Source organism: Streptomyces montanisoli (assembly GCF_017813245.1).
Taxonomy (GTDB): domain Bacteria; phylum Actinomycetota; class Actinomycetes; order Streptomycetales; family Streptomycetaceae; genus Streptomyces; species Streptomyces montanisoli.
Map to the genome: position 1 here is coordinate 1 of NZ_JAGIQL010000050.1, position 40697 is coordinate 40697.

Genomic DNA, 40697 nt, shown 5'->3' on the forward strand with positions numbered 1-40697 from the left:
CGCCCCCCCCCCCCCCCCCCCCCCCCCGCGCCCCCCCCGCGCCCCCCGCCCCCCCCCCCCCCCCCCCCGCCCCCCCCCCGCCCCTTTCTATCAGGCAGAAGAGGGCATAAAAGCTACGGGGATAAGTGAAGTTCAGTCGTCTGCTCATCTGATCTGTGCGGTACGCCGGCGGCACGGCCTCGCCACCGCGGGCGCCGGCGCCACCCTCGCCGACGCGCGCCGCCCGGCCGCCGTCCTGGCGGACGGCCTGCGGGTCGCGGTGCTCGGCTACAACTGCGTCGGCCCCAGGGAGAGCTGGGCCACCTCGGCGAAGCCGGGGTGCGCGTACGTCCACGTGCTCACCCACTACGAACTCGACCACGCGAGCCCCGGCGGGCCACCGAGGACCTACACGTTCGCCGACCCGGACAGCCTCGCGGCCATGCAGGACGACGTCGAACGCGCCAAGCGTGCGGCGGACGTCGTGGTGGTGGGGTTCCACAAGGGTGTCGGCCACACACCGGCGGAGATCGCCATGTACGAGCGGCCCGTCGCACACGCCGCTGTCGACGCGGGCGCGGACGTGGTGATAGCCCACCACGCCCACATCATGCGCGGGGTCGAGGTCTACCGCGGACGGCCCGTCTACCACGGACTCGGCAACTTCGTCACCGTCACCCGGGCGCTGACGCCGGTCGGCAACGACAGCCCGGAGCGTGCGGAGTGGGCCAGGCGGCGGGTCGAGCTGTACGGCTTCGCGCCCGACCCGGCCATGCCCGCCTATCCGTTCCACCCCGAGAGCAGGAACACCGTGATCGCCTCCGTCGGCATCGGCCGCGACGGCGAGGTGCGGGCGGGACTCGTCCCGTGCCGGATCGACACCCATGGCCGCCCGGTGCCGGTGGCTCGTGAATCCGGCGGCGAGGACGTCCTCGCCTACGTACGCGACATCAGCCGCAGGGCGGGACTGCGTACGCGTTTCGAATGGACCGGTGACGAGACGGTCGCCGTGCACGCAGAACAGGAGCAGCAGTGACCACCACGCAGCAGACGGACGCCGCGCAGAACGGGCCGCTGGAAGGCCTCGTGGTGCTGGACCTGACCACAGCCCTGGCCGGGCCGTACGCCACCCTCCTCCTCGCCGGGCTCGGTGCCACCGTCGTCAAGGTGGAGAACCCCGCGTCAGGAGGGGACAGTTCGCGCAACAACTCTCCGTACTTCGGCGGCCTCGGCCTGACGCTCGACCGCACCGCCGACACCGACATGTCGGTGTCGATGATGGGGCGGGGACGCAACAAGAAGAGCATCACACTGGACCTGAAGCAGGCCAGGGGACGAGAGGTGTTCCTGCGTCTCGCCCGGGGCGCCGACATCGTCGTGGAGAACTACGCGGCCGGGACCGCCGACCGCCTCGGCGTCGGCTACGACGACGTGCGTGCCGTCAACCCGTCGGTCATCTACGCGTCCATCAGTGGCTTCGGCGCCCAGGGCGGCACCGGCAAGGCGATGGACTCCATCATCCAGGCCCTGAGCGGCGTCATGTACACCGCCGGCGCACCCGGTGGCGACCCGATACGCTTCGGCCTCCCCGTGGGTGACCTGCTCGCGCCCCTGTACGCGGTCGTCGGCGTCCTGGCGGCCAAGGTCAATCGCGAGGCCACCGGGCGTGGCCAGCACGTCGACGTGTCGATGCTGGGCGCTCTGACGTCACTGATGTCCATCGAGCCCTTCGACGCCTTCGCCGAGACGGGACTGCCCCTGCGCACGGGCAACGAGGTCCCGCGGCTCGCCCCGTTCGGCATCTTCCGGGCGAAGGACGGCTTCATCGCGCTGTGCGGCCCCACCGACACCTTCGCCCGCGGCGTCTTCCGCGCGATGGGCAGGCCCGAGTTCGGCGAGGACGAGGACTTCGCGACACGTGACCGCCGGGTGCGGCACGCGTCCGAACTGCACCGGCTGATCGGGGAGTGGGCACGGGACCTGCCGCGCGCCGAGGTGGTGGCGGCGCTGTCGGCGCAGGGCGTCCCGGCCGCGGAGGTGCTGGAGCCGGCCGAGGCGCTGCGCAACCCGGACGTGCTGGCCCGCGAGGAGGTGGTGGAACTCGGCCACCCGCAGCACGGCGCGACGGGCCTGATGGGCCCTGGTGTGCCGATCCGGTTCTCGGAGGCGTCCGCACGGCTCGACCGGCCTGCCCCGCACCTGGGCGAGCACACCGACGAACTGCTGTCGGGCATCGGCGGCTACGGCCAGGGCGAGATCGCGGAACTTCGCAAGTCAGGTGTGGTGTGACCGTGCCACAGCTCGAAACGCGGGACGCCGCCCGGTTGCTCGACGCCGTGCACGACGACCGCGGCGCGCCCGCCCGCGAGTGGGCGGCCGCGGGCCGGCCCGTAGTCGGCTACGTCGGCGCCGACACACCGGTCGAACTCGTCACGGCGGCCGGCGCGCTGCCCGTCCGGCTCGCGGGCCGCCCCGGCCGCGATGCCTCGCGGGCGCGCACGTACCTGGAAGGCGCCGTGGACCCGCAGGTGGTCAACATCCTCGCCGGCCTGCTGGATCCCGGCGAAACCTCGCCGGACCTCGTCCTCATCACTCACGAGAGCGACGCCTCGCTGCAGCTCTTCCTCACCCTGCGCGAGCTGCGCAGGACGGGCGTCGAGGCGCTGCCGCCCGTGCACCTGCTCGACCTGCTGCACCTGCCGTCAAAGGCCACGGCGCGCTACAACCTCGGGCGCGTACGGCGGCTCGCGGACCAGATGGGCGCGTGGCGCGGCCGCGCCATCGCCGCCGACGAACTGGAGGAAGCGGTCGAGGCACACAACCGGGCGCGTGCGGCACGCGCCGAGCTGACGAGACGCCGTGCCACATGTCTCACGGGAGCCGAGTGCCTGCGGTGGTACGCGGCAGGCACGGCCATGCCGCCCGGCCGATACGCGGACACACTCACCGAGGCCCTGCGGTCGGTCACGGGAACACCTCCCGCGACCCCGCGGGGACGACGGCTGTTCGTCTCCGGCAGCGAGCAGGACACCGCGGACGTGTACGACGCGCTGGAGAGCCGCGGCTGGCTGGTCGTCGGTGACGATCACAGCTGGGGCGACGGCGGGCACCAGCCGCTGCTCGCCGCCGGCGGCATCGAAGCACTGACGGAGCACTACACGCGTGCGGTGCTGCCCGTGACCGGACGCGACGCGCGCCGGCGTGCCGCGATCGCCGCGGCGGGTGTACTGCGCTCGGGCGCCGAGGTGTTCCTCTGCTACAGCCGCCGGTACGACGACGTGCACCGGTGGGACTTCCCGGGACAGCGTGCCGCCGTCGGCGTGCCCGCCGCCCTGCTCCGCGACCAGCCCTACGCCCGTGCCGACCTGGCGGAGTTGGCCGCCGGGATCGGCGATCCCCAGAAGCAGGTGACTTCATGAGTGAGCGACGGCGGCTCAACGCGGCGCGGGACGCTCTGCGCCACCAGAAGGAGTGGTTCGCGGGCCTGCGGGCCGACGCCGAGCGGGGACGCAGGGTCGCACTCGTCAACGCGGACGCGCCCCAGGAGATCCTCCGGGCCATGGACGTGCCGTATGTGGTGAACCAGTGGTGGGCGTCGATCATCTCGGCGAAGCGCATGTCGGGCCGGTATCTGGCCGAGCTGAGGAGCCGCGGCCTGCCCGACGACGTCGAGCAGTACAGCGCGCTGCCGTTGGCCGAGGCCCTGGCCCCGAGCGGCGATGACGCGCCGTGGGGCGGTCTGCCCCGTCCCTCGGTGGTGCTCGCCGAGTGCACGGGAGACAGCATGCGGCGCATGTTCGCGCTCTGGGAGAGCGAGCTCGGTGTGCCGTTCCTGCCGCTGGAGAGCTCCGCGGCCGAGTCTGTGCCCGAGCGATGGTGGGAACTGATGCGGCACGACTGGGAGATGGCGATCGGCTCGGCCCGTGTCGACCTGCTGCGGGAGGAGTTGGAGGCCGCTGTTCCGCGTCTTGAGGAACTGACCGGCGGCACGTTCGACCGGCACCGGCTCGCACGGGTGATGGACCTGTCGAACGAGCAGGCCGAGTGGAACCGCAGGACACGGGACCTGCTGGCGCGAGCCCCCGGCTGCCCCGTCGCGGTCAACGACGTCATCCCCGCCGTGATGATCCCCCAGTGGCACCGTGGCACCGAGTGGGCCGTCCAGGCCGCACGGTCCCTGTACGAGGAGGTGCGGGGGGAGGTCGACGCCGGCCGGTCCGTGGTGCCCGTCGAACGCAGGCGGCTGATGTGGATCGGGCGCGGCCTCTGGTTCGACATGGACTTCTACCGGTCCTTCGAGGAGTCGCACGGCGCCGTCTTCGTCTGGTCGATGTACCTGGCGCTGGCGGCAGACGCCTACGCACGCTACGGGGACGACCCCCTGCGCGCGCTGGCCGCGAGGTTCTGCGCCTTCCGCGACCAGATGTACACACCGCCCTGGTCCGTCGAGTGGTACGTCAAGGAGGCGCGGACCCACCGGGTCGACGGCGTCGTCCACCTCGTCAGCTCCGACAGCCGCAGCAGCTGGTTCACCACGCGGGCACTCGAAGCCGCGGGCGTCCCCGTCATCGAGATCCGTGCCGACAACGCGGACGGGCGGTCCCTCGACCCCGGCGAACTGCACCGGCGCGTCGGCCGGTGGATCGAGTCCCTGGGCTGAAGACGGGGAGCGTGCAAGACCCGGGCACCATGCCCAGGCGCGCGGCCCGCCCGGGCACCATGCCCAGGCGCGCGGCGCGCCGACGGCTCAGCCGTCCGTCTCGTCGCGCCAGCCCAGCAGTTTGACGTGGCCGACCGCTGCGACGTGGTGGTGCATCGCCTGCGCGGCCGCCTCCGCGTCGCCGGCCCGTACCGCCGCGGCGATACGCCGGTGCTGCTTGAGGGACTGCGCCGGCCGCCCCGGCTGGCGCAGCGACTCGGTGCGGCTCTCCGCGATCGGCTGCGCGATCTCGGCCATGAAGTCGGCCAGCAGGGGGCTGTGCGCGGCGGCGGTGACCGCGCCGTGGAACAACTGGTCCTCGGCCGCGCACAGTTCGCCGCGCTCGACCGCCTCGGCCATCGCGGCCAGCGCCGCGTCGATCGCGGCCACGTCCGCCGCGGTGTGCCGGTCGGCGGCCAGTGCCGCGAGCTTCGTCTCCAGCGCGTCCCGTGCGTCCAGGATGTCCGGCAGCCGGCGCCGCCGGTCGATCATCGTCTCCAGCGGTTCCGCGTCGAGGCGGTCGCGCAGCAGGTAGGTGCCGCCGCCGTGCCGTGCCTCGACCAGGCCCTGCACCTCCAGCGCGACGATCGCCTGCCGCACCGAGGTCCTGGAGACGTCGAGGCGCTCCGCGAGGTCGCGTTCCGGCGGCAGCCGGTCCCCGGCGTGCATCGCCTCCTGCTCGACGTACTCGCGCAGCCGCTCCATCACCTGCTCGTACAGGCGGGTCCTGGCCACGGGGCGCAACGAGTCGGTCACCGCCGCCTCTCCTTGTCGTAGTCGGGGGCAGTCCGGTTCGTCCAGGGCTGTCCGAACCGGCAAAACCGGTTCCGTGCCGGGTGGTTGACATGGCTTGTCGGGGCGTCTCACACTCTAGCCCATGGTCGACAGGCTCAGTGGTCCATCCACTTTACCTCCGAGCCGGACCAACGAAAGGTGCCTGGATGAACCAGTCCCCGTCCCCGTCCTCATCAGTCCCCGCGGCCCCCGGCGCGCTGTCCGGTCTGCGGGTCCTCGACCTCTCCCGCATCCTGTCAGGGCCGATGGCGACGATGGTCCTGGCCGACCTCGGCGCCGACGTGATCAAGATCGAGGACACCGCGCGCGGCGACGACACCCGGCAGTGGGGCCCACCGTTCCAGGGCCCGGAAGCCGCCTACTTCCTCTCCGCGAACCGCAACAAGCGCGGCATCAGGGTCGACCTGAAACACCCGCGCGGCCTTGACCTGGTGCAGCGCCTCGCCGAGGGATCCGACGTGCTGGTGGAGAACTTCCGCCCCGGCACCGCCGCCCGGCTCGGACTGGGCTACCAGGATCTCGCCGAGCTGAACCCGCGCCTGATCTATGCCTCGATCTCCGGCTACGGGCAGACCGGGCCGTGGTCCACCAGGCCCGGCTACGACGCCATCGCCCAGGCGCAGAGCGGCATGATGAGCATCACCGGCGAGCCGGGTGGCGCCCCGGTGCGGCCTGGCGTGCCGACGGCCGACATCGGAGCCGGGATGTGGGCCACGATCGGTGTGCTCGCCGCGCTGCGCGCCAGGGAGCTGACCGGACGCGGCCAGCACGTCGACGTCTCGCTCTTCGACGGCCAGCTCGCCTGGCTCTCCTACGTGGCGAGCGGCTACTTCGCGACCGGCGAACTGCCACGCCGGTTCGGCTCCGCGCATCCGACGATCGTGCCCTACCAGGCGCTGGCCACGGCCGACGGCCACCTGATGGTGGCGGTGGGCAACGACAGGCTCTGGCTGCGCTTCGCCACCGCGCTCGGCGTGCCCGAACTGGCCGACGACCCCAGGTTTCGCGGCAACCCGGACCGCGTCGAGCACCGCGCCGAACTGCTGCCGCTGCTCGAAGCGGTGCTCGCCAAAAGGTCACGCGCGGACTGGGCCGCGGAACTGGACGCCGCCGGCATCCCGTGCGCGCCGATCGCCACCGTCGCCGAGGCGCTGGAGGGCGAACAGGCAGAAGCCCGTGGCATGGTGGCCGAGATCGACCACCCGACGGCCGGCCGGCTGCGCACCCTCGGCTCGCCGCTCAAGCTCAGCGCCACGCCGGCCGCCGTCCGCACCCCGCCGCCGACGCTCGGCCAGCACACCGACCAGGTCCTGGCCGAACTCGGCTACGCCGGGGCGGAGATAGAGGACCTGCGCGCCTGCGGGGCCGTCCGGTGAGCGGCGGTGTGCTCGCCGGCCGGCCCGCGGCGATCGAGGTGGTCAGGGAAGGACCGGTGGCGACCGTGCGGGTCGGCACCGGGCGCCGAGCCAACGCGCTCGGCAGCCGCGACTGGCGGGCCCTCGCCGACCTGTTCCGCGTACAACTGGCCGCGGACGCAGAGTTGCGCGCCGTGGTGCTGGCCGGACACGGCCGCGGCGCCTTCTGCGCCGGCTCCGACATGCGCGAGTGGGTCGACGCCGGCCAGCGCGAGGTGGACGCCTGCTTCGCCGCGATGGAGGCGGCGCTCACCGCGGTGGAGGAACTGCCCGTGCCGGTGGTCGCCGCGGTGCGCGGCGCCGCACTCGGCGCGGGCTGCCAACTGGCCTGCGCCTGCGACCTGCGCCTCGTCGCCGACACGGCGGTGCTCGGCATGCCCGTCGCCCGCTGGGGCATCCTCACGCCGCCCGCCTTCGCCGCCCGTCTTGCCCGGCTCACCGGACCGGGTCTCGCGCGCGACCTGCTCTACACCGGCCGGCTGCTCGACGCCGCGGAGGCCGAGCGGCACGGCCTGGCCGGCCGGCGCGTGCCGGCCGCGGAACTCGACGCGCTCACCGCAACCGTGGTGGACGCGATCGCCCGGCAGCCGCCGACCGCGGTCCGGGCCGCCAAACGCGCCGTCGACGCCCTGGACGCGCCGGCCCGCGAGCGGCTCGCCCGCCTCGACCAGAACCCGACCGCGGACCCCGAGGCCATGCGCCGCGGCCTGCGGGCCTTCCTGCACCACCCCGGCGACACCGGCTGAGCGGCCGCCTGAACGCGCCACGCGCCTCGCCGCGCCACGTCTGCGTCTCCTCCATGAGCCGAGCACCACCACTGAGCCGAGCACCACCACGAATCGAGGTTCCCGTGGCGATCAACGAGCACCGAACCAGCGTGGCGCCGCCCGCCGCCGCGCCCGTCTCCTCCACCGCGATGACCCCGGCGCAACGCCGTGCCTTCTGGGGCTCCTTCGGCGGCTGGGCGATGGACGGCTTCAACTGGACGATCTTCGGCCTGGTCCTCGCCCCGACCATGGCCGAGCTGCTGCCGCGCGCCGGCATAGCGGACACGCCTGACAACGTTGGCTGGTACGGGCAGATCAGCGCCGCGCTGTTCCTCGTCGGCTGGGGCTGCTCGTTCATCTGGGGCCCGCTGGCCGACCGGTTCGGCCGCAAGCCGGCCATGATGGCGTCGATCCTGATGTACGGGGTGTTCACCGCGCTGGCCGGCGTCTCCACCGACCTGTGGGAGTGGAACGCCTTCCGGTTCCTCGCGGCGATCGGCGTCGGCGGCGAATGGGCCATGGCCGGCACGCTGCTCGCCGAGGTCATGCCGGAGGAGCGCAGGGACCGCAGGGGCGGCCTCATGCACACCGCGGCCTACGTGGGCGTGCTGGTCGTCTCGCTGATCTACCTGGCCTTCGGTTCGGCGCTCGGCTGGCGCGGCCTGTTCTTCATCGGCGGTCTTCCCGCACTGGCCGTCTTCCTCATCAGGCGCGGCACGCCGGAGGCCGAGCGCTGGTCACAGGACGCGGGCGAGCGGTCCCGCCGCTCCTTCTGGAAGCCGCTCGCCGAGGTGTTCTCCGCCGAGTACCGCGGGCGGACCATCGTCAACCTGGCGCTGCTCGTGGTCTGTGTGATCGGCCTGTGGGCCGGCTCCACCTACGTCGCCACCGCCGTCACCAACCTGGCGAAGGACGCCGGTTACGCGCACGGCACGGTCGTGCACCTGGCCAGCCTCGCCTCGATGACCGTCGCCGCCTTCACCATCCTCGGCTGCGTCGGGGTGCCCTGGCTCGCCGCGAGGATGGGCCGGCGCGGCGCGCTCGCCGTGCTCTTCGCGCTGATGATCGTCGGCACGGTCGGCGCCTACGGCCTCGCCTACCCGATGCACTCGATCGGCCTGACCTTCGCCTTCCTGCCGCTGCTCGGCCTGGGCGGCGCCAACTTCGCGGTGTTCACCATCTGGCTGCCGGAGCAGTACCCGACCCGGATGCGGGCCACCGCCTTCGCGGCCACCACCACCTTCTCCCGCTGGGTCGCTGCCGGAGGCACCTTTCTCATCGGCTACGGCATCCACGCGAGCGGCTCGCTGGCCCTGCCGCTGTCCCTGACCGCCGTCTTCTTCGTGGCAGGCCTGGCGGTCGTCAGGTACGGGCGGGAGACCACGGGCCAGACCCTGCCCGACTGACCGCGCCACCTGCGCCACTTGTGCAACCTGTGCCACCAGTCCCACCTATGCCTCCTGTGCCACTGACCGCCGCCACCCGCCGAACGACGGAGAGACGATCATGACCTTGTCCATGTCCGTGAAGACCCTGCGCCGCGCGACCCTGGCCCTGGCACTCGCCGGCCTGACCGCCGCCGGCACCACCGCCGCCTCCGGGTCGAGCGCGGCCACCCCTACGCACCAGCGCCCGGGTCGGCACTGGTTCACCTCCTGGGCCGAGTCCCAGCAGTGGCAGTCAGGCAGAACGCTCGACGACCAGTCGGTGCGCATGATCACCCACCTGAGCCAAGGTGGCAGCGCTGTGCGCATCCGCATCCAGAACACCTTCGGTTCCACGCCGCTCACCGTGGACGCCGCCACCGTCGCCGAGTCGGGCGACGGAGCGTCGCTGGCCGGCTCCGCGCACCGGCTCACCTTCGACGGGCACGCCAAGGTCGTCGTCCCGGCCGGCAGGCAGGTGTGGAGCGACCCGGCGCGGCTGGCCACCCGGCCGCAGGACGACGTCGCCGTCTCGCTGTCGGTGCCGGGGCAGCTGAAGCCGGGCGAGCACGGCAGCGCGTTCCGGCACAACTACCTGTCCCCGGCCGGCTCCGGCGACCACACCGGCGAAGCCTCCGGATCGGCCTATACCCAGACGGTCGACTCCACCTACCTGGTCAGCGCCGTCGACGTGCTCAACCCCAAGCTCAAGGGGACCGTCGTCGCCTTCGGCAGTTCGGTGGTGGACGGCAACGGCAGCACCAACTGCGGTCCCGGCTGCACCGAACTCGGCACCAACCGGCGGTGGACCGACGACCTGGCACGGCGGGTCGTCGCCGAGGCGCCCGCCGGCCGGCAGGTCGCCGTCGCCAACGAAGGGATCGGAGGCACCACGAGCGCCGCCGGCTGCCCCGGCATGCCGAGCTCCTACAAGGGCCTCGACGCGCTCTCCCGCCTCGACCGCGACGTGCTCCAACTGCACGGCGTCACCGGGGTGATCTACTACTACGGCACCAACGACGTGGGCGACAACTGCACGGCGCAGCAGATCATTGACAGCTACCAGGCCGTGTTCAAGCGGCTGCACGCCGCCGGCATCAAGGTCTACGTCACGCCCGTCACCCCGCGCCCCGGCTACACCGACCCGCAGAACCGGGCCCGGTACACCGTCGACACCTACGTGAAGAAGTTCGGCGACTGCGCCGGACAGTGTGACGGTGTCATCGACTTCGACCAGGTGCTCAAGGACCCGGTCAAGCCCAACAGCCTGCTGGCCGCGTACGACAACGGGGACGGCATCCACGCCAACATCGCGGGGCAGCAGGCCATCGCCGACTACATCTCGCTGCCGCTGATCACTCCTGGACGCTGACGGCCGGTCAGAGACCGGTGATGCCCCCGGCCTTCTTCAGCACGGAGTCGAGGGCGTCGACCACGGCGTTCTGCCGCCTGGCACGCGCCGCCCGGTCCGCCGGCACCAGCCGTGCGGCGGCCTGGGCGGCGTAGTCGTCCGGGTCGCCGAAGGCAGCCCGCGGGTGCTCTCCCGTCTCCGCGCAGTGGGCCGTGACGTCCTTGACCGCCCGGAGTGCGACGGCCCGGTCCACGCCCGGTTGCATGGCCAGCCGCAGCTGGAAACGGTCCAGCCACTTCTCGCGGTCCTTCGCCTCGCGGTCCTTCTCGCTCGCGGCGTCCGCCGTCAGGTCCTTCTTCGCCACGTGCTCTCCTGGCTGATCGCGGTCGTCGGTCGTGGAGTGGGACGCCGGGGCGGCGACGCGGGTTGCGCGGGCGGCGCGCCCGTCTCGGCGGGGCGGCGCGGGCACAGGCCCAGCATGCCGAACGCGGTGAGTGCCGCCAGGGAATCGACCCGGAGGCGATCACCGCGTGGCTCAGGCGCACCGCCGAGAGCTGGCCGGCCATCCACCCCATCATCGGCGTCGGCCGCGACGCCGCGGCGGTCGACCCCGAACTCACCGACCTGGTCGAGCGCTGGCTCGGGGAGGCCATCGGCGACATCGAGGACGGACTGGAGGCGGCCTGCCGCCTCCACCCCCACCAGCGCCACTTCCGCGGAGTCCTGGCGATGGCCCAGCTCGACTACGTCGCCCAGCGCTGGGAGCGTGCCGACTGGAAGCTCACGCGCGAGCAGATACTCGAAGAGCTCGCCGCGAGCTGGGTACAGCTACTGACGTGACCGGGACCGGCCCCGTCAGGACCGGATCAGCTGCTCGCGCAGCACATCGCCCAGGGTGAGGGGCGCACGGCCGAGCAGGATCGCCAGCGTCGGGTCGACGGTGGCGAACTCGCCCGCGCGGGCCGCGGCGAAGATGCCCAGCAACTGCTCCGCCGACTCCGCGGGCACCCCCTGGCCCACCAGCTGCTCACGGAACGCGTCGTCGGACACGGTGGTCCTCGTCATGGCGCGGCCGGTGGCCTCGGTGGCGACGGCCGCTATGGCGTCGAAGGTGAGCGCCTGGCCGCCGGTGAGCGGTGGCGTGGGCCCTTCGAAGCGCCCCTCGTCGGCCAGGATGGCGGCGGCCGCCTCGGCGAGGTCGGCGTGCGCGGTCCAGGCGACCGGGCCGTCCGCCGGAAGCACGATCCGCCCCGACTCCACCCCGGGGGCGAGGAAGTGCGCCGCGCTGCGGGCGTAGAAGCCGTTGCGCAGCGACGTGAACGGCACGCCGCAGGCGCGCAGCGCCTCCTCGGTGGCGGCGTGGTCGCGGCACGCCTGGAAGTGCGAGGAAGCGCTCGCGCCCATCTGGCTGGTGTAGAGGATCCGGCGGGCGTCGGCCGCCACGGCTCCTTCTATCGCGGTGCGGTGCTGCTTGACGCACTCCTCTCCCATCTTGTCGACGGAGACGATGAGCACCTGGGACGCGCCCTCGAAGGCGTGGGCCAGGCCCCCGGCGTCGGTGAAGCTGCCCTGGCGCACCCGTACGCCCCGGTCGGCGAGGTTCTGTGCCTTGCGCGGGTCGCGGACGCTGACGCCGATCCGGTCGGCGGGCACACGCGTGAGCAGCCTCTCGACGATCTGGCGCCCCAGCAGTCCGGTGGCCCCGGTCACGATGATCATGATCCGCTCCAGTCATGGGAGTCCGTTCCGGTGGATGGTTCCATCGGAATCAATACAATGCTATCACTGATACTAACGTTGGAATCGCGGGCGCGGTATCGTCGATTCATGCCACCACGTTCACACGCCACCGACGGCCCGCTCTCCGCGAAGTCCGACACCGCGTCCTCCGGGCGTGAGCAGAGCCGGCGGCGTGTCATCGAGGCCGCCGTCGACCTGCTGACGCGCGGGGGTCGTGACGCCGTCACCACCCGGGCGGTCGCCGACGCGGCGGGGCTGCAACCCCCGGCCATCTACCGGCTGTTCGGCGACAAGGACGGGCTGCTCGACGCGGTGGCCGAGCACGGCTTCGCCGCGTTCCTCGCCACCAAGCACGTCAACCCCGACCCGGAGGACCCCATTGAGGACCTGCGGGAAGGCTGGGACGTCGCGGCCGAGTTCGGCCTGGCCAACCCCGCTCTGTTCACTCTCATGTACGCCGAGCCCACCCGGACAGGATCGGCCGCCTTCCATGCGGGCATGGAGATCCTGATGGGCCGCATCCGGCGCCTCGCCGCCGGTGGCCGGCTCCGCGTCGACGAGAGGCTTGCGGCCCAAATCATCCATGCCACGGTGCGCGGCGCGGTGCTCACCTGGCTGTCCCTGCCGGAGTACAGGCGCGATCCCGCGCTGCTGACCGCCCTGCGGGAATCCATGGTGGCCGCCGTCACCAATGAGCGCCCGGCCGTGCGGGACACGGGCCCCGCGGGCGCCGCGCGCGCCCTGCGTGCCTCGCTGCCCGAGCAGACGTCCCTCAGTGGCGCGGAGCAGCACCTGCTGGGGGAGTGGCTGGACCGCCTGGCCGCCGACGGCTGACCGGGGGGCTCGTCCTACTCGTAGCCCAGAGATTTTTCCGAGGTCCCCGCCGCGAAGCTGGAGGACTCACGGGGACGATCACGCGCTGACGCGTGCACGACCACGGGACGTCATGGCCAGCCGAGTTGTCCGCCTGTACGATATTCGACGTGCGGCGTTCGCTGAGCTCGCACGGGGGGAGAGAGCGTGTTCATCAGGGGTACTGCTTGTGGCCCGGGTCGCCACGGCCGCCCTGGCGCCGGTTCGGTCACCATCCATGACCCCGGCCCCCGGGAGGCAGTATGGCCGACCCATCAGACACGCCGATCACGTTTCCGCACCTGAGCGAGCAGGGGATCCTCGTCTACCAACTCGCTCTGCGGAAAGGCAACCTGACTCAGCAGCTGGTGTCGCAGGAGTTCGAACTGGACGCCACACAGGCGGCCGAGGCCGTCTCCGTACTGCTCGACCTGCACCTGCTGCGCCCCAAGGAGGAGCCTCAAGCGGACGGTTCCGACCGCGTGTTCCTCCCGGTGCCGCCGGCCGTTGCCGCTGCGGGCCGGGTGGCACCCGTCGAGGCGGAGCTGCGGCGACGGCTCGCGGAGGCGGAACGGGCGCGTGCGCAGCTGTCGGTCCTCGAAGAGGTGTACGCGGCGGGCAGCCGGCAGTCGGGCACCAGCGGCTTCGACGAGATCCTCGACCTGCCGACGGTGCTCGACCTGATCGAGTGGCTGACGACGACCTGCCGTACGGAGGTGCTGACCGCGCAGCCGGGCGGCCCACGCGCACCCCACCTGCTGGAGCAGGCCTTCGCGCGTGACCTCGCGATGATCCGCCGCGGGGTGCGTATGCACACCCTCTACCAGCACACCGCACGCCGGCACGCGCCGACGCAGGAGTACGTGGAGCGCGTGACCGCCGCCGGAGCCGAGGTGCGGACGCTCACCGAACTGTTCGGGCGGATCCTGGTCTTCGACCGCGAGGTGGCGGTGCTGCCGCACCGGGTCAGCATCGACGGCGCGATGGTGGTACGCGAGCCGTCGCTGGTGGCGTATCTGTGCGAGGTGTTCGACCGGGCCTGGTCGTCCGCCGAGGCGTACACGCCGCTGCGGCAGTGGGACTACGTGCTCGACGACGTGAAGCACGCGGTGATCCGCCTGCTCGCGGAGGGCATGAAGGACGAGATGATCGCGCGGCGTCTTGGCATGTCGCTGCGCACCTGCCGCAAGCACGTCGCCGAGCTGATGGAGGCCCTTGGCGCGTCCAGCCGGTTCCAGGCGGGCTACCTGGCCCGCACCCGGCTCGACGTGAACGCGTCGGTGGCGGTGGCACCCAAGCCTTCCACGGCGGTGGCGCGGCCGGAGGGGGACCCGGCCTGACGCGTGCAGGGACGGAACCGCTGGGCGCCCGATCACGTGACCGTCCGATCACGTGCCGTCCCGGTGAGCAGTGGCAGCCCCAGCAGCCTGCGGTGCTGGTGCCCGCCGCCCCAGCGCAGTCGGCCCGGCGGCAGCGCGAGCCGCAGGCGGGGCAGCCGGTCGGCCAGCGCGCCAAGGGCCGCGGCCAGGGACATCCTGGCCAGGGCCGAACCCAGGCAGTAGTGCGCGCCAAGACCGAAGCTCAACTGCCGTGCCCTGGTGGGCCGGTCGAGCCGCAGCCGGTGCGGCTCCTCGTGGGCGCGCGGGTCGTGGTTGGCGGCGGCCACCGACAGCAGCACGGCGCTGTTCGCGGGGACGACCGTGCCCGCGATCTCCACATCGCACAGGGCGCGCCGGGTCGTCGCGAAGGGGCCCGGGGTGTCGACGCGCAGCAGCTCGTCCAGCGCGCCGGGCACCGACCCGGGGTCGGCGGCGAGCGCGGCCCAAGCGGGTTCCGGGGCGGTGACCAGGGTCAGCACGGCCATGCCGAGCGCCTGCACCGTGCTGTCGTACCCGGCGAGCAGCAGCATCGCGAGCAGGTCGAGTAGCTCGTCCCGGCTCACGGATGCCCCGTCCGCCCCGGCCATCCCGGCCGTCCCTTCCGCCCCGTCCGTCGAGTCCGGCCCGGTCCGCCACGCCCGTACGATCTCCGCGAACGCCCCGCCACCGCCGGACCCGTCCGCCGGCGGGTTCCGGTCGGCCTCGGCGCGTACGCAGGCGTCCAGGGCGTCAAGGGCCGACTCCCGCTCGCGGCCGGTGCGTCCGCCCGAGTCGGCCAGGACGTCGAGTGCCCGGCGCACGCCGGGACGCTCGTCCTCCGCGACGCCCATCACCTCGGACAGTACGGAGAAGGCGAACGGCCGCGCGAAGTCCGTGAGCAGTTCGAGGCGTTCGGGGCGGCCGAGCCGGTCCAGCGCCTGCCGGGCCAGGGCGTCGACGCGCACCCGCAGCGGGGCGAGCCGGGCGGGGGAGAGCGCGGGCGCGGCCAGTCGCCGCAGACGGGTGTGGTCGGGAGGGTCGTAGTTCACCAGCGTCCGGTCCAGGGCGCGGCGGGGCCGTCCTGACGGGTGCGGCACGCTGTGCAGCGACAGTCGCGGATCGCGCAGCGCGGCCCGCACGTCCGCCTCCCGGGTCACCACCCATACGACGCGTCCCGACGGTGTGGTGGTACGGGTCACCGGGCACGTCTCCCGCATCCGCGACAGCACGGGCAGGGGGTCGGAGACGAAGGCGGCGCCCAGCGGCGAGTCGGCCGGCTCGAAGGACACGGAAGGCTCCTTGAACGTTGGGGACAGTCGTGCGGTGGGTGCGGCAGCAGCCGGGGCACCGGCCGTTCAGGGACGGGTGCCTGCCGCGAGGAGCAGGTCGCGTACGGCGTCGACCACGACGAGGCCTGCCGCCCGGCCCGCCGCGTCGAGCTCCGCGACCGCCCGCACCCCCGCGGGCTCCCGCCCGCTGGCCGGGCCGCCGGGGACGCGTTCCGATACGACGCGCAGCGCGCTCGCGGACTGGCGGGCGAAGAGGGAGAGCAGGTCGAGTTCGGCCAGGTCGGAGCGGGCCTGCGGTGCCGGATCGAGGACTTCCAGCACACCGAGGACGCCGGCGGAGTCCAGCAGCGGCGCGGCCATCAGCGCGGTGGGCACGTACCGGGTGGACTCGGCCAGGTCGCGGGCGAAGCTGCGGTCATGCGTGAGGTCGTCCACGATCACGGGCTCGCCCGAGCTGACGACCCAGCCCGCGATGCCGCGTCCTGCGGGGAACCGGCGGCCGACGAGGAAGTCCTGCCCCTCGCCGGAGACCGCCTGGAAGACCAGTTCGCCGGCTTCCTCGTCGTACAGGAAGATCGAGCTGGCCGCTGCGCCGAAGATGGCCCGCGCGGTGTCCACGACGGACTGGAGCAGTTCGTGCGCCCGCGGGTCGAGCCGCTGCGGCGCCGCGTGGTCGGGATGGCTCATGCTGCACCTCTGGAATCGACTCGAACGTTGGCTGCGGTGAGATAGAGGACGCTCTTGAGCTGGAACAGCGTCAGGTCCGGGTGCTTGGCGCGCACGCGCGTGCAGAGGCCGGCGATGTAGGGGGTGGCGAAGCTGTTGCCCGTGGTGCGTATCGTCCCGCCGTCCAGCCATGCGACCGGAATGTTCTGGCCCGGGGCGAAGAACTCCACGGGCGGCTCGGGGTTGTAGAGGTGCAAGCCGGGGCCGCTCTCCTGGTGGCTGCCCACCGAGAACACCGACGAGAACCGCCAGGGGAAGCTCTCCACGGGTGTGTTGTGCGCGGACGCGACGAGCGCGGTGCCGCCGAAGTACGCCTCGTCGGCCAGCTCGCGCAGTTCCCGCGCGAACCGCGCGCGGGTGGTCGACAGGCTCAGGTTGACCACGTCGAACCCCTCGCGCACGGCCCAGCGCAACCCGGCGAGCAGCACGTCGCCCGTGCCGGAGAAGCGCTCACCCAGCACGCGGACGCTGTGCAGCTCGCAGTCGGGCGCGAGCCGCCGGATGATCCCGGCGCAGGCGGTGCCGTGCCCGCAGGTGTCGCCGGTGTCGGTGGTAACGACACGTGGTCCGTCGTCGTCGCTGGTGACCACCCAGGAACCGTCGAGCGGCCCCACGTCGGGATGGTCGCGTTCGACGCCGCTGTCCACGACACACACCCGCACACCGCTGCCGCGGGAACCGCCCCACGCCCAGTCGGGGGTGACGGGCGGGCCTTCGGCGGCGAGCGCGATGTCCGCGGGGGTGCGCCCGCGCAGACTCCAGGTGAGCCCGGACGGCTCCGGCCGGTTTCCGGCCGCGGAGGGAGGCGGGGCCTGGCCGCCCGGCGGGGCGGTCGGATCGGCGGTTGGCGGGGTCATGCGGTCAGCCCTCCTGCGGGACGGGGACGTCGTGCCGGCGAACGGACGGGCCGGACGGGCCGGATGCGCCGGACGGGCCTGTCGGGTCGGGTGGGACTGCCGGGTCGGATGGGTACGTCGCGCCCAGGAGCTCCTCGGCGCGGCGGACGCCCGGCCGGTGGCCCTTGGCGGTGAACAGGGCGTGCGCCGCACCGGCGGCCCCCAGCGCCTCCGCACGCAGCCCCGCCTGCGCGGCGCAGCAGGCCAGGTCGAGGGCCGCGGTGGCCCGGAGCACCGGGGAGTCGGCGGCCTCGGCCTCGGCCACGGCCTGATGGGCCAGCGTCAGGGCGCGGGTGGGATCGGTGCCCACGAGTGCGCGGGCGAGCAGCCCGTGCAGGTCGACGGCGTCCTCGAGCGGCAAAGGCCCCGGCCGGTCCTGCGGCAGCAGTTCCCGCGCTGCGGCGGTGCGCCCGGCATCGAGCAGCGCCCTGGCCTCGGCGCGCGCGAACTGGTCCGTCGTCCCCGCCGCTCCCAGGCGCGACGCGGCACGGCCCGCCTGCCGCAGCAGCTCGTACGCCGTCCGCGGGCGGCCGGTGAGCGATGCCACGGTGGCGCGGAAGAACGGCAGGAAGACGGCCGTCTCTGCGTAACCGCAGTCGCGTGCGCACTCCTCGGCCGCGTCCAGGCACGCGGTGGCCTGCTCGGGCCGGTCGTCGAGGGCGAGCAGCACGGCGAGCGGGCCGTTGAGCGTGACGCGTACGATGCGCCGGACGCCGTGGCGGGCGAGCAGCGCACGGCAGCGTTCCACGGCCTCCGGCACCGGGGTGGGCCCGCCCCACAGGGAGATCCCGAGCGCGCCGAGCACGGCCGCGCGCTCCGGTTCGGCGCCGGCGCGCAGGGCATGGTCGGCGGCGCGCAGCAGCAGCCGCTCGGCCTCGCCGTGGCGGCCGAGGATCTGCCGTGCCTGCGCCATGCGCAGGCAGGCACGGGCCTGGCCGAGTTCGTCCCCCGCTGCGACGAAGCCGCCCATCAGCTCGTCGGCGACGCGCGCCGCGTGGAAGGGGTCCGCGTCCGTGCCGGCGTACACAGCGCTTGCGAGCCGGGCGTGCGCGCGGATGAGGGCGGGCGACGCGCGGCCGGGGTCGGGGCCGGTGCGCGAGGGTGTCTCCGGGGCCGAGGCCGCTTCCGGGGTCGCGTCCGCTGCCGGGCTCGGGGTCGTTTCGGAGTTCGGGGCCGTGAGGATCTCCCCGAGCAGCGCGCGCCCCTCCTCCAGCTCGCCCGCCGCCACCAGCACCTCGGCCAACTGCCAGAGAACATAGAGGCGTTGTGTGTCGTGCGCGCGGGTCAGCGCTGCCGCGCGACGCAGGAGCGGTTCCGCCCAGCCGAGGTCGGCGCGGGCCAGTGCGAGCGCACCCGCGGCGGCCGTGTACGTGGCCGCGTGGACCCGCAGGCGCTCGGTGTGGTCGTCGGCCATGCCCAGCTCGGTGCGGTACTGGTGGGCGTGTTCCAGATGGGCGCCGACCTCGTGGTCAGGGGCGGCGGACGCCGCGAGCAGGTCGGCGGTGCGTTCGTGGCGGTCAGCCCTGGTCCGCTTGGCGGTGCGCTGGTACGAGACCTCCTGGACCAGGCCGCTCGCGAAGCGGTAACGGCTCGGGGAACGATCCCGCCGCCGCACCTCCTCGACCATGCTGAGGCGGGTCAGGTCGCGCAGCGCGGCCGCGGTCGCGTTCCACAGCTCGCCGCCCGGCGCGCCCTCGGGCCCGGAGTGAGCAAGGCCCGCGACCTGATCGGCCTCGAACTCGCGGCCCAGGACCGCCGCGAGGGACAGTGCGGCGCGTTCGGCCGCCCCCAGCGCGTCGATGCGCACGCCCAGAAGAGCCTGGACCGTGGGCGGCAGATCCTCGGCACCGGCGCCGCCCGCGACCACCAGGAGCTGTTCCAGCAGCAGCGGGTTGCCCTCGGCGCGTTCGAGGACGCGGGCGGGAACGGCGGGACCTCCGGCGCCTGGCACGCCACCCGCTGGGGTCCGTTCCGCGTGCGCCGCGGCGAGGCGGGCGCATTCGGCCTCGGACAGCGGCGGGAGCGCCAGCCGGGACCCTGCCGAGTCGGCCCGGGCACCGGCCGGGTCCTCCAGCGGTTCCGGGCGTCCGGCGCAGATCAGCAGCAGCGGTACGCCGGCGGTGATCGCCGACAGCCGTTCCACGCAGGTGCGCAGGGCCGGCCGCGACCAGTGGAAGTCGTCGAGCACCAGAACCAGGGGCTGTTCGGCCGCCAGCCCCCGCAGGACGACGGCGAGCGCGGCGCAGGTGTCCTCGACGGACGGGTCGGGGGTGCCGTCGTGCAGCATCCCGGCGCGCAGCAGGGCCAGCGCGTCCACCAGGTCCGGCGAGGTGGCCACGGCATCCGGCCCGGTGACGGTGGCGGGGGCGCCGGTGGCGGGGGCGAGGGCGCCAGGGACGTCGTCGTCCGCGTCGAGGAGCGCCGACACGGCCTCGGCCAGCGCGGTGAGGCTCCCGCTCTCGCCGTACGGGCGGCAACGCCCGGTCCCTGTGCGCGCTCGCCCGGCCGGGGTCCGCTCCAGCCACTCCCTCAGCAGCCGGGTCTTGCCCAGGCCCGCTTCCGCTCTCAGCGTCAGCAGCCGCACCGTACGCTTTCTCGCCACGTCCGCCAACGCACCGTCGAGTGCGTCGAGTTCAGCCGTGCGTCCCACGAAGGGCAGGTCGAATCTGCGCAGCAGGTCCGGATCGTCGCCCTTCAGGGCGCGCAGCCGGAAGGCGTGTACCGCATCGGTCTTGCCGCGCAGTTCCAGCGGGCCCGCGTCGTCCACGACGGCCGCCGACGCGACCGCGAGCCGGGTGTCAGGGCAGATGAGGATCTCGCCCGGTGCCGCGTTCTGCTCAAGCCGGGCCGCCACGTTGGGGACTTCGCCCGACACGAGTACCTGCCGCGCGTCGGCGTCGGTGCCGACCACGGCCTCTCCACTGCTCACGCCGATCCGCACGGCCAGGCGCACACCGAGCGAGGCGTCGAGTTCCCGGTTGAGGCGCTCGACGGCGCCCAGCACCCCGAGCGCCGCGGCGGCCGCGCGCAGCGCGTCGTCCTCGTGCAGCCGCGGAATGCCGAAGACGGCCATCACGGCGTCCCCGATGAACTTCTCGACGGTCCCGCCGTGTGCCTCGATGGGAGTTCGCGCGGCCTCGAAGTACCGCAGCACGACCGACCGCAGCGTCTCCGGGTCGAGGCGGCCGGAGAGGGCGGTGGAGCCGACCAGGTCGCAGAAGAGCACGGTGACCGGCCGCCGCTCCTCCCCGGCCCTGGCGGGCGCGGCGGGTGCGGCGGCCACGGGCTCGCCGCAGTGGGGGCAGAAGCGGGCGTTGCCCGGGAGCGTCTCGGAACACGAACGGCAGTTCACGCGGCCTCCTTTCGAGACGTGACGGGTACGGTCGGGGCGTGCGTCGGGGCGGGGCGCGGGCCGGGGCGGGGCGGCCGCGGCGTGGCGCGGGGCGCCCGGTCAGAACAGGGCGCCGCCGGCCAGGCTGGTGTGTGCCTGGACCTCGGGCTCGACCTCGTCGAGCCGCGCCTTCAGGCCGAGCAGCAGCACGACCTCCTCCTCCGACATCGAGCCGAGTACGTCGCGCTGCTCCGCGCTCAGCGCGTCCAGCGGGAGGCCGGCCGCGGCGAGCCGGTCGAGGACGGGATTGCCGAAGTCATGCACGGTTGCCTCCGGGGCGCGGTACGGAAATCTCGGTGAGCAGGTCGGTCAGGGCGCCGACGGTGTGCAGCGCGCTCGCCCCGATGGCGGCGGTCTCCGCGCCGCTCAGCGGGAGGCTGTCGAGCAGGGCGTCGAGCTCACCCGCGTGGCCGGGGTCCAGGGCGGCGTGGGCGTGAACGGTGCGGAACGCGGTGGCGGGCAGCCCCGTCAGTGACGCGAGCCGGGCGGCCAGCCAGGCGGCCGGCGCGCGGCCCTCGAGTACGGCCATGTAGCCGAGCAGGGACACCGGATGGCAGTGCTCGATCCAGTAGTACTGCGCGCCGACCAGACGCGCGGCGGCCGCGCCCGCCCATGGCGCCGAAGCGGGGCCGCGGCTGCCGTGCAGCACGGCCATGTCCTCCAGCAGCCACTGGTCGTGGTCGCGTTCCTCCGTGATGTGCCGCGCGAGGTAGGCGGCGAGGGGCGCGGAGAGCGCGTCGGCGTCCCCGCGTTCCGCGCAGCGCGCGCCCGCCAGTTCCATCAGGGGGACCGAGGCGCGGATCACCTGGTGCATGGCCGCCAGGTAGCGGCCGTACCGCGGGAGCAGGTCGCCGTCGCCGCGCCACAGGCCGGCGAGCGCGGCGCTCAGCCCCTGGTCGGCCAGGCGGATCTTGAGGTTCAGCGCCTGGCTGTGAGGCAGCGCGTGAGGCAGCGGGGCCCGCGACAGCGGCGGCGCCGTCCCGTTCCGGCCGGCGGTCATCGCGGGCCGCCCGGCGCGACGAGGCCCGCGTAACGGGCGGAGCCGAAGCGCCGTACGAGCGCGACCGGGCCGGAACGCGCCTGCGCACGGGCCGCGTACGCGTCGAGCAGTTCCCCGGCGGGACCGGCACCGTAGCCGCGCACGGCCTCGCGCAGCTCGGGGTCACGGGGGAGCGCGACGCAGGACGCGCAGTATCCGTCCGCGCCGCACGGCCCGGGCCCGGACGCGCCGTCGCCCGATGCTTGGGCGCCTGACGTTCCGGCCCCGAAGCGGCTTCGCAGGTGCAGCGGTCCGAGCGAGCGGATCAGCCGCAACTCGGGGGATGCCAGGGCGCGCCCGCGCAGCGTCGGCCAGTCGTCCTGGGGAATGTGCCCGAGCAGGAGGTGCTCGGGCACGGGCCGCAGGTCCACGGCGTCCTGGTTCCCGCACGCGAGCACCGCGCCGTCGGGCGTGACGACCGGCCAGGCCGCCATCGCGCAGGGGAGGGGCCGCGCGGTGCCCGGCGCCGCCGCAGGGGGCACGGTGCGCGACCCGCCCCACGCCGCGGCACGGCCCACCGCGCGTACCTCGTTCACGAGCATCGGCACCCGGTCGCCGAAGGCCAGCCGGACCTCCCGGGTGACGTCGGCCAGGTACGGATCGTCATCGTCCGCACCCGTGATGTGCAGGCTCACGGCCGTGCCGTCCTCCAGGAGCGACCCGAGGACGCGCAGGACCTCGGTCCTCGGCACCTCGCGTTCGTGCTGGCGGTCGATGCTCGCGGAGAAGTGGTCGACGGCGCGGACCGCACGCCGGATCGAGGCCGGCAGGCGGCCGCCGCGCGCGAAGAACGCGCCGCTCAGCAGGGCCGTGCGTACGCCGCGCGCCCTGGCGGCCTCGGCCAGCTCCGTCACCAGGCGCGGGCGCAGCAGCGGCTCCCCGCCGGTGAGCATCAGCAGCTCCGGGCGGTCCGCCGGGCCGAACGACTCGACGAGCCGCAGCAGCGCCGAACCGTCCGCATGCGCGCCCGCCATGGTGGACGAGGTCGAGCAGTGCGCGCAGTGCAGCGGGCAGCGCTGCGTGACCATCAGCAGTACACCGGCGCAGGGCACCGGCCGCAGTGCGACCAGTTCGGCGAGTTCCACCGCGGGCTCCTTCCGGCTGCCGTGACGTGACGTGACGAGTCGGGACATCCGTTCGTGGGTGCCCGCACGGCACACCGTCCACGGGCCCGGTTCCGCAGCGGTTGGCGAACGCACTCGTACCGGTATATCCGCAGCTCGGAGCAGGCAACTGGCCTGCGCACCAGCCGCGTTCACGGCTCGTCGGCCCGCCCGGCGGTCCCCTGCCCCGCCGGCAGGGCCGCCCGCGGCGCCGTTGGGCTGCGGCGATACCGGGACCGAATCGGCGTGCAACCGCCGGCGAACCGGCGGCCGCCAACGTTGTCGCCGTACCGCCCCGAGAGCCTCACTACTCCGCACAGATCTGGAGATCACGATGGCCGAGAACAACAAGCCCGCCTCCGACGAGCAGCCCGAGCCCGAGTCCGAGGTCACCGCGCACTCCGCCGGCGAGGACACGCCCTGGTGCGGTGTGAACACCGGTACCGCCGTGGACGAGCCGGAGGTGAAGGCGCACTCAGCGGGCGAGGACACCCCGTGGTGCGGTGTCAACACCGGCACTGCCGTGGACGAGCCGGACGTCAGGGCGCACTCCGCGGGTGAGGACACGCCGTGGTGTGGTGTGAACACCGGTACCGCCGTGGACGAGCCGGAGGTGAAGGCGCACTCGGCGGGCGAGGACACCCCGTGGTGCGGCGTCAACACCGGCACCGCGGTCGACGAGCCCGAGGCCTGACCGGCCCCGGCACGACCCGCACGACCCGCACGACACCACCGGCCCGGGGGCGGAGCTCCCCCTTCCGCCCCCGGGCCGGTGGCCCAGGCCCGCCCCCGTCCAATCCCCGTCCAATCCCCGTCCATTCCGTTCGACCGACAGGAGGCACCGTGCTCCGGATGCTCAGCCCGCAACCCGTCGCGGACGCGCCCTCGCGCCTGCTCCCGGCCCACGACGGCTGGTGGTTCGTCAGCGAGAACGGCTACGCCAGACTGCGTCCCGCGCAGGTGGACCCGGACGGTGTGCCGAACCGGGCCGTCATGGACCAGCTGCGCGCCCAGGGACTGCTGCGGCGGCGCGAGCCCGGCTCGTACTCGCTGACCGTGCTCACCAGCACCGACTGCAACCTCGGCTGCGGCTACTGCTTCCAGAACACCGCGCAGGACCCGCGCGGCGGTGCGCGGCCGCCGCGTATCGCACACGCCCGGCTCACCTCGGACACGATCACCCGCGTGCTGGACTTCACACGACAGCGGATGCGAGCGGGCGGATTCGACGCGCTCGCCCTCATGCTGTTCGGCGGCGAACCCCTGCTCAATCACCGCGGTGCCCTCGAACTGCTCAGGCGGGCAGGCGAGTTGGGTGAGCTCAAGGCGTCGATGACGTCCAACGGCACGCTGATGACACCGCTGATCATCAAGGGCCTGTACGAGGCGGGCCTGCGATCCGTTCAGCTCACCCTCGACGGTGACAGGTCCGAGCACGACGCCATCCGCGTCACCCGCTCCGGCGGTGCCACCTTCGAGCGCATCATGGAGAACGCGGCTCGCGCGATGCGCACCGTACCGCTGCGCTGGCACCTGCGGATCAACGTCTCGCACCACAACAGGCACGGCATGGACGCCCTGGTGGAACGGCTCGCCGAGCGTCTTGACCCGTCGCTGTGCGGCATCCAGTTCGCCCTGATCGGCGATGTCGGCGTCGGCTACGGCAACGACCTCGACTACGGCGGCACGCTCGCCGCCGACTTCACGCGCTGGCACCGGCTGGCGCTGGAACGCGGCTTCTCGCTGACCCGCCCTCGATCCGGCAAGGGCTGCCAGGCCTGCGACCACCCCGACGGCCTGTACGGCGCGGTGGTCAGCGCTGACGGCTCCCTGTCCAGCTGCTGGGAGACCGCGGGCCGGCCCGACTGGACGGTCGGCGCGATCGACGAGGGCTACCTGCCGGCGGAGCAGGCCGAGGGCCGCTGGATCACCTGCACCGACCAGTACCGGCACGGCGAGAACGCGGCGGCCCTGACCGCCTTCCAGGACGAGGTGGACGCGGCGCTGCTCGATCTTCTGGACGGCGCGGGCCGTCTGTGACACGGCCTGCTCCCACGACGCGAGCTGACGCCGCTGAATCTCGGAGGTAAGCATGAACGGCACCGCCGGTGCCGGGGTCCTGCGTGCGAACAAGGACTTCAGGCTGTACTGGCTCGGCTCGGCGCTCTCCACGCTGGGCTCGCAGATGTCCCTCATCGCCTTCCCCCTGCTCGTCCTGTCGCTGGGGCAGGGGGCCGCGCAGGCCGGGCTGGTGGCCACGGCTTCGTTGCTGACGCGCCTGGTACTGCGCCTGCCCGCAGGGCAGTTGGCCGATCGGGTGGACCGGCGGCGGCTGATGGTCGGCACGGACCTGATCCGGCTTGTGGCGCTGGGCAGCATCCCGGCCACCGCGTCGCTCGGCGCGCTCGTCTATCCGCAACTGCTCGCCGTCGCCGTGGTGGAGGGGTGCGCCACGGCGGTCTTCTCGCCCGCCGGCGTCATCGCGGTACGTGACGTGGTGTCCGAGGACCAGTTGCCCGACGCCCTGGGGAGGAGCCAGGCCGCGCTGTCGGCTGCCTCCCTGGTGGGGCCCTTCGCCGGCGGTTGGCTGTTCGCCGTGGACCGGCTGCTACCGTTCACCGCCGACGCCCTCTCGTACGGCATCTCCGCGATCCTGCTGCTCCGCATGACCACCCGGCCCCCGGCGCCCGGCGCGTCCGCCGCGGGAGACTCCAGTCCTCTCGCCGGGCTGCGCTGGCTCGGACGCAACCCCACGCTGCTGCGGGCGCTGCTGTTCGCCGCGGTGCTCAACCTGGCAGGCTCGGCCGCCGAGGTGGCCGTGGTGATCACCCTGCGCGGGCAGCACACGGGCAGCACGGCGATCGGCCTGGTGATGGGCTGCGCCGGGATCGGCGCCGTACTCGGAGCCGTCGCCGCGCCGAGGGTGCTCCGCTTGCTCACCCCCGTGCGGTTGTTCCTGGCCGTGGGCGTGACCTGGGCGCTGGGGCTCGCGGTGCTCGCGGTCCCGCCGGGACCGCTGGTGGTCGGCGTGGTGCTGGTGTTGTTGATCTTCCTTACGTCCCCGGCCGGGATCGTCGTCAGCGGCGCCCTGATGACCGGCCCGCCACGTGAACTGCTCGGCCGGGTCAGCACGGCGGCGAACCTGCTGATCGCGGGTCTCGCGGCGGTGGGCCCCGCCGCGGTGGGTGTGCTGATCGAGGACGCGGGGGTGTCGAACACCTGGCTCCTGCTCGCGGCCCTGGTGGCCGCCGCGACGGCGGCCGCGGCGATCCCGCTGGTGCGGGGAGGCTCGCTCACACCGTCCGCGGAGGACACACCGCCCGCGGAGGACACACCGCCCGCGGAGGACACACCGGCCTCTGAGGGCACAGCGGCTGCTACGGAGGAGACACCGAACGCCGAGAACACACCGGAGGCCGGGGGGACGGCGGCGGCCGTGGAGACGCGGGGCGATCTCGTCCTGCACGCCGACACGGCCCCCGGCGGCCGCGAGCCCGGCCCCGGGACGGACCCCGGGCAGAGCGACGACGACCGTGCCGAGGAGAAACCGTGACCGCCCCCGCTTCCACGACCACCACCCCGACCGCCGCCGTCCCCGCGTACCCGACGGCCCTTCGGACGGGCCCCGTTGAGCGCCTGCACGGCACGGACGTGGCCGACCCCTACCGTTGGCTTGAGGAAGAGGCCGACCCGGCCACCGTCGCGTGGAGCGCCGCCCAGGACGCGCTGTTCGCGGCCCACCGCGGCACCTGGGCGTCGCTCGGGCCGCTGCGTGGGCACCTGGCGGCCCTGATGGCCGGCGGCTCGATCACCGCTCCCGTCCCCCGGGGCGGCAGGCTCTTCGACACCGTCCGGGCGCCGGGCCGTGACCAGCCCGTGCTGCGGGTCGTGGAGGACGGCGGCGCACGCACCCTGTGGGACCCGCTCGCGCACGACCCGGCGGGGCTGACGGTGCTGGAGAGCTGGGAACCGTCCTGGGACGGCTCCCTGGTCGCGGTGCAGTACTCGGCGGGCGGCACCGAGCGGTGCGAACTCGTGGTGCTCGACGTGGCGAGCGGCCGCACGGTGGACGGACCCATAGACCGGCTGCGGCGCTCCCCGGTCGCCTGGCTGCCCGACTCCGCCGGCTTCTACTACGTGCGCAGCCTGCCGCCGCAGGACGCGCCGGGGGAGGAGCGCTACCACCGCCGGGTGGGCCTGCACCGCATCGGCGCCGATCCCCGGCAGGACGCGCTGGTCTTCGGCGCGGGCCGCGCGATGGACGACTACTACGCGCCCGCACTGTCCCCCGATGGCCGCTGGCTCACGATCACGGCCACCAGGGGCGCCTCACCCGCGACGGAACTGTGGCTCGCCGACCTCACGGCGGCCGCCCCCGAGGCACCCCGGCTGCGCCGGGTGGGCGGGCCCGGCGGCTCCGGCGGGCCGGGTGGCTCCGGTGGGCCGGCCGGCCCCGGCGTCCGGGCGACGCTGCTGCTTCCGTCCGGCACGACACCGGACGGCCGTGCCTACCTCCTGACCCGCCGGAACGCGCCCAACGGGCGGATCGAGGTGACGTCACCGGCACGGCTGACCGGGCAGGAGGCTGCCGGCGTGCCCGACGACCACACCGCCGCATCGCCGCGCGCCACCGTCCTGATACCCGAGGACCCCGTCGCCGTGCTCACCGACTTCGCCGTGCTGGACGGGCCCGCACTCGACCGCCCCGTCGTACTGGTCACGCGCGTACGGCACGCCGTCGGCGAGATCACCGTCCACGACCTCGCGACAGGGCGGGAACTCGGCACGCTGGAGCTGCCCGGGCCGGGAACGGTCGGTGAGTTGCACGCCACACCCGGCGGGCACGAGGCGTACTTCGGCTACACGGACCACGCGACCCCGGCACGCGTCCTGCGCTTCGACGCACGCTCCGGGGCGCTCGCACCCTTCCACGCAGGCGGTGACACCGGCCCGTTGGAGGAGCGGGGCGCCGCGCACGCCGCCGGGTGCGTCACGCGACGAGTGCGCTGCCGCTCGCACGACGGGACGCCCGTCACCCTGTTCGTGCTCTCGCCCACCGGCCGTCCGGACCGGCCGCGTCCGACGGTGCTCAGCGGCTACGGCGGCTTCGGCGCGTCCATCGTGCCGGGGTTCGCACCGCAGGCGCTCGCCTGGGTCGCGGCAGGGGGCGTGTACGTCTTCGCCTGCCTGCGCGGCGGCGGCGAGGAAGGGCAGCGGTGGCACGACGCGGGGCGGCGCGCCGCGAAGCAGAACACGTTCGACGACCTGGACGCCGCGGCGGACTGGCTGGTGGACGCCGGCTGGGCCGATCCGGCGCGGCTCGGGCTGCTCGGCAGTTCCAACGGCGGCCTGACCGTGGCCGCCGCGATGACCCAGCACCCGGAGAAGTACGCGGCGGTCGTGGCGGTCGCGCCGCTGCTGGACATGGTCCGCTACGAGCGCTCGGGGATGGGGCCGAGCTGGCGCGAGGAGTACGGCAGCGCCGACGACGCCGACGACTTCGCCGTGCTGCACGCCTACTCGCCGTACCACCGGGTCCGCGCGGGCGTCCGCTACCCGGCGGTCCTGCTCGGCGCGGCGGACGGCGACACCCGGGTCAGCCCGTCGCACGCCCGCAAGATGTGCGCCGCCCTGCAACACGCGTCCACAAGCCCTGGGCCCGTGCTGCTGCGCCTGGAACGCGGGGTCGGGCACGGCACGCGCGGCACGGCGACCACCACGGAACTCTTCGCCGACGTGATGGGGTTCCTGGCGGAGCACCTGGGTCTCGCGGTACCCGGCGCCTGACCGACCTCCGGCGGACGGGGACCCATTGGCCGCGCCCTGGCATGTGTCACCAGCATGTTTCCTCGTCGACCGCGCCACACCGAACGCCCGCACGGGCGTCCCATTTCCACCATCAGCAGACGTTTTGTGCGACAGGGTTCTTGGTGCATGCAGTTTCTGACATGGAAGCACTCCCTTCAACGGCCGCCGTCCACGGAGCAGTCTGGGACCACGTCCAGCTCGACGCACCGACCGAGGGAGCACCCCATGAACCGAATCCGCCGTCTCGCCCTCCGCTCCGGCGCCGTCGCGGCACTGGCCCTGCTCGTGGCGATCCCCCCGGCGGCGGCAGCGGAACACGCGACGGCCGGGCACGCGGCGCCCCGGCATGAAGCGGCCGTGCACGCGCCGGCCGTGCACGCGGCGGCCGGATCCGGCGGGCACCGTGCGGTCGCCAGACAGCCCACCGCCATGACTGTCATGTACTCGTGTGGTGACGGCGACGGCAGCACCGAGGACACGGCTTGGGGGCACTGACGCGTGCAGGTTCCCCATCCCGGCCCCGCCGTCCCGGGTGAGCATCGGCGCCCCGGCCGCCTGGGCACGGCGCTGCTGGCCGTGGCGGCCGGGCTCGGCTGCCTCGCGGCCGTCCGGTGCGCGACCCGCCTGACGGCCGCCAGGCGCCGTGTCCATCACCGCCGTGCCCGGCAGGTCCTGGCGGAGCGGTACAGGGACGAGCAGTATCCGTGGCCGTGAGCAGCCGGCCCCGTGACCATGAACAGCCGGGCCCTGGTGGGCCCGTGGCCGGGCCCCGGTGGGTCCGTTGGCGCCGGCCGGCGGCCCCCCGTGCGGCCGAAGGGAGGAATCGTCATGGCCGGACCCGCGGTCGAGTTCCGCGTCCTGGGTGAACTGGCCGTCCAGGCCGGCGGCCGGGAGATCGACCCCGGCCCGCACAAGCGGCGCCTGGTGCTCGCCCTCCTGCTGTGCCGTGCGAACTCCGTGGTCTCCACCGACCTGCTCACCGAGGCCGTCTGGGGCGACGAGCCGCCGCGCACCGCGCGCAAGAACCTCCAGGTGCACGTCTCGGCATTGCGCGCGCTGCTGCCGCCCGCGAGTCCCGGCGGCGCGCCGCGGATCGTGCACCGGCCGGCCGGTTACCAACTGCGCGTGGAGCCGGACGAGTTGGATCTGTTGTGTTTCGAGCGTCTCGTGCACACCGCGCGCAAGGCGTCCGGGCTCGCCGCCGAGCAGGCCGGTCAGGCGGCGTCGGGGGTCTCCGAACACGCTGCCAGGCTGCTGGACGAGGCGCTCGCCCTCTGGCGCGGCGACATGCTCGCGGACCTCGGCGATTCCGGTGTGATACGCGAAGAGGCCGACAGGTGGTCCCTGCGCCGGCTTGCGGTCTGTGAGGACTGGGCCGAGACTTCCGTGGCGCTCGGCCGCCACACCGTCGTGGCGGACCGCCTCGCCGATACCGTACGTGCCCACCCCCTGAGGGAGCGGCTGCTCGCCGTGCACATGACCGCACTGCATCGGTCGGGACGCCGTACCGAGGCACTGGCCTGCTACGACGAGTACCGCAAGCTGCTCGCCGCGGAACTCGGCCTCGACGTGGGCCCCGCGGTCACCGCCGTGCACCGCTCCCTGCTGGCGTCCGCGGCGGCGTCCCCGGCCCCGCTCGCGGAGTGGGCACGCGAGCGGCCGCGGCGCGGGGCCGCGCCCCGGACCCGGCTGCTGCTGCCCGCGGCCCTGGACGACTTCACCGGGCGCTCGGCCGAGACCGCGCAGCTGCTGGACGCCGTCGGCACCCGCCGCAGGTCCGTGCAGCTGTCCGGGCCGCTCGGCGTCGGCAAGACGTCACTGGCCGTGCACGTCGCACACCGGATGGCGCCCGGCTTCCCCGACGGCTGCCTGCTGATCCGGATGCGCCGCCCCGACGGCACGCCACGCCCGGTGCCGTCCCTGCTCGCCGAACTCCGGCGGATCACCGGCACGAACATGCCGCCGCCCGTCGACGAGGACGACGCCGTCGCGCTCTGGCAGGCCGAACTCCTGGACCGCGCACTGCTGCTCGTACTCGACGACGCGCCCGACGCCGCGTCCGTACGCCCGCTGCTGCCCGGCTCGGGCGACAGCGCCGCCGTGGTCACCACACGCTGCGGCCTGCCCGGCATCGGCTCACCGCACCGGGTCGAACTCGGCCCCTACCCGCTGCGCGACGCGGTGGAGTTCCTCGGCGGCCTGGTAGGCGCGCACCGCGTCCTGGCCGACCGCGCGGCGGCGGAACGCATCGTCGCCGCCGTCGGCCTGCTCCCGCTGACCATCCGCCTCTACGGCGGCAAACTCGCGGCGCTGCGGCACGTGTCGCTGCCCGCGTACGCGTCACGTCTGGAACGCGGCACGGCGATCCTCGACGAACTGGCCACGGCCGACCCCGCCGTCCGCCCACTGCTGGCCGGCTGGTGGCGCGACCTCCCGGCGCCCGCCCGCGACACCCTCGCGGCGCTGGGCCGGCTGCCCGGCCCCCTGTTCACACTGGCCGACGCGGCCGAGGCCATGGCGCTGCCCGAGGACCACGCGTACCGCCTGCTTGAGCTGCTGCTGGAACGGCGGGAGCTGGACAGTCAACTGGCGGAGGTCACCGCGCACACCACGCTCTACGAGCTGCCTCTGCTGTCCCATCTGTACGCCCGCGAACAGGCGATGTCCGCGCGGGCGTGAGCCTCGCCCGCGCGCACGCCCACGCCCGCACGCGGATCAGGCGAAGGCGCGCAGCGCCTCGTCCGCGTGCCGGGTCATGTTCGTCTCACTGCTGATGACCTTGACGACGCGCCGATCGGTGCCGATCGCGAACGTCCAGCGCTTCACGGGCGTGAGCCTGCTCAGCAGGCCACTGCGCGCGACACCGAAGACGCCGGCGACGGCGCCGTCCTCGTCGGACAGCAGCGGGTAGTCGAACGTGTGCAGGTCGGAGAACTCCTTCTGCTTCGCCGGCGCGTCCCGGCTGATCCCCACCCGCTGCACGCCGGCGGCGGCGAACTCGGCCGCCAGGTCACGGAAGTGGCAGGCCTCCTTCGTGCAGCCGGCCGTCATCGCGGCGGGATAGAAGAACAACACCACAGGGCCGCCGGCCAGCAGCCCGCTCAGCGAGCGCTGCTCGCCGTTCTGGTCGGGCAGTTCGAAGTCAGGGACGAGCTCGCCTTCTCTCATGCCCCCACCATGCCACTTCGGGAAGGACCACGCGGCAGCAGCCCTTCCCTCGCGCATGGACCGCTCAGGCGGGGACGACGGCAGAGAGCGCGCTCACCATGCCACCGGCAGCTCCAGCGGGAACCGCCGGATCGTCTCCGTGTCCCACCGCACCTCGTCCGGCGGGACCGCCAGGCGCAGCCCCGGGAAGCGCTCCACCAGCCGGCCGACGGCCACTTCGAGCTCCGCCATGCCCAGGGGCATGGCGATGCACCGGTGGCCGCCCCATCCGAAGGTCATATGGGGGCTGTTCGGCCGGTCGAGGTCGATCGTGTGGGGGTCGGTGTAGCGTTCCGGGTCGCGGTTGGCGGTCAGGTAGGACAGGTGCACGTAGTCGCCCGCCCGGATCAGGACCCCGTCCACCTCCACGTCCTCGAGCGCCACCCGCGGGATGCCCACGCCCTTGCGGAAGGGGATGTGGCGGAGCATCTCGTGCAGGACGCCGGGGAGGGTCTCGGGGCTGTTCCTGATCCGGGCCAGCAGTTCGGGGCGTGTCAGGAGCAGGTAGACGATGTCGCTGATCTGGCAGGTCGCCGTGTCCTGGCCGCTGAGCGCCAGCACGAGGGCCATGACGGCCAGTTCCTTGTCGTCGAGTTGCTCCGCACCGTCGCGCGCCGCGGCCATGGCGCTGATGAGGTCTTCCCCCGGGCTGTCGCGGCGTTCCTCGACGAGCCCCGCGAAGTACGCGATCAGGTCGGCCTTGGCGGCCTTCGCGGTCTCCTTGCTCTGCGCGTCGACGACGAGGAGCCGGTGCACGGACTCCTGGATCCGCTCCCAGTCCCGGCGCTCGACGCCGAGGAGGTCGAGGACGGTGTGCTGGGGGAGCGGGTCGGAGAGGTGCGAGACCAGGTCGGCCGGCGAGCCGTGCTGCTCCATGGTGTCGAGCAGGAGGTCCGTGAGCCGGATGATGCGGGGCCGCATGGCCTCGACGTGCGCCGGGGTGAAGGCCTGGGATGCCAGGTGGCGCACGCGGCTGCTCTGCGGTGGGTCCATCACGTTGATCGACTCGGGCGAGACGATCGGCTCGGGCGTCATCCGCGGGTAGTCGCGGCCGATGATGCCGGCGCGGCTGAACCGCGGATCGGTGGTCACCTGCTTGACGGCGTCGAATCCGGTGACCAGCCAGGCCTCGGCCTCGCCGTAGGGGAGCCGGATCCGCGCAGGCGACGCGCGTCGCATCAGGTCCGTGAGCGCGGGGTCGAACTCGAGGGCCTCACTGAAGTCGAACGGGCAGTGCACGATGTCGTTCTCCGCGCTCATGAGCCGACCACCCCGGCGGCCATGGGCGCGACGTTGGTGGTGTCCACGGCCCGGTGCAGGGCCGCGGCGAGCTTCACCGCGTCGCCCACGGCCCACACGTGCAGGAAGAACAGGCGTGGTTCGTCGGTCAGGTTGTGGTGGTGCAGCTCGACGAGCTCGATCCCGCCCTGCCGCAGGGCCACGAGGACCGGCTGCACCTCGCTCGCGATCATCGCCAGGTCAGCGCTGAGAGCGGCCCTGCCGCCGCCGAGCGGCTGGAAGTTGGCTGAGGTGGTGGCACCCAGGCCAGGAGGAAGGACCACGTGGCCGTCGGTGATGGTCTCGCGGCGTACGAAGACGCACTTGTAGACCTCCGCGTCGGCGTATCCCTTGACGCCGAGAGCCGTGTCGATCGCGGCCGTGTCCAGGTCGACCGCCGCGGGAGCGGTGGCGGTGGCGGGTTCGGCGGGTGGCGTCCCGGTGCCGTCGAACGCGGCGCGCAGGCCACGGGCGACAGCGACCGGATCGTTGCCGTGGGCGTGCACGTGGACCCACCAGACCTGGGGCGAGTGCGCCAGCAGGTGCTTGTGGATGGCGGTCGGCATGATCCCGTGCCGCAGCAGCGCGTCGATGAAGCCCTGCAGTTCGGGTTCGGTGACCACCGTGTCGCCCATCAGGAGCGTGCTGCGGTCGGCGTAGCGCACGAAGGACACGTGCGTGCCCAGGGCAAGCTCGGGGGTGATCCGGACGCCTTGCGACTGGACGGCGAGATCCCGGCGCGGGAACGGCGTGTGGTACATGAACCGCTTCATGTCACCGGGGCGGCCGAGAGCGTCGCGCACGTCCTCCCACTCGGCCAGCCTGGTCGTCACCGGCCTGACCGCCGTGGAGCGGGGAGGCGCGGTGGGCAGGGCGCCGGCCTCGGCCGGCACGCCGGTGAGCACGGGTGCCAGGGCCGCCACGGTCAGTACGCGGCGCCGCGACGGAATGAATCGGGAACGGGGGTCCTGCTGTCTGTCGTCAGCCATGTCGTATGCCTCCTGGCGCGATGGAAGCACGTGACCTGGCGCAGATCGGTGACCCGCACCGTGCCACCGGCCAGGCGGCCTAAACCGGGCGGCGCGCGGCCCACGGGTGGTCGACGTGTTCGAGATCCTCCAGCACGGTCACGGCGTCCTCCCACGGGCGCACCCGCGCCGCATCGCGCCGTCGCCAGCGCCCGGCGAGGAACTGCACGCATGCCACGGTCAGCCACCAGCGGGTCGCGACGGCGCCGGGTTGCCGGCCGGTGCCCGCGGCATAGCCGTGCCAGACGGCGGCGGCTTGGCGTCGGGCCAGGTCGCCGCCGGCGGGGTCGGCATTGAGCAGTGCCAGGACCGCGGCGCGGGCGGGATCGAGCCCCATGGGAGTCGCTTGCGCGGTCTCCCAGTCGATCAGGTGGTCCGGCCCGGCGTCGCTGACCAGGAAGTTCCCGGGCCCCGGATCCCCGTGCGCAAACACCGGGCGCGACAGCGGCGGGACCGGGACCTCGGCGGCAACCCGCTGCACGACAGCGGCATGCGCGCTGGGCAGCTGCGCCACCAGCATCGCCGTGGCGTGCTCATGGTGGGCCACCGCCTCGTCCGCACCCACCAGGCGGACTCCGGAGCCGGCGACGGGCAGCCGGGTCAGGCCTGCGAGGCAAGTGCCCATCCGCCGCCAGTCGAACGGGGTGACGGGCCGGCGCCCCCGTACCCGTCCCAACACCAGGCATCTGGCCCCTTGAAGCTCCCCGCTACGTACCTCGCCCCAGCGGTACACGCGCGGAACGGCCACCCCATGCCGCGCCGCCCAGGACAGAGCGCGGTACTCCGCGTGCAGCCGGCCGGCCGCGCCTTCCACCTTCGCGACGACCTCCTCGGCAGCGGGGGAGAGACCGAAGAACACCACATTGTTCTGGCCGCCGGACGCCGGCGTCAGCCGGCTCACGGTGAAACCGTCGGTGAGTTCAAGTTGCCTGAGCGTCAAGGGCTGTTCCCGGTTCGCCGGAGCTGCTCGGTTGGGCACCCCGGAGGTCCTGGGTTTTGTCCGACCCGCACAAGTTCCGTGCCGGGAGACTGTTCCAGACCGCAGGGGCGGGTGTGGGCTCGTACGGCGGACCATGAGAAACAGACGAGCTGTCAACCGATCACATGTGAACGGCAGTTCGTCTCGTGTGGGGAGCTCCGGACGGCGGGAGCCTGGAAGCAGCGCCGAACCAGAGCTCCCCAACACGACGACACTCCGCAATCGACCTACGGAGCCGCCATGCAGGATAATCCCCACTCCCTCCCGTCCGGAACCATCTCGCGCCATGATCAGGTGCTCACGCGCCGGACCAGGGTGCGGCGGTGGGTGAGCCGGAACCGTCGCGGAATCGTCACCCACTTCGTGCGAGGCATTGCCTACGGCGCGGGACTCGGCCTCATGGGCCTGACCGTGTGGGTGATCGAGAACCACTGATCCGCTGGGGCCCGGACGGCTGGTCCGGGCCCCGGCCCGGGCTGCCCGCCTGCCGCTCGACTCGGTGACCCCCGTGTGGTGCTGCGGCGTTCACCGCGCCAGGCGCGGCTCCACTTGTTGGCCTCCCGTACCTTGGCCATCAGCGCGTCGCGCCGCACGGAGGCCTGTGTGGCGTCCTCGCCCTGCCCGCCCGGCTCGGTGGGGCCCTCGGGGACGGGGGGCGACGCCTGCGCCGTCACTGGGCGGACTTGCGCAAGGCTGCCGCCAATTGCCGGGCCACGTCGGCGCGGCAGCGGCCGAGTTCGACCAGCGGCGGCAGGCAGTCGCTCGTCATGGACGGCAGGTCGATCCCGAGCGAGGGCAGCACGAGCCCCACCGCGGCCAGCGCCGCCCGCAGTTCGTTGCGTGCCGCGCCTGCTTCCCGGATCTTCGCGTCCGTGCCCTTGGGCTTGTTCGCTTCCATACGCGCACCTCTCCTGGTCGAGTACCGCTTCGCAGCACCGAGCATGGATGCGTAGCGGTACGCTCACCAAGAGTTACGGTTTTCGGAGCATCGGAACGAAAACGGGAGTCGGCCAGTGCCCGCACCGAAAGAGCTCGATCCGAGTGCCTCGCTCGCCGCGCTCTACGGCGCGAAGTTACGCAAGCTGCGCGTGCGGGCGGGGCTCACGCAGCGGCAGCTCGGCGACAGGATCCCCATCGCCCACAGCCGCATCGCGCAGTTCGAGCTGGGCAAGGAGGTGCCGCCGGAGGACGTCAACGCCAAGCTGGACGTTCTGCTGGGCGCGGACGGGGACTTGGTTGATCTGTGGGGTCACACCAAGCGGACTCCTTACCCCGACTGGGCGCGCAAGTTCATGGCGTACGAGGCGGTCGCGTGCGCTATGCACAAGTACATGGCCCACAGTGTGCCGGGGCTTCTGCAAACCGAGGCGTACGCCCGCGAGCTGCTGAGGCTCGGTCTCCCGTGGTGCACGACGGAAGAGATCGAAGCGGCGGTCTCGGCTCGAATGGAACGCCAAGCGCTCCTCCGGAGCGAGCGGCCGCCGCTCTTCTGGGTCGTGCTCGACGAAGCAGTGATCCGCAGGCCCGTCGGCGGAAACGCAGTCATGCGCGAGCAGTTGGCTCAGGTTGTGAACGCCGCGGCGGCCCCACGAGTCGAAGTTCAGGTCCTGCCCTTCGCCGCAGGCGCACACTCCGCCATGGGCGGGTCCCTTACCGTCCTGTCATTCGAGAGCGGGCCTGATGTGGCCTATCTGGAGGCTGACCACTCCGGAGAGCTGGTCGAGGATCGGGTCATGGTGGCCAAGCACTCGTATCGTTACGATCTCGTGCATGCCCAAGCTCTGTCGCCCATGGCGTCAACAGCTCTGCTTCACAAGGCGATGAAGGAGTTCGGAACATGAGTTCCGTACGGATAGACACAGCGACCGCGTCATGGCGGAAGAGCTCTTACAGCAACGGAGCGGGGGGCGATTGCGTGGAAGTGGCAGACCTCCCGGAGGTCGTTCCGGTTCGCGACAGCAAGAACCCCGCCGGCCCGGCGCTCCTCATCCCCAACTCCGCCTGGGACGCCTTCGTTCGGCACGTCCGGCAGGCGTAGCCGCGCCCGGGCCCGCGACCGGCGCGCGCGGGCGTCGGAGCGCCGCGACATCATGGCGCCACGGCGCCGCCATGCGCGTCGCCGTGGCGCCAGGACCTCACAGCGTCATGGCCTTTGCGCCACCGCCGGCGAGAGGCCGTACGAGCCGACCGCCGTCGCGCTCCTCCGCGAGAGAGTGCCTGGGACGGCGCGGTCGGCGAAGCCCTGCTGGAAGGACGTGAACGCCGATGACCCGGTCAGGGGAGTCTCCGCGTCCTCGGTGACCACGAGGTGCACGAAGGTCACCCCGTCGTCAAGGCGGAACGCCACGTAGCGCAGGCCGCCTGGGTCCTGGTCGTTCAGTTCGGACATGACGGCTTCGATCAGCCGCTGGTTCTCGTCGGCGGCCTCGGGGCGTACCTCGTACTGGATGATCGCGACGTTGGACATGGTGCCTTCTTTCTCGGTAGCGGAAACGGGACAAGGAGCCGGCCATGCCGGGCGCGCGAAGCCCCGGCTGAGCTCGGGAGTGACCATGACTGCCGACCCTTCTCGTGCGGTGTGCCCGATCGGGCAGGTCGTTCTCCGGTACTGATACGGCCGGGTGCCGCATCTCATCGGTCCGCCCGCGATGAACCCGACGAACCTGGGGAGCCGCCGGGCCGACCGATGAGATCGCGGGGCGGCGCGGGTCTGACCGGGGGACGGCACCAGGCCCGTGGCACAGGCGCGAGCACCGGTGCACACACCGGCTCACGCGAGGAGCGGCCTTGGACACGACACGATCGGCCGCGCGGCACAGGGGCGCGCCGGATCACGAGGGCGCGCCGGATCACGAGAGCGCGCCACATCACGAGAGCGCGCCGGACGCGGCCGCGGCGGCGGGTGACGCGGACTTCGCCCGCGTCACCGCCCCCTACCGCCGTGAACTGCTCGCGTACTGCTACCGCATGCTCGGGTCGGTGCACGACGCCGAGGACCTGGTGCAGGAGACCCTGCTGCGCGCCTGGCGCGCGTACGGCGGCTTCGAGGGCCGCTCCAGCCTGCGCACGTGGCTCTACCGCATCGCCACCAACGCCTGCCTGCGCGCGCTGGAGAACCGCGGCCGCCGCCCGCTGCCGTCCGGGCTCGGCTCCCCGGAGGACTCCGCGCACGCGCAGGTGCGCGCGGCGGCCCCCGAGGTGCCGTGGCTCGAACCCTTCCCCGACGAGCGGGGCGACGCCGGCGACCCCGGCGCGGTCGTGGCGTCCCGCGCCGGGACGCGGCTGGCGCTGATCGCCGCCCTGCAGTACCTGCCGGCCCGGCAGCGTGCCGCGCTCATCCTGCGGGACGTACTGGACTACCCGGGTCCGCAGGTCGCCCAGCTGCTGGGGATCTCGCCGGCCGCCGTCAACAGCCTGTTGCAGCGTGCCCGTACGCATCTGCGGCGGATCGCGCCCAGCGAGGACGATCTCGTCGAGCCCGACGACCCGGACCTGCGCGCCCTGGTCGACCGGTACGCCGCCGCATTCCGGCACGCCGACATCGACGCGCTGACCCGGCTGCTCACGCGGGACGCGGTGTACGAGATGCCGCCGATCCCCACCTGGTTCGCCGGGCGGGCCGTCGTGGCCGCCTTCGTCGCGAGCCGGGTCCCGGCCGACCCCGCCGACCTGCGGTACGTGCGTACCACGGGCAACGGCCAGCCGGCGCTCGCCACCTACCGCCGCGAGCCGGGCGGCGTGCACCGGGCGCACTCGATCCAGGTCCTCACCTTCGCCGGCCCGCTCATCGCCCGGGTGACCGCCTTCCAGGACCTGGCACTGTTCCCGCTCTTCGGACTTCCGGACGCCCTCACCTGATCCTGATCCCGGGCCGCCCCCGCCCGAGGCGGACGTGTCGGACGTCGCCGACCGGGCACCCGTCACGCGCCGACGCGTGGGCACCGCGCGCCGCAGGACGTTGCCAGGGGGACCGAGACGGGAGGCGAGGATGCCGGACGCGATCGTCGTCGGGGCCGGCCCCAACGGGCTGGTCGCCGCGAACCTGCTGGTGGACGCGGGCTGGAGCGTCGAGGTGCTGGAGGCGCAGGCGAAGCCGGGCGGCGCCGTCCGGCACGACCGTGGCGTGCACCCCGACTACGTGTCCGACATGTTCAGCGCGTTCTACCCGCTCGCAGCCGCCTCCCCGGTGCTGTCGAAGCTCGACCTGCCCGCCCACGGCCTGCGCTGGAGCCATGCGCCGCACGTCGTCGCCCACCCGCTGCCCGACGGGCGCTGCGCGCTCCTCGACCGCGACCGCGGTGTGACGGCGGACAGCCTCGACGCGTTCGCCGCGGGTGACGGGGACGTCTGGCGGGACCTGTGCGCGGTGTGGGACGGCGTGCGCGACGACCTCCTGCAGGCGCTCTTCACGCCCTTCCCGCCGGTGCGGGCCGGGCTGCGGCTGGCGGGGCGGCTGCGCGCGTCCGGTGGGCTGAGGCTGGCGCGCCGCATGATCCTTCCGGTGCGGCGGTTCGGGGAGGAGGAGTTCGCGGGGGAGGGCGGTCGGGTCCTGCTCGCGGGCAACGCCCTGCACGCGGACCTCGCGCCCGAGACGGCGGGCAGCGGCGGGTTCGGGTGGCTGATGGCCATGCTCGGGCAGACGTACGGGTTTCCCGTGCCGGTCGGCGGCTCGGGCGAGCTGACGGCCGCGCTGGTGCGCAGGTTCGTCACGCGCGGCGGCGTGCTGCGCTGCGGGGAGCGCGTCGAGGAGATCGTCGTGCGGGGCGGGCACGCGGTGGGCGTGCGCACGGCGGGCGACGCCGTCCCCGCGCGCAAGGCCGTGCTCGCGGCGGTGGCCGCGCCGAGCCTGTACCGGGATCTGATCGCCAGGGAGCACGTGCCCGCGCGCATCCTCGCCGACCTGCGCCGTTTCCAGTGGGACTTCGCCACCTTCAAGGTGGACTGGGCGCTGTCGGGACGTGTGCCCTGGACGAGCCCAGAGGCTGCCGGGGCCGGGACCGTCCACCTGGCCGACGGCGTCGACGAGCTCACGCGCTTCGCCGCCCAGATCGCCATGAAGAAGGTGCCGGACCGGCCGTTCGTGCTCGTCGGGCAGATGACCACCGCCGACCCCGGCCGCTCGCCCGCCGGCACGGAGTCGGCCTGGGCCTACACGCACGTGCCCCACCGCGTCACCGGGGACGCCGGCGACGACGGGCTGACGGGGCGCTGGGACGAGGGGGACGGCGAGGTCCTGGCCGACAGGGTCGAGGCGCAGATCGAACGCCACGCCCCGGGCTTCCGCTCCCTCATCAGGGCGCGTCGCGTGCTGACGCCGCGGACGCTCCAGGCGATGGACGAGAACCTCCACGACGGCGCGATCAACGGCGGCACCACCAACATGCACCAGCAGCTCGTCTTCCGGCCCCTGCCGGGCACGGGCCGCCCCGAGACGGCCATCGCGGGCCTCTACCTCGCCTCGGCCTCCGCCCACCCCGGCGGCGGCGTCCACGGCGCCGCCGGCGCGAACGCGGCACGCGCCGCGGTCCACGCGGGCGGCCCTTCGGCCAGACCGGAGGAGCACACGTCTGAAC

37 protein-coding genes are annotated in these 40697 nt (G+C 73.4%); 21 read left to right on the forward strand and 16 right to left on the reverse strand.

The genetic code is table 11. The features are described 5' to 3' along the window. Positions 1-151 precede the first annotated feature (151 nt). From JFN87_RS14605 to JFN87_RS14620, 4 genes are read left to right on the forward strand one after another with little or no spacing between them, the layout of a single operon-like run. The gene (locus JFN87_RS14605; protein WP_307865452.1) at positions 152-1015 is read left to right on the forward strand and encodes a CapA family protein; all 864 of its coding nucleotides are present in this window, start codon (positions 152-154) and stop codon (positions 1013-1015) included. After that, positions 1012-2268, forward strand: coding sequence for a CaiB/BaiF CoA transferase family protein (locus tag JFN87_RS14610; protein WP_209340471.1), 1257 nt, complete (start codon positions 1012-1014; stop codon positions 2266-2268). The genes JFN87_RS14605 and JFN87_RS14610 overlap by 4 nt, the downstream gene beginning before the upstream one ends. A 2-nt stretch (positions 2269-2270) precedes the next feature. Then, entirely contained in the window at positions 2271-3398 is a 1128-nt protein-coding gene (locus JFN87_RS14615; RefSeq protein ID WP_209340472.1) for a 2-hydroxyacyl-CoA dehydratase family protein, read from the forward strand. Next, on the forward strand, positions 3395-4639 hold the full coding sequence (locus tag JFN87_RS14620) for a 2-hydroxyacyl-CoA dehydratase family protein (protein ID WP_209340473.1): 1245 nt from the start codon (positions 3395-3397) through the stop codon (positions 4637-4639). Before JFN87_RS14615 ends, JFN87_RS14620 begins: the two co-directional genes overlap by 4 nt. Before the next feature lie 87 nt (positions 4640-4726). Here the strand turns inward: JFN87_RS14620 and JFN87_RS14625 are convergent, their stop codons facing one another. Then, complete coding sequence (locus JFN87_RS14625) at positions 4727-5434, reverse strand: FadR/GntR family transcriptional regulator (protein WP_209340474.1); 708 nt, start codon at positions 5432-5434, stop codon at positions 4727-4729. A 185-nt stretch (positions 5435-5619) separates the two neighbouring features. Here JFN87_RS14625 and JFN87_RS14630 point away from each other — a divergent pair, with 185 nt between their 5' ends. The 4 genes from JFN87_RS14630 (at position 5620) to JFN87_RS14645 (ending at position 10451) form a co-directional block, all read left to right on the forward strand. Beyond that, complete coding sequence (locus JFN87_RS14630; protein ID WP_209340475.1) at positions 5620-6849, forward strand: CaiB/BaiF CoA transferase family protein; 1230 nt, start codon at positions 5620-5622, stop codon at positions 6847-6849. Further along, the gene (locus JFN87_RS14635) at positions 6846-7634 is read left to right on the forward strand and encodes an enoyl-CoA hydratase/isomerase family protein (RefSeq protein WP_209340476.1); all 789 of its coding nucleotides are present in this window, start codon (positions 6846-6848) and stop codon (positions 7632-7634) included. The genes JFN87_RS14630 and JFN87_RS14635 overlap by 4 nt, the downstream gene beginning before the upstream one ends. Positions 7635-7738: 104 nt before the next feature. Further along, a complete protein-coding gene (locus JFN87_RS14640; protein ID WP_209340477.1) occupies positions 7739-9061 on the forward strand; it encodes an MFS transporter in 1323 nt (440 codons plus the stop codon). A 100-nt stretch (positions 9062-9161) separates the two neighbouring features. Further along, positions 9162-10451: a GDSL-type esterase/lipase family protein gene (locus tag JFN87_RS14645; protein ID WP_245179668.1), complete on the forward strand. Its 1290-nt coding sequence runs from the start codon at positions 9162-9164 to the stop codon at positions 10449-10451. A 7-nt stretch (positions 10452-10458) separates the two neighbouring features. Here JFN87_RS14645 and JFN87_RS14650 read toward each other — a convergent pair whose 3' ends face one another. Next, the gene (locus JFN87_RS14650) at positions 10459-10794 is read right to left on the reverse strand and encodes a hypothetical protein (protein ID WP_209340478.1); all 336 of its coding nucleotides are present in this window, start codon (positions 10792-10794) and stop codon (positions 10459-10461) included. Between the two features lie 62 nt (positions 10795-10856). On the opposite strand from JFN87_RS14650, the gene JFN87_RS14655 reads away from it, so the two are divergent. After that, the gene (locus tag JFN87_RS14655) at positions 10857-11270 is read left to right on the forward strand and encodes a hypothetical protein (protein WP_245179670.1); all 414 of its coding nucleotides are present in this window, start codon (positions 10857-10859) and stop codon (positions 11268-11270) included. Between the two features lie 15 nt (positions 11271-11285). On the opposite strand, the gene JFN87_RS14660 is transcribed toward JFN87_RS14655, so the two are convergent. Next, the gene (locus tag JFN87_RS14660; RefSeq protein ID WP_209340479.1) at positions 11286-12149 is read right to left on the reverse strand and encodes an NmrA family NAD(P)-binding protein; all 864 of its coding nucleotides are present in this window, start codon (positions 12147-12149) and stop codon (positions 11286-11288) included. A gap of 108 nt (positions 12150-12257) precedes the next feature. Here JFN87_RS14660 and JFN87_RS14665 point away from each other — a divergent pair, with 108 nt between their 5' ends. Both JFN87_RS14665 and JFN87_RS14670 read left to right on the forward strand, forming a co-directional pair. Next, positions 12258-13004: a TetR/AcrR family transcriptional regulator gene (locus tag JFN87_RS14665; protein WP_209340480.1), complete on the forward strand. Its 747-nt coding sequence runs from the start codon at positions 12258-12260 to the stop codon at positions 13002-13004. Positions 13005-13285: 281 nt separating this feature from the next. Then, positions 13286-14362: a helix-turn-helix domain-containing protein gene (locus tag JFN87_RS14670; protein WP_209340481.1), complete on the forward strand. Its 1077-nt coding sequence runs from the start codon at positions 13286-13288 to the stop codon at positions 14360-14362. A 32-nt stretch (positions 14363-14394) separates the two neighbouring features. Here JFN87_RS14670 and JFN87_RS34340 read toward each other — a convergent pair whose 3' ends face one another. The 7 genes from JFN87_RS34340 to JFN87_RS14705 form a co-directional block, all read right to left on the reverse strand. After that, positions 14395-15669 (reverse strand): cytochrome P450, encoded by a 1275-nt coding sequence (locus JFN87_RS34340; protein ID WP_209340482.1) that lies wholly within the window; start codon positions 15667-15669, stop codon positions 14395-14397. A 66-nt stretch (positions 15670-15735) separates the two neighbouring features. After that, positions 15736-16356, reverse strand: coding sequence for a GAF domain-containing protein (locus tag JFN87_RS14680; RefSeq protein WP_209340483.1), 621 nt, complete (start codon positions 16354-16356; stop codon positions 15736-15738). Continuing rightward, positions 16353-17252, reverse strand: coding sequence for a S8 family peptidase (locus JFN87_RS14685; protein WP_209340484.1), 900 nt, complete (start codon positions 17250-17252; stop codon positions 16353-16355). Before JFN87_RS14685 ends, JFN87_RS14680 begins: the two co-directional genes overlap by 4 nt. A gap of 4 nt (positions 17253-17256) precedes the next feature. Further along, on the reverse strand, positions 17257-20643 hold the full coding sequence (locus JFN87_RS14690) for an adenylate/guanylate cyclase domain-containing protein (protein ID WP_209340485.1): 3387 nt from the start codon (positions 20641-20643) through the stop codon (positions 17257-17259). A 99-nt stretch (positions 20644-20742) separates the two neighbouring features. Then, the gene (locus JFN87_RS14695; protein ID WP_209340486.1) at positions 20743-20946 is read right to left on the reverse strand and encodes an aroma-sacti cluster domain-containing protein; all 204 of its coding nucleotides are present in this window, start codon (positions 20944-20946) and stop codon (positions 20743-20745) included. After that, complete coding sequence (locus JFN87_RS14700; RefSeq protein WP_209340487.1) at positions 20939-21682, reverse strand: heme oxygenase-like domain-containing protein; 744 nt, start codon at positions 21680-21682, stop codon at positions 20939-20941. Before JFN87_RS14700 ends, JFN87_RS14695 begins: the two co-directional genes overlap by 8 nt. Then, positions 21679-22806 (reverse strand): radical SAM protein, encoded by a 1128-nt coding sequence (locus JFN87_RS14705; protein WP_209340488.1) that lies wholly within the window; start codon positions 22804-22806, stop codon positions 21679-21681. The genes JFN87_RS14700 and JFN87_RS14705 overlap by 4 nt, the downstream gene beginning before the upstream one ends. A 352-nt stretch (positions 22807-23158) precedes the next feature. Between JFN87_RS14705 and JFN87_RS14710 the strand changes: the two genes are divergently transcribed. The 6 genes from JFN87_RS14710 (at position 23159) to JFN87_RS14735 (ending at position 31311) form a co-directional block, all read left to right on the forward strand. Further along, entirely contained in the window at positions 23159-23518 is a 360-nt protein-coding gene (locus tag JFN87_RS14710) for a hypothetical protein (protein ID WP_209340489.1), read from the forward strand. A 158-nt stretch (positions 23519-23676) separates the two neighbouring features. Beyond that, the gene (locus JFN87_RS14715) at positions 23677-24864 is read left to right on the forward strand and encodes a radical SAM protein (RefSeq protein WP_209340490.1); all 1188 of its coding nucleotides are present in this window, start codon (positions 23677-23679) and stop codon (positions 24862-24864) included. 52 nt (positions 24865-24916) lie between these two features. After that, positions 24917-26377 (forward strand): MFS transporter, encoded by a 1461-nt coding sequence (locus JFN87_RS14720; RefSeq protein ID WP_209340491.1) that lies wholly within the window; start codon positions 24917-24919, stop codon positions 26375-26377. Continuing rightward, positions 26374-28611 (forward strand): prolyl oligopeptidase family serine peptidase, encoded by a 2238-nt coding sequence (locus tag JFN87_RS34345; RefSeq protein WP_209340492.1) that lies wholly within the window; start codon positions 26374-26376, stop codon positions 28609-28611. Before JFN87_RS14720 ends, JFN87_RS34345 begins: the two co-directional genes overlap by 4 nt. 246 nt (positions 28612-28857) lie before the next feature. Further along, positions 28858-29127: a hypothetical protein gene (locus tag JFN87_RS14730; protein ID WP_209340493.1), complete on the forward strand. Its 270-nt coding sequence runs from the start codon at positions 28858-28860 to the stop codon at positions 29125-29127. A gap of 333 nt (positions 29128-29460) precedes the next feature. Continuing rightward, complete coding sequence (locus JFN87_RS14735) at positions 29461-31311, forward strand: AfsR/SARP family transcriptional regulator (RefSeq protein ID WP_209340494.1); 1851 nt, start codon at positions 29461-29463, stop codon at positions 31309-31311. A 36-nt stretch (positions 31312-31347) separates the two neighbouring features. Here JFN87_RS14735 and JFN87_RS14740 read toward each other — a convergent pair whose 3' ends face one another. From JFN87_RS14740 to JFN87_RS14760, 5 genes are all read right to left on the reverse strand, one after another. Further along, a complete protein-coding gene (locus JFN87_RS14740) occupies positions 31348-31800 on the reverse strand; it encodes a peroxiredoxin (RefSeq protein WP_209340495.1) in 453 nt (150 codons plus the stop codon). Between the two features lie 93 nt (positions 31801-31893). Next, the gene (locus JFN87_RS14745) at positions 31894-33099 is read right to left on the reverse strand and encodes a cytochrome P450 (protein ID WP_209340496.1); all 1206 of its coding nucleotides are present in this window, start codon (positions 33097-33099) and stop codon (positions 31894-31896) included. Then, on the reverse strand, positions 33096-34106 hold the full coding sequence (locus JFN87_RS14750; protein WP_209340497.1) for a DUF1259 domain-containing protein: 1011 nt from the start codon (positions 34104-34106) through the stop codon (positions 33096-33098). The genes JFN87_RS14745 and JFN87_RS14750 overlap by 4 nt, the downstream gene beginning before the upstream one ends. Positions 34107-34185: 79 nt before the next feature. Beyond that, complete coding sequence (locus JFN87_RS14755) at positions 34186-35085, reverse strand: phosphotransferase family protein (RefSeq protein WP_209340498.1); 900 nt, start codon at positions 35083-35085, stop codon at positions 34186-34188. Between the two features lie 709 nt (positions 35086-35794). Beyond that, a complete protein-coding gene (locus JFN87_RS14760) occupies positions 35795-36022 on the reverse strand; it encodes a hypothetical protein (protein WP_209340499.1) in 228 nt (75 codons plus the stop codon). A gap of 115 nt (positions 36023-36137) precedes the next feature. On the opposite strand from JFN87_RS14760, the gene JFN87_RS14765 reads away from it, so the two are divergent. Further along, positions 36138-36965, forward strand: a complete 828-nt coding sequence (locus tag JFN87_RS14765; protein WP_307865451.1) for a helix-turn-helix domain-containing protein — start codon at positions 36138-36140, stop codon at positions 36963-36965. After that, positions 36962-37162: a DUF397 domain-containing protein gene (locus JFN87_RS14770; RefSeq protein WP_209340500.1), complete on the forward strand. Its 201-nt coding sequence runs from the start codon at positions 36962-36964 to the stop codon at positions 37160-37162. The genes JFN87_RS14765 and JFN87_RS14770 overlap by 4 nt, the downstream gene beginning before the upstream one ends. Before the next feature lie 105 nt (positions 37163-37267). On the opposite strand, the gene JFN87_RS14775 is transcribed toward JFN87_RS14770, so the two are convergent. Continuing rightward, positions 37268-37591 carry an antibiotic biosynthesis monooxygenase gene (locus JFN87_RS14775; RefSeq protein WP_209340501.1) on the reverse strand — a complete coding sequence of 108 codons (324 nt, stop codon included), beginning with the start codon at positions 37589-37591 and terminating at the stop codon, positions 37268-37270. A 320-nt stretch (positions 37592-37911) separates the two neighbouring features. Here JFN87_RS14775 and JFN87_RS14780 point away from each other — a divergent pair, with 320 nt between their 5' ends. Both JFN87_RS14780 and JFN87_RS14785 read left to right on the forward strand, forming a co-directional pair. Then, complete coding sequence (locus JFN87_RS14780; protein WP_209340502.1) at positions 37912-38982, forward strand: sigma-70 family RNA polymerase sigma factor; 1071 nt, start codon at positions 37912-37914, stop codon at positions 38980-38982. Positions 38983-39112: 130 nt separating this feature from the next. Continuing rightward, positions 39113-40697: phytoene desaturase family protein (locus JFN87_RS14785; protein WP_209340503.1), on the forward strand; the 1585-nt coding region annotated here is incomplete at its 3' end.

Bases quoted from the DNA above. Each gene is read 5' to 3' on its own strand.
- JFN87_RS14620 (WP_209340473.1), top strand. From the start codon at position 3,395: ATGAGTGAGCGACGGCGGCTCAACGCGGCGCGGGACGCTCTGCGCCAC.
- JFN87_RS14630 (WP_209340475.1), top strand. From the start codon at position 5,620: ATGAACCAGTCCCCGTCCCCGTCCTCATCAGTCCCCGCGGCCCCCGGC.
- JFN87_RS14645 (WP_245179668.1), top strand. From the start codon at position 9,162: ATGACCTTGTCCATGTCCGTGAAGACCCTGCGCCGCGCGACCCTGGCC.
- JFN87_RS14660 (WP_209340479.1), bottom strand. From the start codon at position 12,149: ATGATCATCGTGACCGGGGCCACCGGACTGCTGGGGCGCCAGATCGTC.
- JFN87_RS14665 (WP_209340480.1), top strand. From the start codon at position 12,258: ATGCCACCACGTTCACACGCCACCGACGGCCCGCTCTCCGCGAAGTCC.
- JFN87_RS14670 (WP_209340481.1), top strand. From the start codon at position 13,286: ATGGCCGACCCATCAGACACGCCGATCACGTTTCCGCACCTGAGCGAG.
- JFN87_RS14680 (WP_209340483.1), bottom strand. From the start codon at position 16,356: ATGAGCCATCCCGACCACGCGGCGCCGCAGCGGCTCGACCCGCGGGCG.
- JFN87_RS14685 (WP_209340484.1), bottom strand. From the start codon at position 17,252: ATGACCCCGCCAACCGCCGATCCGACCGCCCCGCCGGGCGGCCAGGCC.
- JFN87_RS14700 (WP_209340487.1), bottom strand. From the start codon at position 21,682: ATGACCGCCGGCCGGAACGGGACGGCGCCGCCGCTGTCGCGGGCCCCG.
- JFN87_RS14710 (WP_209340489.1), top strand. From the start codon at position 23,159: ATGGCCGAGAACAACAAGCCCGCCTCCGACGAGCAGCCCGAGCCCGAG.
- JFN87_RS14715 (WP_209340490.1), top strand. From the start codon at position 23,677: ATGCTCAGCCCGCAACCCGTCGCGGACGCGCCCTCGCGCCTGCTCCCG.
- JFN87_RS14720 (WP_209340491.1), top strand. From the start codon at position 24,917: ATGAACGGCACCGCCGGTGCCGGGGTCCTGCGTGCGAACAAGGACTTC.
- JFN87_RS14730 (WP_209340493.1), top strand. From the start codon at position 28,858: ATGAACCGAATCCGCCGTCTCGCCCTCCGCTCCGGCGCCGTCGCGGCA.
- JFN87_RS14735 (WP_209340494.1), top strand. From the start codon at position 29,461: ATGGCCGGACCCGCGGTCGAGTTCCGCGTCCTGGGTGAACTGGCCGTC.
- JFN87_RS14740 (WP_209340495.1), bottom strand. From the start codon at position 31,800: ATGAGAGAAGGCGAGCTCGTCCCTGACTTCGAACTGCCCGACCAGAAC.
- JFN87_RS14745 (WP_209340496.1), bottom strand. From the start codon at position 33,099: ATGAGCGCGGAGAACGACATCGTGCACTGCCCGTTCGACTTCAGTGAG.
- JFN87_RS14750 (WP_209340497.1), bottom strand. From the start codon at position 34,106: ATGGCTGACGACAGACAGCAGGACCCCCGTTCCCGATTCATTCCGTCG.
- JFN87_RS14760 (WP_209340499.1), bottom strand. From the start codon at position 36,022: ATGGAAGCGAACAAGCCCAAGGGCACGGACGCGAAGATCCGGGAAGCA.
- JFN87_RS14770 (WP_209340500.1), top strand. From the start codon at position 36,962: ATGAGTTCCGTACGGATAGACACAGCGACCGCGTCATGGCGGAAGAGC.
- JFN87_RS14775 (WP_209340501.1), bottom strand. From the start codon at position 37,591: ATGTCCAACGTCGCGATCATCCAGTACGAGGTACGCCCCGAGGCCGCC.